The sequence below is a fragment of the Sphingobium olei genome, assembly GCF_042678845.1.
GTDB lineage: Bacteria > Pseudomonadota > Alphaproteobacteria > Sphingomonadales > Sphingomonadaceae > Sphingobium > Sphingobium olei.
Genome location: NZ_JBHTLS010000125.1, coordinates 54,400 through 102,410 on the forward strand (window position 1 = coordinate 54,400; position 48,011 = coordinate 102,410).

Consider the following 48,011-nt stretch of genomic DNA (forward strand, 5'->3'; position numbering starts at 1 on the left):
CGCGGAGGCTATTGACCACAAGTGTAATCGGTGCGACTACATATGTAGTTGAAACGATCCGAGTCGAATTAGGTGAGCGAGAAGATCAGCGAAGCGGAACTGGTGGTGATGGAGGCGCTGTGGGAACAGTCACCCTTGACCGCGGCCGAGGTCGCGGACCGCGTCACCCAGGATCGCGACTGGAGCGTCCAGACGGTCAAGACCTTGCTGTCGCGCCTGATGGCCAAGGATGTGATCGGCGCTGACCAGGACGGTCGCCGTTTCCTGTATCGCCCGCTGGTGGCGCGCGACGATTATGTCGCCGGTGAATCCGGCCGGCTGGTGAACCGTCTGTTCGGCGGGCGCGTGTCGCCGCTCGTCGCGCAGCTTGCCAGCCAGGATCAGTTGACGGCGGAGGATATCGCCGAACTTGAGGAAATCCTGAAAGGGTTGAGATCATGAGCGTCTGGATCGCCGAAACGCTGATCGCCACCACCCTGCTGATGGCGCTGGTCATGATGCTGCGACGGCCGGTGGCGCGGTGGCTGGGGGCGGGGGCCGCCTACATGCTCTGGGCGCTGCCGCTCGCGCGTATGCTGATGCCGGCGTTGCCCAGCGCGGTCGATCCCTCTCCGCTGCATCTGGCGGTGGACCAGGCGGGGCTGGCGGCATTTCTGGACGCCGCGCCAGGCGCGACTGTCGCCACCGCGACGCCCATTCCGGCCGAAGCCGCCTTTCCCTGGCTGGAGGCAGGCATCACCCTCTGGTTCATCGGCATGCTGTTCTTCCTGATGGTGCAGGCCGTGGGCTATGCGCGCTTCCGCCGCCACATGCTGGATGGCGCGACCGGTCTCGGCAAGGAAGGCCGCATCCGCCTCATCACCAGCCCCAATGCGTCGGGGCCGCTCGCCTTCGGCCTGTTCCGCCCCTACATCGTCCTGCCGACCGATTTCGGCCTCCGCTACGACGCGCAGGAGCAGGACATGGCGATCGCGCATGAGCGTGCGCACCATGAGAGGGGCGACCTGATCGCCAACATGGTCGCGCTCCTCTTTCTGGCGGTGCACTGGTGCAACCCGGTCGCCTGGCTTGCCTATCGCACCTATCGTACGGATCAGGAGACCGCCTGCGACGCCCGCGTCCTCTCGCTCTACGGCCGCGAAGCCGCCCATGCCTATGGCCGCGCCATCCTGAAGGCTGCCGGCGGACGGCAATTCGCCGCCGCCTGCCACTTGACCCGCGTCACTGCCCTTAAAGGGAGGCTGAAAATGCTTTCGAACCATGACATGTCGCTGCGCCGGATCAGCTGGGGCATGGCCGCCGTTGCCCTCGTCACGGCGACCGGCCTGGCGCTCACCGCGTCCGGCACCCGCGCCGCGCAACAGATGGCGGCCATCACCGAAAAGGTCGAAGCGGCCGACTTCACGCGCCTCAAGAACCTGGTGGCGCAGCCTGCCGCCGCCAGCATCCCGGCTGCGGATGCCCTGCCGGCCGCACCGGCATCGCCGGCCGTTCCCGCCGCGCCAGCCGCTCATGCATCGTCGCCGGGTCATGCGGATGCCTGGCCTGTCGCGCCGGTCGCCCCCGTTGCCCCGGTCGCGCCTGCCTCCGACATGATCGCGCCGGTCCCGCCCACGCCTCCTGCGCCGCCGATCGTCCGGTCGGAAAGGAACCGCATCGTGGTGACGCATGCCGACGGACGCGTCGAAACCCATGCCATTCCCACGGAGCGGGAGATCGCGCGCATGGTCCCGGTGATCGACGTGCGCGAAGGCTGCGACGGCGGCAGCGAGCAGATGACCAGCCATCGCGAATGGGTCGACAGCAACGGCAAGCGCCACGTTCGCGTGCGCATCTGCAATCGCGCCATAGAAGCGCAGGCGCACCGCGCGGAAATTCACGGCGAAACGCAGGCCCGTCTGGCCGAAGCCCAGGCAAAGCGGATGGAGGCCATGGCCGAACGCCAGGCCGCCTATGCCGAGCGGATGGGCAAGATGGCAGCGCGGCGCGGCCTCATGACCGCGCGCATGCAGATATTGAACGCGTCGCTGTTGCCGTCCGACCGGGACGAGGCATTGCGCGACATCGACCGGGATATCGCCGCGCTTGACCGCGACGACGATTGATCCTTCAGACCGCCACGATTTCCGGCAGGATCGCGTCGAGCAGCAACATCCCGCCCGGCGTGACCTGCAGCCGGGCACCGTCGAGATGGACGAGGCCGTGGCGCTGGAGTTGGTGCATGGCCTGCCCGTCGATCAACTGGCATGCCGGCACCGCTGAAAGCGCCGCGATCCGCGCCAGATCGACCCCTTCGCCCAGCCGCAACCCCATCAGCAGCGCCTCGCGCGCCTTGTCCTGCGCAGACAGGCTTTCCTCGCCCTGGATGCCATGGCCATTGCGCGCAACGCCGCTCATCCAGTTTTCCGGCTTCTTGTGGCGCAGCGTCGCCATGCCGCCCCGCCGGCCATGCGCGCCCGGCCCGATCCCGACATAGTCGCCATAGCGCCAGTAGGTCAGGTTGTGCCGGCTCTCTTCGCCCGGACGGGCATGATTGCTGATCTCATAGGGGGGGATGCCGGCTGCGCCCGTCATCGCCTGCGTCAGTTCATAGAGGGTCGCGCCATGATCCGGATTGGCCGGGGTCAGCTTGCCCTGCGCGACCAGCGTCGCGAAGCGCGTGCCCGGCTCGATGGTCAGTTGATAGAGCGACAGATGCCCCGTGCCGAAGGACAGTGCGCGTCGCAGTTCCGCCTCCCAGTCCGCTTCGCTCTGGTCCGGCCGGGCATAGATAAGGTCGAAGCTCACCCGGCGGAAGACGGCTTGCGCCGTCTCCAACGCCGCGAGCCCCTCGGTCGCATCATGCGCGCGGCCGAGGAAAAGCAGTGCTTCATTGTCCAACGCCTGCAGCCCCAACGACACGCGATTGACGGCCGCCGCCGCGAGGTCGGCGAAGCGCGCCGCCTCCACCGAATTGGGGTTCGCCTCCAGCGTGATCTCTATGCCGGGCGTGAAGCCCCAATGCTCTTCCGCCGCCGCGATCAGCCGTTCCACCAACGCTGGCGGCATCAGCGAAGGCGTGCCCCCGCCGAAGAAGATGGAGGCGAGCGGTCGGCCTCCGGTCAAGCCGGCTTCATGCGCCATGTCCGCCAGCAATGCGTCGCGCCACGCATCGATGTCGATGGCGTCGCGGACATGACTGTTAAAGTCGCAGTAAGGACATTTGGAAACGCAAAAGGGCCAATGGATATATAAAGCCAGAGGCTCGCCGCTGGTCGGCAGGAGTCGGGGATTTACGGACATGATCGGGGGCTTCCCTAGCCGCCTTTGGCGCGGCTTGCCATGGGCGCTGTGCGTGGTGTTGCTCGGCGGTGCTAATGCCGCCATAGCGTCCGAGGCGCTGATGCCCACGCCGCCGCTGCCCGCTTCAGCTCACGCCGCCGCAATGCCGACGCGCAAAGTCTATGCTTATCCGACAGCGCCGACCGCAGCGGTCATGGCCGCGAGCTTCTATGGCATGCAGGAGGCGGCGCGGGGCGACGCCCTGCTGCGTCAGGCCATGCTCGACGCCCATAATGACGAACGAGTGGCCTTGGGTCATGCGCCGCTGGCATGGGACGACGCGCTGGCGGCGGACGCGGCCCGCTATGCGACGGATATGGCGCGGACGGGCGTATATCGTCACAGCAGCCGCGCCAGTCGCACGACACCCAGCGGCGAAAATCTCTGGATGGGGCCGCGCCGCCTCTACAGCTATCAGGTGATGGCGCAGGCCTTCCTCGACGAAAAGCGCAACTTCATATCCACGGCAAAGCTACCGGATTTCAGCGCCACCGGCCATTGGCAGGAGGTCGCGCACTATACCCAGATGATCTGGCGCGGCACGCAGAAGGTCGGCTGCGCGCTGGGCGACGGGCGAGACTATGAATATCTCGTCTGCCGCTATTTCCCGGCGGGCAACGCCTATGGCAAGGGTCCGTTCGACGCCGACGAAGCCACGCTCGCCATGGCTACGACCGGCGAGGGGTCGCGCTAGAAGACTGCTGCCACCAGCTTTGCAAAGGCGTCGGCGCGGTGGCTCATCGCATGTTTGGCGTCGGGGTCCATCTCGCCGAAGCTGATGCCATGCCCCAACGGCTGGAACATCGCATCATAGCCGAAACCCTTGTCCCCGCGCGGCGGCCAGACGAGCATGCCGTCGACCCGCCCCTCGAACGCTTCGACATGACCGTCGGGCCAGGCGAGCGCGAGCGCGCAGATGAAATGCGCGTCATGGCCGGCATCCGGTCCCTTCGCTTCCACCCCGTCCCACACCTTCTGCATGGCAAGGCCGAAATCCTTGTTCGGACCTGCCCAGCGCGCCGAAAACAGCCCCGGATCGCCGCCCAGCGCCTCCACGCACAGGCCGCTGTCGTCGGCCAGCGCGGGTAGGCCCGAGAGGTCGGCCGCCTGCATCGCCTTCAGCTCCGCATTGGCGATGAAGGTGGTGCCGGTTTCCTCCGGTTCGGGCAGGTCGAGCGACGCGGCGGAAATCGGCTCGACCCCATAGGGGCCGAGCAGCGCCGCAATCTCGCGCACCTTGCCCGGATTGTGGCTGGCGATCACCAGCTTGCCCGGCGCCAGCTTGCGGATCGCCTGTTCCTGTCCGAAATCGTCCGACATCATTCTTTCCTTCTCGTCATCCCGGCCCTGAGCCGGGATCCCGCTTTTCGTCCGTCACTAGCTGTCAAGGGAAGCGAGACCCCGGGTCAAGCCCGGGGTGACGGATATTATGAATTACCGCCCCGTCGCCTTGTCCTGCGCCGCGAAGATCTTCGCGCAGCCGATGCGGGCGAGGCGCAGCAGCCGAAGCAGTTCTTCCTCGTCATAGGCCGCGCCTTCCGCCGTGGCCTGCACCTCCGCGAACTTGCCGTCGCCGGTCAGGATCAGGTTGGCGTCGGTTTCGGCATTGCTGTCCTCGGCATAGTCGAGGTCCAGCACTGGCGTCCCCTGATAGATGCCGCAGCTGATCGCCGCGACCTTCTGGATGATCGGGTCTTCGCTGAGCGCGCCGCTGGCGAGCAGCTTGTCCACCGCGATGCGCAGCGCGACCCAACTGCCGCTGATCGCCGCCGTGCGCGTGCCGCCATCGGCCTGGATCACGTCGCAATCGATCACGATCTGACGCTCGCCGAGCTTCTTGAGATCCACGATGGTGCGCAGCGACCGGCCGATCAGGCGCTGGATTTCCTGCGTGCGGCCCGACTGCTTGCCCTTTGCCGCTTCGCGGCTGCCGCGCGTGTGGGTGGCGCGGGGCAGCATCCCATATTCCGCCGTGACCCAGCCCGATCCCTTGCCGCGCAGGAAGGGCGGCACCTTCTCCTCGACCGACGCGGTGCACAGCACGCGGGTATCGCCGAAACTGACGAGGCAGCTTCCTTCGGCATGGATGGTGAAGCCGGGCTCCATGGTGATGTCGCGCATCTGGTCGGGCGCGCGGCCGGAAGGACGCATATCTGTTACTCCGAAACGATCAGGAGACGGCGCTTAGCGTCCGATGGCGTCAGTTGCCAGTGGGCAGACGCGTCTGCGGACGATAAGAGGACGTATGAGGAAGAAAATCATGGTTGCGGTCGCCACGCTTGTGCTCGCGGGCTGCGCTGCGGAGACGGAGAGGCTTGAACCGCCCAAGGCGCCGGGCGACGTGATCCGCTTTACCGCGGGCCGCTGCTTCGGCGCCTGTCCCGCCTACACGCTTCAGGTATCGCCCGACGGGGCCGGCCTGCTGGAGCCGCAGCGCTTCACTTCCGTTCCCGGTCCCACCCGCTTCACCGTCACGACCGCGCAATATCGCCGGCTGGTCGCGACGCTTGCGCCCTATCGTCCGGCAGCGGGCACGACGAAGCGCATCGCGCAGGGGCAGGATTGTGACCGCTTCGCCACCGACATGCCAAGCTATGTGGTGGAATGGTCGCGGCCCGACCGGCCGGCGACGAAGCTGGAATATCAATCGGGCTGCATGGATGCGCGCCACGGCAGGCTGCGCGTCGCTATTGCCTCCGTGCCGAAGATCCTGGACATCGAAACGATGCTCAACCCCAAGGCGGTGACTCCCTAAGCGCCATCTTGAGGGGCGCGCGTCCTTCCCCTAGATAGGAAGGCATGTCGGTCACCCCGATCTCCGAACTCAACGATCGTGCGCGCGATGTCTTTCGCCTGGTGGTGGAAAGCTATCTTGGCACGGGTTTGCCCGTGGGATCGCGCACGATCAGCAAGATCGCCTCGCTCAGCCTGTCGCCAGCCTCCATCCGCAACGTGATGCAGGATCTGGAGGAACTGGGCCTGCTCGCCGCGCCCCATACGTCGGCAGGACGGATGCCCACCGAAACGGGCCTGCGCCTGTTCGTCGACGGCATGATGCAGGCGGCGGAGCCTTCGGCCGAGGAACGGCGCGCGATCGAGGCGGGGATCGCTGAAAGCGGCCCGATCGAGGAGGCGCTTTCCGCCGCCACGGCAACCCTGTCTGGCCTGTCCGCCTGCGCCGGCATCGTGATGGTGCCCAAGCGCGAGCCGGTGCTGCGCCAATTCGGCTTTGTCCCCCTGAACGCGCGCCAGGCGCTCGCCGTGCTGGTGGGGCAGGACGGGTCGGTCGAAAACCGCGTGCTCGACCTGCCGGAAGGCGTCAGCGCGGTTGCTCTTAACGAAGCCGCCAATTTCATGTCCGCCCGCTTCGGTGGCCTGACCCTGCGTCAGGCGGGGGAGGTGCTCGCGCGCGAAATGGAGGCGGAGCGCAGCGCGCTCGACCACACGGCGCGCGATCTGGTGGAGCGCGGCCTTGCCGTCTGGTCGCACGATGCGGACGACCGTCCGGTCCTCATCGTGCGGGGACAATCCCATCTGCTGGACGATTCCGCCGCCGCCGACCTCGAACGTGCCCGGCAATTGCTCGAAGCGCTCGAAGGCAAGCAGGACATCCTCGACCTGCTGCGCGGCGCGCTTGCGGGCAGTGCGACCAAAATCTTCATCGGATCGGAAAACAAGCTCTTTTCCCTGTCGGGTTCTTCGGTCATAGCCGCGCCCTACCGTGGCGCGGACGGCCGGGTCGTCGGCGTGGTCGGCGTGATCGGCCCCACGCGCTTGAACTATGCGCGGGTGATCCCCATGGTGGACTTCACTGCACAGACGCTGTCGAGATTGATGAGATGACCGAAGACAAGAATCTGGAAAATACCGAAATCGTGGACGTCCTGCCCGAAGACGCTGCGCCCGCCGGAGACGCTGGCACGGATCGCCTCGCCGCGCTGGAGGCGGAACTTGCCGCCGCTAAGCAGGACATCCTCTACGCCCATGCCGACACGCAGAATGTGCGCCGCCGGCTGGAAAAGGAACTGGCCGACGCGCGCGCCTATGCCGCCACCGCCTTTGCCCGCGACATGCTGTCGGTCGCGGATAATCTCAGCCGCGCGCTTGCCGCCATTCCGGCCGAGCTGCGCGAGGACGAGAAGTTCAAGGGCCTGGTTGTCGGCCTGGAAGCCACCGGCCGCGAACTGGAGAGCGTGTTCGGCCGCAACGGCATCACGAAGCTGGAGTCGGTCGGCCAGCCGCTCGACCCGAACAAGCATCAGGCGATGATGGAAGTCCCCTCCGACGAGGCGGAGCCCGGCACGATCCTGCTGGAAATGCAGGCCGGCTACATGATCAAGGACCGGCTGCTCCGCCCCGCCATGGTCAGCGTTGCGAAGAAGCCGGAATAAACAAACCGGCTTGTTTGTCCCGTTCGCCCTGAGTCTGTCGAAGGCCCCCACTTTCTAGAAAAGAAGGGCGGGGCTTCGACAAGCTCAGCCCGAACGGAGATTATCGTTGCACGACCTCAACCTCACCGCGGATCGCCCGACCTTCGTCACCCATCTCGAATGTTCGCTGACGGGGGAGCGTTATGAGGCTGATCGGCTGCATGGGCTGTCGGCGGCGGGCAAGCCGCTGCTGGTGCGCTATGATCTGAACGGCGTGCGCGCCACGCTGACGAAGGAAGCGCTGGCCGCCCGGCCGATGGACCTGTGGCGCTGGCGCGAATTGCTTCCCGTGCGGCAGACCGCCAACATCGTCAGCCTCGGCGAACATGCGACGCCGCTGCTCCCGCTGCCGCGCACCGCCGCGCGCCTTGGCGGAGCGCATCTGCTCGCCAAGGACGAAGGCCGTTTGCCGACCGCCTCGTTCAAGGCGCGCGGGCTGGTCATGGCCGTGTCGATGGCGAAGGAGCTTGGCGTGACCCAGGTCGCCATGCCCACCAACGGCAATGCCGGCGCAGCGCTCGCCGCCTATGCTGCCGTCGCGGGTATGGAAGCGGTCATCTTTTGCCCGGCCGACACGCCCGGAGTGAATGTGCGGGAAATCGCGGCGCAGGGCGCCCGCGTCTATCGCGTCAACGGCTTGATCGACGACTGCGGCGCCATCGTCGGGCAGGGCGCCAAGGAGCGCGGCTGGTTCGACTTTTCAACGCTCAAGGAACCGTATCGGATCGAGGGCAAGAAGACGATGGGCCTCGAACTGGCCGAACAGCTCGGCTGGGAATTGCCCGATGCGATCTTCTACCCGACCGGCGGCGGCACAGGCCTCATCGGCATGTGGAAGGCGTTCGATGAGTTGGAGAAGATCGGCTTCATCGGCTCCAGGCGTCCCAAGATGTTCGCCGTGCAGGCCGAAGGCTGCGCCCCGATGGTCCGCGCGTTCGAGGCGGGCGAGGAATTTGCGCCGCGTTGGGAGAATGCGCATACCATCGCGTCCGGCATCCGCGTGCCTCGTGCGGTGGGCGATTTCCTGATCCTGCGCGCTGTCCGGGAAAGTGGCGGCGCGGCGCTTGCCGTCTCCGACGACGCGATCGCGGCGGCGGTGCGCGATGTCGCGCGCGACGATGGGCTGCTGCTCTGCCCGGAGGGCGGCGCGACGCTCGCCGCCTACCAGCGTGCGCTGGAAGAGGGGCTGATCGGACGCGACGAACGCGCGCTACTGTTCAACTGCGCCAGCGGCCTCAAATATCCGCTGGAGGACCAGAGCCGAACGCTGGACCGCCACGCCCCGATCGACTTCGCAGCGCTGTAGATCATTCAAAATGCAATTAAGATACATCTTAATTCTTGACGGCTGCGACTTTTAAGATATATCGCATAGCATCATGACTGATATGAAAGATGCGACCATGCGATTTCCCCATTTCCCCCATGGCCGGTTCGGCGGCGCTCGCCACGGCTTCCACCCTCACCATCACCATGCCCAGGCCGGCGGTTTTGGCCGCGGCCCCTTCGGCGGCGATCCGCTGGACGATGACAGCCTGCGCGGCGGTGGCCGGGGAGGGCGCAGCGGCGGCCGTCGACGTCTGTTCGACAACGACATGCTGCGCCTGATCCTGCTCAAGCTGATCGCCGACGAGCCGCGCCACGGCTATGAACTGATCCGCGCTATCGAGGCGCTGTCGGGCGAGGCCTATGCCCCCAGTCCCGGCGTGGTCTATCCCACCCTCACCCTGCTGGCGGAGATGGACCTGATCGCCGAGCAGACGCCACCGGACTCCGGCTCGGGCAGCCGCAAGCGCTTCGCCATCACCGAAGCGGGCCGTGCGCAGATGGAGGAGCGCAGGGCTGCGCTCGACATCGCGCTGACCCGGCTGTCCCATCTCGCGCAGAAGGCGCATCGCCTGGATGGCGGCCCCGTCCGCCGCGCGATGCACAATCTGCGCTTCGCCCTGCAGAACCGGCTGGAGAAGGAAGGCGCGGACGAGCAGACCCTGCTCGATGTCGCCGCCCTGATCGACGAAGCTGCCCACAAGATCGAAAGGCTCTGAACATGACCGTCACAGCAACCGTGCCCACGACCAACGCCAGCCGTTACCTCCAGCAGCTTTCGAAGCATTGGAGCCACAAGTTCGAGGTCACGTTCGACGCGCAGAAAAGCGACATCGCCTTCCCGATGGGTGCGCTCCGCATGGAGGCGCAGCCGGACATGCTGGTCGTGACGCTGGAGCCGAACGCCGACGCGGATGTGGACCGCTTCAAGCAAGTTGTGGCCGACCATCTCGACCGCTTCGCCTTCAAGGAAGCGCCGCTACCCTTCGACTGGAGATAGACCTGCGCGGGCAGGCCTAAATCTCGTCGATCATCTCCGCCAGCACCGCCAGGCAATCCTTCGCGAGCTGGATGGAGCGGGCAGGCGACCAGCCATAATCTGCGTCGGGCAATTCGTCATTGTCCTTGAACGGCATTTCCAGCGTCATCGCGACCGCGCCGAAACGTTCCGCCACCTGGTTGGTCGACATGGACAGGTTCGCCTTGCCCACGCCCGCCACGGCATAGCCCAGCCGTGTCTGGAAGTCCGGCGTGCGCTTCGCCAGCGTGTCGCGATACTGCGCGTATAGCCGCGTCTGCTTTTCCGCCAGCGACGGGATGCCCTCGAACCCAGCCAGGAACACGGCGGGTATCGCTTCGTCGCCATGCACGTCCATGGCGAAATCGACGCCGCTCGCGTCCATCGCATCGCGCACCAGCTTCACTTCCGGGCTGCGCTCCATCGTCGGCTCATGCCATTCGCGGTTCAGGTTCACGCCCGCAGCGTTGGTGCGTAAGTGGCCGCGCCGGCTGCCGTCCGGGTTCATGTTGGGCACGATATGAAATGTCGCTTCCCGGCGTAGCAGGCGGGCGACGGCGTCCTCTTCGTCGCATAGCCGCTCCAGCGCGCCTTCTATCCACCATTCCGCCATCGTCTCTCCCGGATGCTGCCGGGCGTAAAGCCAGACCTTCTTCGGCCCGTCGCCCAAGGTCAGCAGGTCGAGCGGCTGGCCGTCCAGCGTCAGGCCGAGTTCGCGATGCTCGACGCCCGGCTGGCTCGCCGCCCAGGCGATCAGGTCATGATGCCGCTCCATCGAATAGGGCGCGAAATAGGCGATCCACGCCGCGTTGCTGTCCGGCGTCAGGCGGATGGTCAGCGCGCCGTCGGCATAGTCGGTGTCGGCAAGGAACCAGTTTTCCCGATCCTCGCTGACCCGCGCCGCATAGCCCTTCCATCCGTCCGGATAGGCCGATCCGCCGCAATTGAGGATGCGTAGTTCCACTTCGCGGCCGGCCGCATTGGCCAGCCGGAAATGGAACCATTGATAGAAGTCGCTCCGGTGATCGGTCACGATCTCCAGATGGGCGCGAACGCCGCCTGCGTTATCGTCGATGGAAAGGACGCGAATATTGCCGCTGTCGAAGCCGCTGGAAATGCTGATGGTCATTTGACCGTTATAGTGCGCCCCGATTCGCCCGGATAGCCCCCGATGAGAGCGGCGGCGAGTTTCTGCGCGGCGACGACGGGCTGGGCTGCCGGGCTGCCCTGCTTCGCCTCTGTCGATGCGCGGCCTTCCCACACTGCCGCCGAATCGGCGCGGCGGCGCAACTGCACATGCAGTTGGGTGGTCACGATGTCCTTGGGCTTACCCGACAGGTTGATGCCGACGCCCACGCCAAGGCCGCCGAAGCTGCCGCCGCGCCGTCCCCCGCCGCTGCCGAAGCCGCCGCCCACGCCGACGCTCACCGGTCGGTCGCTGCCATTGTCGATGCCGCTTGGGCGGAAACTCCGGTCCAGGCTGACCAGCGCCACATAGTCGCTCTGCGCGTCCGAAGGGGCGGGGGTGAAGCCCACTCGCTGCAACTCCTGCGACACGATCCCGGCATAGGTGCGGAACTCCAGACTGACGTCCGGATTGCCCGGCATTTCCTCGATAGCGACCGTGCCGGTGCGCGCCGGATCGGCGACATGGAAGCGCGTGACCTCGACGGGGGCGGTCGTCGTGCAGGCGGCGAGCGGCAGGGCAATGAGGGCGGCGAGCAGGACAGGCTTGGTCATGGCGACAACTCCAACGGGCATGTACCGCTTACACGGCGCGGCACGTGATATTCCATCCAACGCGTGAAGCCACGAACTTGCTGCACGCGCGATGAACGGCGGGAAAAGACCGGCGGTCGCCCTTGACTTTGGCCGGTCGCGCCCATAGGGGCAGCGCTTCCAGTTTTCAGTCACATCAGAATCATCGAAGGCCGATAGCCATGAAGATCCGCAACTCGCTCAAGTCGCTCAAGGGCCGCCACCGGGACAACCGCGTGATCCGTCGCCGCGGCCGCACCTACGTCATCAACAAGACCAACCGTCGCTTCAAGGCCCGCCAGGGCTGACAAGCGCCGCTGCCGTCCCCGGACGGTGGCCTGGTCTGCAAGCGAAAAGCGCCCGGTCTTGTGATCGGGCGCTTTTCGCGTTGGCCGGCGCGTGGATGTTGGGTGCCGTACCGGACGGGCGGCGTCTCGGCCGCCCGTCAGCCTGGTGTTAAAAAGTCGGCTTCTCGTCCCGCCCCTTCAACTCGTCGCCGCGTATCGCCGCCACGTGCAGCACGTTGGTCGAACCCGGCGTCCCGAACGGCACGCCCGCCAGCACGACGATCTTGCCGCCCTTTTTGGACATATGGTGACGCAACGCCATGCGCCGGGCCTTGCCGATCATCTCCTCGAAATTGCCGATATCCTTGGTCTGTACGGCATGGACGCCCCAGGTAAGGCCCAGCTTCCGAGCGGTGTCGGCGCGCGGCGTCAGCGCGAGGATGGGCGCGGACGGCCGCTCGCGCGCCACGCGCCGCACCGTGCTGCCCGACGAGGTGAAGCAGGTGATGGCGCTCGCTCCCACGACCGACACGATGCTGCCCGCCGCTTCGGCCAGCGCGTCTGCCGTGGTCGGGTCGGGCAGCGTCTCGGTATAATGAAGCCGGCCGAAATAACCCGGGTCGCGCTCCACGCTGTGCGCGATGCTGTCCATCATCGCAACCGCCTCCACCGGCCAGTCGCCCGCCGCCGTCTCGGCGGACAGCATGATCGCGTCGGCACCATCATAGACCGCCGTCGCCACGTCCGACACCTCGGCCCGAGTGGGAGAGGGGGACTTGATCATCGATTCGAGCATCTGGGTCGCGACCACCACCGGCCGGCCCAGCTTGCGCGCGGTCGCGACGATCTGCTTCTGCAGCGGCGGCACCGCCTGCGGCGGCAACTCCACGCCCAGGTCGCCGCGCGCCACCATCACGCCGTCGGCCAGCTCGACAATCTCCTCCAGCCGCTGCACGGCCGAAGGTTTTTCGATCTTCGCCATCAGCGCGCCATATCCGCCCATCAGCTTGCGCGCCTCGGCCAGATCCTCGGGCCGCTGCACGAAGCTCAAGGCGATCCAGTCGCAGCCTTGGCTGATCGCGAAGCTCAAGTCCCGCCGGTCCTTATCGGTGAGCGCCGGGACAGGGACCACCACGTCAGGCACGTTGACGCCCTTGCGATTGGACAATGTGCCGCCCACCTCGACGATCGTGTCGATCCGGTCATTGGCGACCGCCTTCACCCGCAGCACCAGCTTGCCGTCATCCAGCAGCAGCCGAGTCTCGGGCACCAGCGCGGCGTAGATTTCGGGATGGGGCAGGTTCACGCGCCGCGCGTCGCCGGGCGTCTCGTCCCGGTCCAGCACGAAGGGCGCGCCGGTCTCCAGGATCGCCAGGCCCTTCTCGAACGTGCCTACGCGCAGCTTGGGGCCTTGCAGGTCGCCCAATATGGTGGTCGGCCGCGCGAATTCCTTTTCCAGCGCGCGGATGGTGGCGATGCGCTTGGCATGATCCTCATGCGCGCCGTGGCTCATGTTGATGCGGAAGGCATCGGCGCCGGCCACGAACAGAGCCCGGATCATCTCCGCGCTGTCGCTCGCAGGGCCAAGGGTCGCAAGGATGCGGACCTTGCGCGAGCGGGGCGGTAACTTCGTCATGGTTTCTCCTGACCGTCTTGATCGTCCCTGGCTTGCCCCAATGGCCTTGCCAGTGCGTCGTTATGGGTTATCCGTGCTGCACGACAGGATGATGTAGATCAGCGAAAAGGATCGCCGATGGCCGACACCATACTCACAGACGCGGTCGCTGCAACCGCCTTCCGCCGTCTGGTTGCGCATTTGCAGCACCGGACGGACGTCCAGAATATCGATCTGATGGGCACGGCGGGCTTCTGCCGCAACTGCCTTGCGGACTGGATCGCGGAGGCGGACGGCCATCTGACGCGGGACGAGGCGCGCGAAATCGTCCACGGCATGCCCTTCGCCGACTGGAAGGCGCGGCATCAGGGCGAAGCGACGCCCGAACAGATCGCCCGCATGAAGGAGAGTGTGGCGAAGAACGCCGACAGCCATTAAGGGCGGGCGCCAACCCGATTCACAAATGGAGATTTCTGCATGAGCGAGGGCAACGTCGCCGCCGACCAGCTATTGTTGTATATCGAGCGCATCGAGCGGCTGGAGGAAGAAAAGAAGGGCATCGGCGACGACATCAAGGATGTTTATCTGGAGGCCAAGGCGACCGGGTATGACCCCAAAATCATGCGCCAGATCGTCCGTTTGCGGAAGATGCAGCCGCATGACCGGCAGGAGATGGAGGCGATCCTTCAGACTTATCTGGCGGCGCTCGGCATGGCGTGATTCAATCCTCGGCCTCATGATGCGCTCGTTCGAAAAGAGCGAGCGTTTCAGGGTCGCCTGACTTATACATCTCTAGCAGTTTACGGGCCGCCTGGGCATCGCTTGCCAGTTCTTTCAGCGTCGCTTCCATTACTCCTACTGCCATATCAGAGAACCAGAAGAAGCCCGTTTTCGCTGCGTCGATTTCTTCGTCGGTCAGCAGAAGATCATCGGGTCTTTTCGGGTGCGTTATCCGATTGCGCGCCGCAATTGCTCGCTTGAAGTTCGCCCAGCCCGTTCCGCCAAAATCCACCTCAGCGTCATTGCAAAAGCTCTGAGCCACTTTGGTGGTGAGCCGGATCATGGCCGTCATGGAGATATGGCGCGCCTGTTCGACTATCACTCCTTGCTCCGTTACCGAGTAGGAAGTCTCGGCGAAGGCCATTTCTGCCAATGGAGTAGCAGCATCGAAATGCCGCGCTATCGACATGACATGCATTCTGTAGATCCATGACACGCCCTCCGCAGCAGACACAAGGTTGCGAAGGAGGTTGCGTCGCGCTGCTTGCGTGTCTGATTTCTCGATATGGCCAAGTGCCCAATCTACGTCATCGGCGAGCAACTTCAGGAATGCCGCGTCATTCTCTTCCATCTTTTCCCCCTTTCCTTTCGCCACTGTATAAGCAGTAAGAGCAACCCAGCAAAGGAGCACAGCGCCCATGTCCGAGATCATCGTGAGCACCACCAGCCGCCTGGAAGGGCGGCCTGCGAAGGAATATCTCGGCATCGTCACCGGAGAGGTGATCGTGGGCGCCAACCTTTTCCGCGACCTGTTCGCCAGCGTGCGGGACATAGTGGGCGGCCGCTCGGGCGCTTATGAGGATGTGCTACAGCGCGCCCGCGAACAGGCAATCGGCGAAATGCGCATGCGCGCCGCCACCATGGGAGCGAATGCCGTGGTCGGCGTCGATCTCGACTATGAGGTGATCGGGTCCAACGGTTCGATGCTGATGGTGTCGGCGTCGGGCACGGCGATCCTCTATTGACGCTGGCCGTGCGCCCTGCGGAGGCAAGCGACGCAGCGGCCTGCGCGGCGATCTACGCGCCCTTCGTCACGGATAGCTGGGTCAGTTTCGAAACCGACCCACCCGACCCGGCCGAAATGGCGCGCCGGATCGCCGACTATGGCGCATCACATGGCTGGCGGGTGGCGCACGGCCCAGACGGCGTCATCGCGGGCTACGCCTATGGCAGCCCGCACCGCACCCGTGCAGCCTATGCTACCTCGGCCGACGTCGCCGTCTATGTCGATCCCGCCTTCGCCCGACGCGGCGTTGGCAGGGCGCTCTACGCCGAACTGCTGCCGATGTTGAAGGATCGGGGCTGTCACGCCGCCTTCGCCGGGATTGCCCTGCCCAATGCCGCCAGTGTCGCGCTGCACGAAGCAATGGGCTTCGCGCCGGTCGGCATCTATCGCGAAGTGGGGTGGAAGCTGGGCGCCTGGCGCGACGTGGGCTGGTGGCAGCGGCTGCTGTAAGCGCGCGTTCTGGCGGTTGCCCTTGGGGTGGCCGCTGGTGTAAGGGCGCCCATCCCCATCAACCGGCAGACAAGATTTCAGGACCATGGCAGGCCATTCCAAATTCAAGAACATCATGCATCGCAAGGGCGCGCAGGACAAGAAGCGCTCCTCGATGTTCTCCAAGCTCAGCCGCGAAATCACTGTCGCGGCCAAGATGGGGATGCCCGATCCGGACATGAACCCGCGCCTGCGCCTCGCGGTCAACGCGGCCAAGGCCCAGTCGATGCCCAAGGATAATATCCAGCGCGCGATCGACAAGGCGTCGGGCGGCGACATGGAGAATTATGAAGAGGTGCGCTATGAGGGCTATGGCCCCGGCGGCGTCGCCATCATCGTGGAGGCGCTGACCGACAACCGCAACCGCACCGCCACCAATGTTCGCACCGCCTTCTCCAAGAATGGCGGCAACCTGGGTGCGTCGGGCGCAGTCAGCCATGGTTTCGAGCGGCTGGGCCTCATCACCTATCCGGCAAGCGCGGGCGATGCGGACGCGGTGTTCGAGGCGGCGCTGGAAGCGGGCGCGGACGACGTATCCTCGAACGAAGACGAGCATGAAATCTGGACCGCGATGGACGCGCTCCACGAAATCGCCAAGGCGCTGGAAGGCAAGCTCGGCGCGGCGGAGAGCGCCAAGCTCGCCTGGAAGCCCACCACCACCGTCGAAGTCGACGAAAGCAACGCCGCCACGCTGCTCAAGCTGGTGGACGTGCTGGAGGATGATGACGACGTCCAGACCGTCTGGGGCAATTATGAAGTCTCCGACGCCGTAATGGAGAAATTGGGTTGACGATCTTTCCCTCTCCCCTTGGGGGAGAGGGTTGCGCAGCCTTGGCGGCTGTGTCGCCTAGGCGCAGCTGGGAGAGGGGTTGGTCCGACGCCCCCGGTCGCAGCTCCCCTTTCCAAGCGCGTCTAGCCGACAAGCCGGCAAGCCTTGCTATCCTCTCCCCCCGGGGGCGAGGATCAGCGGCATGATCCTCCTCGGTCTCGATCCCGGCCTTGGCACCACCGGCTGGGGCATCATCGCCGCGGACGGCAATCGGCTCACCCATATCGGAAATGGTCAGATCAAGACCGATGCGGACATGGCGCTGGCGACGCGGCTGCTGGCGATCGACCTGGCGCTCACCGACCTCATCCTCGAATATCGCCCCGATGGCGCTGCGGTCGAGGAGGTGTTCGTCAACGTCAATCCGCAATCCACGCTGAAGCTGGGGCAGGCGCGCGGCGTGGTGCTGCTCGCCGCGTCGCGCTCGGGCATGGAGGTGGGCGAATATGCCGCCCGGCTCGTCAAGAAATCGGTGGTGGGCGTCGGCAATGCCTCGAAGGAGCAGGTCCACGCCATGGTTCAGCGGCTGCTGCCGGGCGCGAAGATCGCCGGGCCGGACGCTGCGGACGCGCTCGCGGTCGCCATCACCCACGCCCACCATCTGGCGAGCGCGCGGCGTATTCCCACGCGATAGAACGCCACCACCGTTCGCTTGAATCGAACGGATGGTTCGGCTCAGCCGAACAATTCGCCCAGGAAATCCGTCATCGCCAGGAAGCTGCGCCGGTCCGCGTCGGCATTGTAGGCCAGCCCCTTTTCCGGCATGTTCACGGCATGGTCGGTAAAAGCATGGCCGGCACGGCCATAGGCGTGGATCTGCCAGTCGCATCCCGCTTCCGTCAGTTCCCTCGCCAGCGCGACCGTGGCGTCGGGCGGCGCAATCGGGTCGTCCCAGCCGTGACAGATCAGCAGCTTCGCCCCGATCCGGGCATTGGGGAAAGGCGGCGCGTCGTAGACCCCGTGAAAGCTGACGCCGCCCGCAATGTCCGCGCCGCTGCGCGCCAGGTCCAGCACGCATTTGCCGCCGAAGCAGAAGCCGATCGCCGCCGTCCGGCGTGCATCGACCTGCGGCAGGTCTTTGAGCGTCGCATGCGCGGCGTTTACCCTGTCCCGCATCATTGCCCGGTCGGCGTTGAGTTCGCCCATATAGCGGCCCATGTCGGGATCGCTCCGGCTGGTGCGCTTCCCCTGTCCAAAGACATCCGCGACCAGCACGGCGTAGCCGAGCGCGGCGACCCGCTCCGCACAGGCGAAATCCGCTTCCTTGGTGCCCAGCACATTGGGGAAGAGCAGGATGCCGGGCCGTTCGCCGCCGGCTTCGTCCGCGACGATCATGCTCTCATACGGCGCGCCGTCCTGAACATGGACGATCACCTGCCTGACGATGGCCATCACCTGTCTCCTTCGCTGTCTCTATATGCTGCCGAATCCGGGCGCTTCGCCGCGCGCGGCTGGATTGATGCGACGCGGCCGCTTCCACCCGATGCTCGGCCGCTTGCGCAGGCGCAGCGTCGGCCAGTCGCCCCGGTCTGCGCGCTCGGCCAGCCGCATGCCCTGCGCGCGATAGGCGGCGATCACCGCATCCGCCTGCGTATCGAGCAGTCCTGCCAGCACGATCGTGCCGCCATCCTCCACCAGCGCGCAGAGCGAGGGCGCCAGTTCGATCAGCGGCCCGGCCAGGATGTTGGCGATCAGCAGGTCGTAGGGTGCGCGCCCGGCGAGCGCGGGATGATTGCCGCCCGCCGCCGTGACGAGCGCCAGCCGCCCTGGCCCGTCACCCAGCCCGATGCCATTAGCGCGCGCATTGTCGGCACTGATCTCTACCGCCACCGGATCGATGTCAGACGCGATGGCGCGGGCGCGGGACCACAGGTTGAGCGCGGCGAAGGCCAGAAGCCCGGTGCCTGTGCCGATGTCCGCGACGTTGCGGAAATGCATGCCCACGCGCCGCATCCGGTCCAGCATGGCGAGGCACCCCGCCGTCGTCTCATGCTGCCCGGTGCCGAAGGCGCGTCCCGCCTCGATCAGCAGGTTCACATGACCCGGCAGTTCGGGATCGGCGGCGATGTTGCGGACGTGGAAGCGGCCTGCGGTCACGGGCTCCAGCCCCTGCTGGCTCATCGTGACCCAATCCTCGTCGGGCAAAGCCTCGACCAGCGGCTTGACCCCGGCGGCGCTCGGAACCAGCGTTTTGAGCAGCTTGATCGCGGCCGGGCTGGGCCGTCCCTCGAAATAGGCGTCCAGCCGCCAGAGTCCCTGTTCCTCGTCCGCCTCGCTGGTCATCAGCACGGGTGGGCTGTCCATCACCGCGAACGCGGCGATGTCCCCGTCGATCGCCTCGGCTTCGGCGCGGGTGCAGGGCAGGGTGACTTTCCAGCTCTGGGCGGCTGGCGCGGCGGCGTCCGTCATCCCGCCGCCTTTAGAGCAGCAGGACGGCAAGGGGAAGCGGGCGACGGCTCTATGCCGCCGGCTTAGGCGACCTGCCGGCCAAAGTCCGACGACGCGTTGCGCAGGCTGGCCAGCTTGCCCTCGACGCTGACGAAACCGCGTTCGAGCTGGTCGATCTCGGACGCCACGACCTCCGTGTCCTGCCTAATCGCGGAGATGGTGGTCGACATGGAATCGGCCGCCAAGGCGGTTTCGTCCACTGCGGCGGTAATCATGGTCACTGTCTGCGCCTGCGCGTCCATGGCGTGGCGGATGCGCTCGGCGCTGGCCTTCACCTCGCCCACCGTGTCGCGGATCCGCTCGTTATTCTCGACCGACAGCCGGGTCGACGCCTGGATGTCTGCGATCTTGCCGGCGATCTCGTCCGTCGCCCGCGCAGTCTGGTTGGCGAGGCTCTTCACCTCCTGCGCGACGACGGCGAAGCCGCGGCCGGCATCGCCCGCGCGCGCCGCCTCGATGGTGGCGTTAAGCGCCAGCAAATTGGTCTGCCCGGCAATGTCGCGGATCAGGCCCAGGATCGATTCGATCGACTTGGCATGTTCCGACAGGGTAGCCGACATCGTCACCGCCTCGCCCGACTGGGTCGAGGCGCGCTGCGCCACTTCCGCGGCGCTTTCCACTTCGCCGCGCGCATCCTCGATCGCGCGGATCAGGCCGGCAGAGGTGCGTGCTGCTTCCCGCATGGCGATGGCGGACTGTTCGGCGGCGGCGGCGACTTCCGACGCCTTGCCCAGCATGCCGCGCGTCGCGGCCGAGGCATCCTTCGCCTGTTCGCGCAGCGATTCGCCCAGCTTCGACGCGCCATCGATCTCGCTCACGATCCGCTGCTCGAAAACGGCGCCATATCGCTGGCGCTCGCTGCGCTGCGCCTCGGCATCGTCGTGGGCAAGCAGGTTGCCGATGACCGACGCATCGACCATGCTGGCGCGATTGAGCGTGCGCAGCAATCGTTCGCAAGTGGGCCGATCGTCCCAGCAGGCGTCGCACAGCAGGCTGGAGATTTTTTCATTCGACCGGGAAACGGCGGATAGTACCGCGCGAACGCTCACGCCGCGCTTTGCGGCCTGGCGTACGCAGGCGGTCGACTTGTCTATCCATCGGCCCTTGACGTAATTGCGCAGCTTTTCCTCGACATAGAGGGCGGCGTCCTGCCGAATCTTGCGTTGCGCGTCCGGTCCCAACCCGGTGCGCAGGCCCGTCATATCGATGTAGGTGTCGAAAAAGACATCCCCCGCTTCCTGGATCCTGTCTCCGATCAGGCCGTAGATTTCGCTCATATGCTGGCCCATGGCATGGGTCCGGTCCAGTTCGGCCAGATTGTCGACCGTTATGATCCAATCCTTCGGGGCGGGGGAGGTCATCCTGTTCTTCCTTGGCTATGCGCAATCCCAACTGTGCCACGGTTAGCGCATTTTGGTTAACCACTGATTATCGCGAACGAACGTGCCTGCGTGCCCGATGGCTCATGCAATGCGGCGTTGGCTTGCTCTTGGCCTTCTTCGTGCCTAAGGGGACGGGACTCGAGGAAAAGCATCAGGGACAAGGGTAGACATGGCGCGTTCCACCAGCCGGCCGCTCTCGCCGCATTTGACCATCTGGAAATGGGGGCCGCACATGGCGGTGTCCATCATGCACCGCGTGACCGGCAACGGGCTGGCGACCGTTGGCGCGCTCGGGCTGGTGTGGTGGCTGATGGCCGCCGCGATCGGTCCGGAGGCCTATGCCACCTTCGTCAAATGCGCGACTTCGCCGATCGGCTATCTGGTGATGATCGGCCTCAGCTGGTTCTTCTTTCAGCACATGGTTTCGGGGCTGCGCCACTTCGTGCTGGATATGGGCGCGGGCTATGAACTGCGCACCAACAAGACTTGGGCGCTCGCGACCTTCATCCTCTCGGCGCTCATCACCATCCTCTTCTGGCTCTTCATCTTCGGAAAGGCGCTCTGATGGGCACGGGTACTGGTATCGGCCGCGTCCGCGGTCTCGGCTCCGCCAGGCATGGCGCGCATCACTGGCTGGCGCAGCGCTATACCGCCGTCGGCAATCTGCTGCTGGTTCTGTGGCTGCTAATCAGCCTGGCGACCCTGCCGGGCCTGGATTATGAGAGCGTCGTCACCTGGATCGCCAACCCGCTGGTCGCTGTGCCGCTGATGCTGATGCTGGTCAGCATCTTCTACCATCTGCGCCTGGGCATGCAGGTGATGCTGGAGGACTATGTCCATGACAAGGGCCTCAACTTCTTCTGCATCCTGCTGCTGAATTTCTACGCCATTGGCGGCGCGGCCGCCGGCATCTTCGCGATCGCCAAGATCGCCTTCACGGGGATCGTCAAGTAATGAGCGACGCCTACAAGATCATCGACCACACCTATGACACCGTGGTGGTCGGCGCGGGCGGCTCGGGTCTGCGCGCGACCATGGGCAGCGCCGAGGCGGGCCTCAAGACCGCCTGCATCACCAAGCTGTTCCCGACCCGGTCGCACACCGTCGCGGCGCAGGGCGGCATTGCCGCGTCGCTCGGCAACAATTCGCCTGACCACTGGACCTGGCACATGTACGACACCGTCAAGGGATCGGATTGGCTGGGCGATCAGGACGCGATCGAATATATGGTGCGCGAGGCGCCCGCCGCCGTCATCGAGCTGGAACATGCCGGCGTGCCGTTCAGCCGCAACGACAATGGGACGATCTATCAGCGGCCCTTCGGCGGCCACATGCAGAATATGGGTGCCGGCCCGCCGGTGCAGCGCACCTGCGCCGCCGCCGACCGCACCGGCCACGCCATGCTGCACGCGCTCTATCAGCAGTCGCTGAAATATGACGCCGATTTCTACATCGAATATTTCGCCATCGACCTCATCATGGAAAATGGCGAGTGCCGGGGCGTCATCGCCATCTGCATGGAGGACGGCTCCATCCACCGCTTCCGTGCCCACGCGGTCGTACTGGCGACGGGCGGCTATGGCCGCGCTTATTTCTCCGCCACATCGGCGCACAGCTGCACCGGCGATGGCGGCGGCATGGTGCTGCGCGCGGGCCTGCCGCTCCAGGATTTGGAGTTCGTGCAGTTCCACCCGACCGGCATCTACGGCGCGGGCGTGCTCATCACCGAAGGCGCGCGCGGCGAGGGCGGCTATCTTACCAACTCCGAAGGCGAGCGCTTCATGGAGCGCTACGCACCGTCCGCGAAGGACTTGGCCTCGCGCGACGTCGTCTCGCGTTCGATGGCGATGGAAATGCGCGAAGGGCGGGGCGTCGGTCCCAACAAGGACCATATCTTCCTGCACCTCGACCATATCGATCCCAAGGTGCTGGCCGAACGCCTGCCCGGCATCACCGAAAGCGGCAAGATCTTCGCGGGCGTCGATCTGACCCGCCAGCCGCTCCCCGTAACGCCCACCGTCCATTACAATATGGGCGGCATCCCCTGTAACTATCACGGTCAGGTGGTGACGAAGGTCGGTAACGATCCCGAAGTCGTGGTGCCCGGCCTCTACGCCGTGGGCGAAGCGGCCTGCGTGTCGGTCCATGGCGCAAACCGCTTGGGCTCCAACAGCCTGATCGACCTCGTCGTGTTCGGCCGCGCGACCGGCCTGCACCTCAAGGAAACGCTGAAGCCCAACGGCAGCCACAAGCCGCTGCCGCAAGATTCGGCCGATCTGGCGCTCAGCCGCCTCGACAAATATCGCAATGCCAAGGGCGGATCTCCCACCGCCGCGATCCGCCTCGAAATGCAGCACACGATGCAGAAACATGCCGCCGTGTTCCGCGACAGCGCGCTGCTGGCCGAGGGCGTCACCAAGATGGAGCAGGTCAACAAGCGGCTGGAGGATGTCGCCGTCACCGATCGCTCGCTGATCTGGAACACGGACCTTATCGAGACGCTGGAGCTGGACAACCTCATGTCCCAGGCGGTCTGCACGATGGTGAGCGCGGAAAACCGCAAGGAAAGCCGCGGCGCCCACGCGCACGAGGATTTCCCCAACCGCGACGACGAAAACTGGATGAAGCACACCGTGAGCTGGTTCGACGGCTGGGGCGGTCAGGGTGGCAAGGTCAGCCTCGATTACCGTCCCGTCCATGATTATACGCTCACGGACGAGGCGGAATATATCAAGCCCAAGGCGCGCGTTTACTAAGACGCGCGGGCAGTGCCAAAAACAGGGACGGCGGGCCGTGAAGGTCCGCCTTTCTTGCGTCTGGGGCGGCTTTCCTGTCCTACCCGAACGGCGGCCCGTACAATGGGCCTGTCCTTCGAATAGGAACAAGCGCTCGCAACTTTATGTCAATTTCTACGGGAAATATGCGAAGTTAAGCGGACAGAATCCTATTTCGCCGCTGGCGCCGGCGCTGCTGCATTGGCGGATTGGGCGGGCGTTGTCCCCGCCTCCGCCTCGCCTTTCGGAGCGAAGACGCGCAGGCTCGACAGCACCGTTTCCGCCATGCCCTGATATTGCTCGCTCAGCATCTCGGGATAGACGAAGGTCGCGCTGACCACCGATCCATCGGGCTGGCGGACAAGGCGGACGGCGACATTGTTGCCTTCGCCGTCGTTGGCGGTGCCGCGATATTCATTCTCTCCAACGAAGTCGCCATCCACGCCTTCCGCCCCGTTGCTGATCGCCTCGACGATCTGCTGCAGCGTCTGATCCTTGTCGTTCCTGTCCCAGAAGACGCGGACGTCCGCGCCCGCGCCTGGATCTTCATAGACCACGCCATCGGGCGTGCTCGCGCCCTTGTCGATCGTCCAGCCTTCGGGGAAGGTGATCGAAAATCCGCGTTCGACATTCACATAATTGCGGCTCTCTGCCTCGCTTACCGCCTGCTGGCTTTCCAGCGCCTTGGCGGCTGCGGCGTTGGCTGCGGCCGCCAGTTGCTCCTGGCTGGGCGCGTCGCCCACCGGTTCGGTGCGGCCGCAGGCGGCGAGCAGCAGGATGGAAAGGCAGGCGGCGGCGGAGGCGGCGGTCTTCATGATCGTTCCAAAGCATAGCCGGCGCGTGAATACAACGCCCCGGCGGAGCGGCGGGACGGATCGTGCGGCCACCGGTTCACGCGGCGCTGTCGATCCCGAGTTCGGCCAGCTTGCGGTAGAGCGTCGAGCGGCCGATCCCCAGCCGCCGGGCGACCTCCGTCATGCGGCCACGATAATGGCCGATGGCCAGGCGAATGACGTCGGCCTCGATATCGGCCAGCTGCCGGACGTGGCCGTCCCCTTCGAACAGGGTGATGCCCGCGCCGTCGCGATGCGGCTGCGGCGCAGTGCGCGGGCGCAGCATATGGACGTCGCCCGACGATTGTATTCGGATCTGCTGGGCGATCTGAGGAAAATCCTGCGGCGTCAGCGCATCGCCCTCACACAGCACCGCGGCGCGGAAGAGGGCGTTCTGCAACTGGCGGACGTTGCCGGGCCAGCCATGCTGCATCAGCAGTGCGAGCGCATCGTCGGTCAGGCCCAGGCCGCGCATCCCCGGCTGGGCGGCGATGCGGGCGAGCAGGTGGCGGCAAAGCGCGGGTATGTCGCCCATCCGCTCGCGTAAGGGCGGCACGGTCAGCTGCACCACGTTCAGCCGGTAATAGAGGTCCTCGCGGAACCGTCCCGCCTCGATCTCGTCGCTCAGCCGCTTGTTGGTCGCCGCGATCACGCGCACATCGACATGGATCGGCCGTCGCGCGCCGATGGGCTGCACTTCCCCGTCCTGCAGAACGCGCAGCAGCTTGACCTGCGCGTCGAGCGGCATCTCGCTCACTTCGTCCAGGAAGATGGTGCCCAGGTCCGCGCTGGCGAACTTGCCAACATGTCGGTCGAACGCGCCGGTGAAGGCGCCGCGCTCATGGCCGAACAGTTCCGATTCCACCAGGTTGGAAGGAATCGCGCCGCAATTGACCGTCACCATCGCATGACGGTGGCGGGGCGATGCCGCGTGGATGGCCCGCGCGATCACATCCTTGCCGACGCCGCTCTCGCCCTCGATCAGCACCGGCACCCGCGCCCGTGCCGCCTTCGCCGCGATGGCGAGCGCTGCGCGGAATTGCGGCGCGGAGCCGACCACATCCTCGAAGGAGAGGGGGGCGGTGATCTTTTCGGTCAGCGGGCGCAATTCTCCGGCGTGCGCGCCCTCAGCCCGCGTCGCGTTGAGCGCGGCGAGCAGCCGTTCCGGGGCGATCGGCTTCGACAGATAATCGGTCGCGCCCGCGCGCATGGCCTCTACCGCCACGGCGACATTATTGTGCGCGGTCAGCACCAGGATGGGCAGCGCCGGCCGCCGCATCCGGATTTCGCGGATCAACCCAGCCGGCTCATAATCGGGGCTATACTGGTCCAGCAGGACCGCATCCAACTGCATCCCGTCCTGGGTGCCGAGCGTCGCGATCGCGCTTTCGCCGTCGCCTGCAAAGACAGTGCGCCAGCCGGCGCGCGAGGCCAGCGCCGACACCAGTCTGCGCTGCGCCGGTTCGTCGTCGATCAGCATCAGCATCGGTACGCCGTCGCGCGTCATCGCCACCCCTTCAAGACACCAGGCGGCCGACGTTAGCGCTAGCAGGTAAAAGCCGGCTTAACTGCGAAAGATTTTCTTGTGCCGCGGCGGGTTGAGAGGCGTGTCGCTTGAATATAAGGGTGAAGACAAGAACAACCTCTGGGGACTGGATATGGCATCTAACGACATGAAGAGCGCGAACGATACCTACGCCGGATTTGTCGGATTGGTGAAGTGGGGCACGATCGCCAGCGTCATCGTGGCCGCCATCGTGGTGTTGCTGATCTCCAGCTGATCCGCTGGCAAAACGGGGAGGGGATAAAAAGATAATGAAAATAGCGGTGGTTAAGGAACAGGCGGCAGGCGAAAAGCGTGTCGCTGCCACGCCGGAGACGGTGAAGAAGTTCAAGGCGCTGGGCGCTGAAATGGCCGTGGAGGCCGGGGCCGGGCTGACGGCGTCGATCGCCGATGCCGATTATGCGGCGGCGGGTGCGGCGGTGGCGGATCGCGCGGCGGTGCTGGCCGGGGCCGACGTCGTTCTGGGGGTGCAGGGGCCTTCGCCCGACAGCCTTGCCGGCGCGAAGCCGGGTGCCTGGATCGTGGCGGGGCTCAATCCCTTTGGTGACCGCGCGCGCGTCGATGCCTATGCGGTGGCCGGCTATGAAGCGCTGGCGATGGAATTCATGCCGCGCATCACCCGCGCGCAGTCGATGGACATCTTGTCCTCGCAGTCGAACCTGTCGGGCTACAAGGCGGTGCTGGACGCCGCCGCCGAATATGGCCGCGCCTTTCCGATGATGATGACGGCGGCCGGCACGGTTTCCGCGGCCAAGGCTTTCATCATGGGCGTGGGTGTCGCCGGCCTCCAGGCGATCGCCACCGCACGTCGCCTGGGCGCGCAGGTCAGCGCGACCGATGTGCGCTCGGCGACCAAGGAACAGATCGAATCGCTCGGCGCCAAGGCGATCTTCGTCGAGAAGGTCGCGGGGATTGAAGGCGAAGGGTCAGGCGGCTACGCAACCGAGACGTCCGACGAATATAAGGCCGCGCAGGCGGAACTCGTCTCGGCCCATATTGCCAAGCAGGACATCGTCATCACGACAGCGCTCATTCCTGGCCGTCCTGCCCCGCGCCTCATCACCGACGCACAGATCGCGACGATGAAGCCGGGCAGCGTGATCGTCGACCTCGCGGTCGAGCAGGGGGGTAATGTCGAAGGCGCGGTGGCGGGCGAAGTGGTCGAGCGCCACGGCGTCAAGATCGTGGGCCATCGCAACGTGCCCTCGCGGCTCGCCGCCGACGCCTCGGCCCTGTTCTCGCGCAACCTCTACAATTTCCTGTCCGCCTTCTGGGACAAGGAAAAGAATGCGCCGGTGCTGGACGAGGAAATCGGCAACGCCATCCGCCTGACGCAGGGCGGCAAGGTCGTCAACGAACGACTGCTGGGCTGACGTCCGCTTGACACGGCGCGTGCCCGCCAAAGGGGTGGGGGCGCGCGACACAGGTTCCGCGCCGCTGCGCCGGAACGAACGGGGAGTAGGAACGATGGACTTCATCTCCATCCTGTCGATTTTCGTGCTGGCGTGCTTCGTCGGCTATTATGTGGTGTGGTCGGTGACGCCGGCGCTCCACACGCCGCTGATGGCGGTCACCAACGCCATTTCGTCGGTCATCATCGTCGGCGCGCTTGTCGCGTCGGCGGAGGCCGGGAGCATCGCGGCGAAGGTGTTGGGGCTGCTGGCGGTGGTGCTGGCGTCGGTCAACATCTTCGGCGGCTTCGCCGTTACCGAGCGCATGCTCGCCATGTACAAGAAGAAGGAGCGCAAGTGATGCACGAACTCGCGCCCGTCTCGCCCTTCGTCGCGCTCGCCTATCTGGTCGCGGGCATCCTCTTCATCCTCGCCCTGCGTGGCCTCTCCAGCCCGGCGACCAGCCGGCGCGGCAACCGCATGGGCATGGTCGGGATGGCCATTGCCGTCGCCACCACGCTCTACACCCATGATGTGGTGAGCCTGCCCGAAATCGTCGGAGCGATCGTCGTCGGCGGCGGCATCGGCTTCGTCATCGCCCGCCGCATCGCCATGACCGCCATGCCGCAACTCGTCGCGGCCTTCCACAGCCTCGTCGGCCTTGCCGCCGTGCTGGTGGGTGCGGCGGCCTATCTCAATCCGGGCGCGTTCGGCATCCTCGATCCGCTGACGGACGAGATCCAAAACGCCAGCCGGATCGAAATGGGGCTGGGCGTCGCGATCGGCGCGATCACCTTCTCCGGATCGGTCATCGCCTTCCTCAAATTGAACGGCAACATGTCGGGCAAGCCGATCATGCTTCCGGGCCGCCACCTCATCAACCTCGGCACGCTGGCGGCGATCCTGGGCTTGATCGCCTATTTCGTGACCGACCAGAGCCCGTGGATATTCTGGACGGTGACGGCCCTGAGCTTCGTCATCGGATTCCTGCTCATCATCCCGATCGGCGGCGCGGACATGCCGGTCGTGGTGTCCATGCTGAACAGCTATTCGGGCTGGGCCGCCGCGGCGATGGGCTTCACGCTCGGCAACAGCGCGATGATCATCACCGGTGCGCTGGTCGGCTCCTCCGGCGCGATCCTCTCCTACATCATGTGCAAGGCGATGAACCGCAGCTTCATCAGCGTCATCGCCGGCGGCTTCGGCGCGGAGGCCGGTGGCGCGTCGGGCGGCGCGGCGGCGGTTGATCGTCCCTACAAGCGCGGCAGCGCGGAGGATGCGGCGTTCCTGATGAAGCAGGCGGACAGCGTCATCATCGTGCCTGGCTATGGCATGGCGGTTTCCCAGGCGCAGCACGCGCTGCGCGAGATGGGCGACCTGCTCAAGAAGGAAGGCGTTTCCGTCAAATATGCCATCCACCCGGTGGCGGGCCGTATGCCCGGCCACATGAACGTGCTGCTGGCTGAAGCCAACGTTCCCTATGACGAGGTGTTCGAGCTGGAGGACATCAACGGCGAGTTCGGCCAGGCCGACGTCGCCTTCGTCATCGGCGCGAACGACGTGACCAATCCGGCGGCCAAGACCGACAAGACATCGCCCATCTACGGCATGCCGATCTTGGATGTCGCCAATGCCAAGTCGGTGCTGTTCGTGAAGCGCTCCATGGGCGGTGCTGGCTATGCCGGCGTCGATAACGAAGTCTTCTACATGGACAACACCATGATGCTGCTGGCCGACGCCAAGAAGATGGTCGAGGAAATCGTCAAGGGGCTTGCCCACTAACCGGGCCTTCCCCTAACCATGAACGGGACGGCGGGAGCGGCAGGCTCCGCCGTCCCTTTTCATATCGGGGACTTGGGAACATCATGCGCAAACTCGGCCTGATCGGCGGCCTTAGCTGGACCTCGACCGCGCGCTATTATCACATCATCAACCAGGCCGTGCACCGCGCGAAGGGCGGGCAGCACAGCGCCCCGCTGCTGATCGAAAGTCTGGACTTCGCGGATGTCGCGCGCTGCGCCACGGAACAGGATTGGGATTGCGCGGCGGGCCAGTTGATCGCGTCGGCCAAGCGGCTGGAGCAGGCGGGCGCGCAAAGCCTGCTGATCTGCGCCAATTCCATGCACCGCGTCTATGATCAGGTGCAGGCGCAGGTCGGCGTGCCCATCATCCACATCGCCGAAGTCGTAGGCGCCAGGATGCAGGCGGATGGCATCGAGCGCGCGGCCCTCATCGGCACGCGCAACGTCATGACCGAGAAATTCTACCGCCAGCGCCTCGTCGCCCACGGCGTCTCGCTCCTTCCCGCCGACATGGACCTCGCTGAGCGCATCGACCGGATCGTTTATGACGAGCTCACGGTGGGGAAGGTCAGCAAGGAATCGGAGCGCTTCATGAAGTCGGAACTCACCGACATCGCGAAGCAGGATGTTCAGGCCGCGGTCCTCGCCTGCACCGAACTGGAGCTGATCGTGGATGTGAAGGCGAACGTCCTGCCGATCTATGATTGCACGCACATTCACGCCAAGGCGGGCGTCGATTTCATCTTGGGATAAGGCCATGCGCCCTCATTGGAGCGCCGGTGCATCAAGGAGCGGGATTATCCCGGCTCGGTGATCGCTGGGTCCATATCCCCCAGCGCCAGCCGCAGCAGCTCCACCATGGCGTTGCGTGCCGCTGCCGTGTCCCGCGCAGCGATCGCTTGAAACACGGCGCGATGATCCGGCAGAGGGTCGCGCGGCATCATCTGCTTGCGATGCTTGAAGGTCGTGGTCCAACTCACCGCCGCGCCCACCGAGCTTGCCAGTGCGGCAAGCGCGTCATTCCGGGTTGCCGCCAATATGGCGTGGTGAAACCGCTGGTCCGCCGCGCGGCCTTCCGGGGTGGAAAGGCCATGGCGCGCCATCTCGCCCAGGGCAGCCTCCATGATCGCCACCTGATCGTCGGTGCGCCGCCGCGCCGCAAACTCCGCGGCCGCCGGTTCGATCACGCCGCGCAGCTCGAACAGATCGCGAATGAAGGCTGCGTCGGGTTCGCCGGCGAACATCCATGCCAGCATCTCGGGGTCCAGCACGTTCCAACGATGGCGCGGCAGCACCCTCGTTCCGGCCTTGGGGCGGCTTTCCAGCATGCCCTTGGCGATCAGGATGCGGACCGCTTCGCGATAGGCGGTGCGGGACACGCGAAGCCGCTCCGACGCTTCGATTTCACCTTCGAAAAGATCGCCCGGCTTGTGCCGCCCGGTCAGGATGGCGGTGCCCAGATCGCGCGCGATCGCCTGGTGGATGCGGAGCGCGCTTTCGTCCGATCCGAACGGTCCGTCCCTGCGCGCGCTCCCCATGGATCTTCCCCTCCGGATCAGTCCTCGAATGTAGCGGTAGGACAATGGCGGCCGCAAAGAAAGGCGTCCGCCACCAGACGCAGCGGCGCCAGGTCGACATCGATCGCCCCGCCGGCCACCAGATCAACGAAACGGCGGTACATGGCGGGATATTCCTCGTCCGGTGCCTTCATCTGCACTTCGCCGTCCAGGCGCAGCATATTGCCGCCTTCCGACAGGAGCAGGCTGCCCTGTTCCGTCTCCACCGCGATGTCCCAAGTCTGCGGTCCGGTCTGCCGCCAGTCGAACACGGCGTCAATGGCCGCGCCGGAAGCGGTCGCCATGCGAAGCGCAGCGCCGATCGGCGCCTGCTTGTTTTCCGGCACGTCCAGCTCGGCGGAGAGCAGGGTCACGGGTTCTGGCACGATCTCGGTCAGGATCGACAGGGCGTTGATGCCCGGATCGAACACGCCGAAACCGCCCGGTTCCCAGATCCAGGGCTGGCCGGGGTGCCAGTGGCGCACATCCTCGCGCCACTGGATGTCGATGCTACGAACCGCGCGCTCAGCAATCCAGGCCTTTGCCTGAGCGACGGCTGCCGCATAACGGCTGTGCCAGCTGGCGTAGAGCGTGACGCCCTGCGCCTTTGCCAGCGTCACCAGTGCATCCACTTCCGACACGGTCGCGCCGGGCGGCTTTTCCAGGAAGACATGCTTGCCCGCGAGCAACGCCTGCCGGGCCGCCGCATAGCGCACCTGCGGCGGCTGGCAGAGGATCACCGCGTCGAGATCGCCTTCGCCAGCGAGCATCGCGTCGAGGTCGGGATAGTTGTTCACCCCTTCGCCCTGCGCGTTGCGGCTGGCGACGGCGACCAGTTCGATGCCGGCAGTCTTTTCGATCGCGGGCAGGTGTTGGTCGCGCGCGATCTTGCCGAGGCCGAGGAGACCTGCCCGGATCGTCATGCCGCGATGCTCAGCTTGCCTTCGATCCGGCGCGTCAGACCCCACGGATTGGATTCCTGCAGCGCCGGAGGCAGCAACGCGTCGGGCACGTCCTGATAGCAGACGGGGCGCAGGAAGCGCATCATCGCCAGCGTGCCGACCGAGGTCGAGCGGCCATCGGCGGTGGAGGGGAAGGGTCCGCCATGCACCATGGCGTGCGTCACCTCGACCCCGGTCGGCCAGCCGTTGGTCAGGATGCGCCCGACCTTGCGCGACAGGGTGGGCAGCAGCTTGGCGGCATTCTCCTCATCACCGGTGCCGAGTTGGAGTGTGGCCGTCAGCTGGCCCTCCAGGCCCGCGATGGTCGCGATCACTTCTTCGATGCTGGAACAGCGGATCAGGACGGACGAAGACCCGAACACTTCCTCCGCCAGCACCGGGTTCGACTGGAAGGTCGCGCTGTCGGTCGCGAAGAAGGCGGCCTGGCCGCGGTTGACGCCTTCCGGCTCCGTTCCGCGCGCCACGGTGGTGACGCCGTCCGCGCCTACCAGAGCCGCGACGCCCTTCTCATAGGCTTCGTGGATGCCCGGCGTCAGCATGACCTGCGGCGCCGCGCCCGAAAGCGCCTGCGCCGCTGCGGCGACGAACGTGTCGAGATCCGGGCTGTCCAGCGCGATGACGAGGCCCGGGTTGGTGCAGAACTGGCCCGAACCCATCGTCAGTGACCCGACGAAAGCGGTGCCCAGCGCCTCGGCGCGATCGGCCAGCGCACCCGGCAGCAGGACGACAGGGTTGATGGACGACATTTCGGCATAGACGGGGATCGGCTCGGGGCGCGATGCGGCGATCTTCATCAGCGCCGTGCCGCCGCCGCGCGACCCGGTGAAGCCGACCGCCTTGACGCGCGGGTCGGCGACCAGCGCGCCGCCCAGCGCGCGGTTCGCGCCCGGCAGGTAGGAGAAGACACCTTCATGCAGGCCCTTGCTCTTCACCGCCGCCTGGATGGCGCGGGCGACCAGTTCGCCCGTCCCGGGGTGCGCGCCATGACCCTTCACGATCACCGGCGAACCGGCAGCGAAGGCGGCGGCGGTATCGCCGCCCGCCACCGAGAAGGCCAGCGGGAAGTTGGATGCGCCGAACACGGCGACCGGCCCGACCGAATGGTTGACGCGGCGCAGGTCTGCGCGCGGCAGGGGCGCCCGATCGGGCATCGCATGATCGATGGTCGCGTCGAGCCAGTCGCCCAGTCGCACGTAGGAGGCGAACAGGCGCAGCTGACCGACGGTGCGGCCCCGCTCGCCTTCCAGGCGGGCGCGGGGGAGGCCGGTTTCCGCCATCGCCGTTTCGATCAGCAGGTCGCCGATGCCCATGATGTTGTCGGCGACGGTTTCCATGAACGTCGCGCGCGCGTCGGGCGACAGGGTCGAGAAGCTCTCGAACGCGGCTTCGGCCAGCGCTGCGGCTTCATTGACTTCGGCCTCCATGGCGCTCGAGAAGGCGACGGTGCCCTTCTCTCCGGTGGCCGGATTGATGGCGTAAAATGGTTCGCCGCCGGTGCGCTCGCTCGCGCCGATCAGCATGGCTCCGTTGAACATGGCTATCTCCTTGGGGGGACAGAGGGCTTGTCATGTGCCGACGGGCGCTGGGCGGCCGACGGGATTTGAAAGGGTGGAAGGACGGGGCGATCGTCAGATGGTCCGTTGCCCCGTCGCTTTCAATGCTAAAATGGGAACGCTATCAATGATTGTCGCGGGGTAGGCCCTTGGTCTGCGCTATGCGTTGATATTTCTCCGCGCCTTCCAGGATCGCGCCGGTGTTGAGCTGGCCCACGACCGAGCGCTGGATTTCCTGCCACGGGGTCTGGGAAGCGGGATATTTGAACCCGCCCTCCGCGACCAGCGCGGCCCGGCGTGCTGCCAGTTCCTCGTCGGAAATCATGACGTTCACCGTTCCGGCCTTCAGGTCCATGCGCACCCGATCGCCATCCTTCAGCAGCGCAAGGCCGCCCATCGCTGCCGCTTCTGGCGACGCATTGAGGATGGAGGGGCTGCCCGACGTGCCCGACTGCCGGCCGTCGCCGATGCAGGGGAGGGCGTGGACGCCTTCGGTGATGAGATAGGCGGGCGGACGCATGTTCACGACCTCGGCCGCGCCGGGATAGCCGACAGGGCCAGCGCCGCGCATGAAGAGCAGCGTGTCGGGCGTGATGCCGGTCGCCGGATCGTCGATGCGGTGATGATAATCCTCCGGTCCGTCGAACACGATCGCGGGGCCTTCGAACGCGTCCGGATCGTTGGGGTTTGACAGATAACGGTCGCGGAATTCCTCGCTGATGACGCTGGTCTTCATTACCGCCGCATCGAACAGGTTGCCCGACAGAACCAGGAAGCCGGCTTCCTCCTTCAGCGGCTGGACGAACGGGCGGATGACCTTCTCGTCCTCGATTTCGACGCCGCGGCAATTTTCGCCCATGGTCTTGCCGTTGACGGTCATCGCGCCTTCACGGATCAGGCCCTGCTCGATCAGCTGGCCGACCACCGCCGGCACGCCGCCGGCGCGGTAATAGTCCTCCGCCAGATATTCGCCCGCCGGCTGCAGGTTGACGAGCAGCGGAATCTTGTGACCCACAGTCTCCCAGTCCTTGAGCGGCACGTCGACGCCCATGTGGCGGGCGATGGCGGTCAGGTGGATCGGGGCGTTGGTCGATCCGCCGATGGCGCTGTTGACCGCGATGGCGTTGTGGAAGGCGTCCACCGTCATGATGTCGGAAGGCTTCAAATCCTCATGGACCATTTCCACGATGCGCTTGCCGGTCAGGTAAGCCGCTTCCTGCCGGTCGCGGTACGGCGCGGGGATGGCGGCGGAGCCGGGCAGCATCATGCCGAGCGCTTCGGCGAGGCTGTTCATGGTGCTGGCCGTGCCCATGGTGTTGCAATAGCCGGTCGAGGGCGCGGAGGAGGCGACGAGCTTGATGAAACCTTCATCGTCGATCTTGCCGGCGGCGAGCAACTGGCGCGCATGCCAGACGATGGTGCCGGAGCCGGTGCGCTCACCTTTGAACCAGCCGTTCAGCATGGGGCCGACCGACAGGGCGATGGCGGGGATGTTGACGGTGGCGGCGGCCATCAGCAGTGCCGGCGTGGTCTTGTCGCAGCCGGTGGTCAGGATCACGCCGTCGAGCGGATAACCGTACATCGCTTCGACAAGGCCGAGATAGGCGAGGTTGCGATCAAGGCCAGCGGTGGGGCGCTTCCCGGTTTCCTGGATCGGATGCACCGGAAATTCGAGCGCAATGCCGCCCATTTCGCGGATGCCGTCGCGCATCCGTTCGGCCAGCACCAGATGGTGGCGGTTGCAGGGCGACAGGTCGCTGCCGGTCTGGGCGATGCCGATGATGGGCTTGCCGCTGCGCAATTCGTCCAGGCTGAGGCCGAAGTTCAGATAGCGCTCCAGATAGAGCGCGGTCATGTCGATATTTTCGGGATTATCGAACCAGGCGCGGCTGCGCAGCTTCGGGGTGGAATTGGACGAATCGCTCATAGGGCATCCTGACGCAAGGGAGAGGCGGCGCGCATTGACGCGCTTGCGATGCTGATATACTCATACATATTCTATTTCAAGCAGGCGAAGAGGATTGTTGTGATCGCTGTCGCGTTTCCGGTCATGAGGGCGGCCCGTTGACCTATCGCATAGTTGGTGACTGGGGCACGACCCGCCTTCGGCTGTTCAGGTTGGAGGGCGAAGCGGTCGTCGCGCATGCCTACGGGCCGGGGATCGGCGGTATCGGCGATGGCGCGGAGGCAGCGTTCGCCGCGACCATCGGCAATTGGCTGGTGGACGGCTTGCCGCAGTCGGTCACGCTGTGCGGCATGGCGGGCGCGCGCGACGGATGGATGGAAGCGCCCTATGCCGGATGCCCTGCCGATGCGCAGGCTTGGCGCGGGGTAGCGCGCCGCTTCGACTGGAAAACGACTCCTGTTGCGATCCTTGCCGGGCTGGCGTGTCGACATGACGACGACATGCCGGACGTGATGCGAGGAGAGGAGACGCAGATTTTCGGTGCATGCGAGCTCAATCCCGCCCTGACTCAAGGGCGGCATCTGATCGTGTTGCCGGGTACGCACAATAAATGGGCTTTGATTGAAGAGGGGCGGGTCATCGCATTCCGCACCGTCCCCACCGGCGAACTATTCGCACTGTTGAAAGGCCGGTCCACCTTGGGAGGCGAAGGCGGTGTCGCAGACTCGTCGGAGGAGGCTGCGGGCTTTGCCGAAGGGCTGGAACAGGCCGGCGGAGGCCAGTTGCTGACGTCGCTTTTCGCGGCGCGGACGATGCGCTTGCGTTCCGGCCGTTCGGTCAGTTGGACCATGGGTTACCTGTCCGGCCTGCTGATCGGCTGCGAGATCGGCGAAGTGCGGGCGAGCCTGGGGGATGGGCAGGACATAGTCCTGATAGGCGACCCACAGCTCAGCGCGCGCTATGCGCAGGGACTTGCCCGGCAGGGGCTGCAAAGCCGGACGATGGACGGGGAGGCATGCGTGCTTGCGGGACTCATGATGGCGGAAGGACGGGTGGTATGACGGTCGATGAACTGCTGGCCGACGGCGCGCCTCCCATATGCGCCATCCTGCGCGGCGTGCGGCCCGATGAAGCTGTCGCCACCGGAGCGGCGTTGATCGACGCGGGTATCCGTATCCTGGAGGTGCCGTTCAACTCGCCGGAGCCGCTACGTAGCATCGCCGCCATGCAGGATGCGTTCGGGTCCGATGCGTTGATCGGCGGGGGGACGGTGCTGAGCGTCGCGGCCGTGGAGGATCTGCATCGGGCAGGCGGCCGCATCATGGTGACCCCGAACACCAATCCGCAAGTGATCGCCAGGGGCGCGGAACTGGGATTGGAACTGCTACCCGGTTTCATGACGCCGAGCGAAGCCTTCACGGCGATCGATGCCGGGGCCAGGCGGATCAAGCTGTTTCCCGCCGGACGGTTGGGGCCGGCCTATGTGAAGGCGGTGAAGGACGTGCTGCCGCGCGACGTGGGCGTGTGGGCCGTTGGCGGCACCGATGCCGATACGATCGGAGAATGGCTTGCGGCCGGCTGCGAGGGGGTGGGCGTGGGCGGTGCGCTCTATCGCCCTGGTGATGGAGCTGCCATCGTCGCCGAGCGTGGCCGCACGCTGGTGACGGCTTGGCAAAGAGCGCGCGGGTGACGCGGACAGGCTGGTCCCGGGTGAGACATTACGCCGCTTGAAAAGCCCAGCGCCTGGGCGCATGCACCGGCCATGACTGTACATCGCTCTGACGGCACCGCTCGGCCCGCGGCATTGGCCCGCTGGCTCCTCATGGTCGCCTGCCTGGTCTTTTGCATGGTGGTGGTGGGAGGCATTACCCGCCTGACCGAATCCGGCTTGTCGATCACGCAATGGAAGCCGATCGCCGGAGCCATTCCGCCGCTGACCCACGACCAGTGGATGGAGGCCTTTCGCCTCTACCAGCAGATCCCGGAATATCGGCAGATCAACCGGGGGATGAGCCTGTCTGATTTCCAGTTCATCTTCTTCTGGGAATGGCTGCACCGGCTGCTTGGGCGGCTGATCGGCCTTGCCTTCGTCCTGCCGCTTGCCTGGTTTGCGTTTAAGCGGGCCATTCCGCGCGGCTATGGGCTGCGCCTGATGGCGTTGCTGGCACTGGGCGGGCTTCAGGGCGCGATCGGATGGTGGATGGTGAAGTCAGGCCTGTCCGTTCGTACCGATGTCAGCCACTATCGTTTGGCGGTGCATCTGCTCACGGCGCTCTTCATCATGGGCGGCCTCATCTGGACGGCGCTCGATCTGCAGGCGTTGGCGCGCGAGCCACGGTCCCGCCCGGCGACGTTGCGTCCCTTCGCGCTCGTGGTGCTACTGCTTCTTGCCGTGCAGCTGATGCTGGGCGCGTTCACGGCGGGGCTCGACGCGGGCTATGTTTCCAGCACATGGCCGCTGATGAACGATCATCTGGTGCCGGAAGGGATCAGTTGGATGGGATCGCTCTGGGCGACCATCTCCAGCGATCCCTATCTCGTCCATTTCCTCCATCGCTGGTGGGCCTGGATCGCGGCTGCGGCCTTGTTCGTGCTGGCGGCTCGGGCGAAGCAGGCGGGCCGTCGCCCCGCGGCCGTCGCCATCCATGCGGCGGTGGGCACGCAGATCGTGCTGGGCATCGCAACCGTCATCAGCGGCATCGCGCTGCCGCTGGCCGTGCTGCATCAGGCGGTTGGCGCTCTGGTGGTCGCTGCTGCCGCCTGGGGGGCGCACGCGGTCGGCGCAGACAGGCGGTGAGGACCGCGTCGTTCCTGGTGGCGGTGACTGCGATCGTTCAACCTGCGGCGGCCGAAACCGTCGCCATTCCCTTCGCGCCGCCGACGGGGACAGCGCTGACCTACCGGATCGACCAGCAGCGTCCCGTCGCCGGGCTATCCAGCTTCTTCCGCGCGGTGCGCCTGTTGCGGTTCGAGCGGGCGGGCAGCGGATATACGCTCTTCGCCACCTTGCAGTCGATCGACACGGACGCGCCCGCTTCCGGAGCCGAGCCCTACAGGGCCGCGCTCGGACCGCTGTTGGGCGTCGAAATGCACTTCCGGCTGGACGGCGCTGGTCGCATCGTGGCGCTGGACGACATGGACGCCGTCTGGAGCAGCGTACAGAAGGGGCTGGCCGCGATGATGGCCGCCTTTCCGCCCGACAGCAGCCGGTACAAGGCCGCTGCGCGCGTGCAAGCGCTGTTCGCCGGGCTTTCGGCCGAGGGCAAGCTGGCGTTGCTGGCCGGGGAATTGCAGCCCTTGTTCCTCTTTTCCGGCAGCGATGTCGCCGACGGTCCGGGTCGAGGGCTTCGCACCATGGCCGGCTCTCCGCTTGGCAAGCCGGTCCAGGTGGAAGGAACGCTGAAGATCATAGCGCAGGCGGCGGCCAGGCTTGACCTAGAGGAGAAGCTGGCGGGAGAAGGCGTTCAGGTGGCGGTTCGTTATGGCCTGTCTCGCCAGACTGGCATGGTCGAAGATCAGGAGCGCAGCCTTACCATGGGTGCGCTGTCGATGACGGAAAGCAGGAGCCTTATGCTGGCCAAATAGGCCGCGGTATTATTTTACCCGTCAGCAAAGCCGCCGAATCTCTTGACTTCGCCACCCGCAATCGTCATTAGCGGCGCACTTCCGGGTGTCGGCGACGGCGCCCGGTTCCTTTTTTCATTCGGAGCATAAGCACCATGAAGGCGCTGATGAAGACCACCAAGCCGGCGACGCCGGCGACGGTCGAAAAGAAGTGGATCCTGATCGACGCGGAAGGTCTCGTCGTCGGCCGCCTCGCTTCGACCGTGGCGAATATCCTGCGCGGCAAGCACAAGCCGAGCTTCACCCCCCATGTCGATTGTGGTGACAATGTCATCATCATCAACGCGGCGAAGGTGAAGTTCACCGGCCGTAAGCTGACCGACAAGGTTTACTACAAGCACACCGGCTATGCCGGCGGCATCAAGGAAACCACGCCCGCCAAGATCCTGGAAGGCCGTTTCCCCGAGCGCGTCCTGGAAAAGGCCGTGGAGCGCATGATCCCCCGTGGCCCGCTGGGCCGCCAGCAGATGCGCAACCTGCGCATCTTCGCCGGTGCCGAGCATGCTCATGAAGCCCAGAACCCCGAAGTGCTCGACTTCGCGTCGCGCAACCGCAAGAACAAGGTGGGTGCATAATGTCCGATAACCGTCAGTCCCTGTCCGACCTCGCGTCGCTGACCGCCAATGCCCCTGCCGCTCCGGCCGCAGTCGAAGGCGGCGAGGCGCCTGCCGCTCCGGTCCAGCCCTCCGCTCCGCTGCGCGCGCAGGAAATCGACGGCCTCGGCCGCGCCTATGCCACCGGCCGGCGCAAGGACGCCGTGGCCCGCGTGTGGGTGAAGCCCGGCACCGGCAAGATCACGGTCAACGGCCGCGATCAGGAAATCTACTTCGCCCGTCCGACCCTGCGCCTTGTCATCAACCAGCCGTTCGGCGTGACCGATCGTGTCGGCCAGTATGACGTCGTCTGCACCGTCAAGGGCGGCGGCCTTTCGGGCCAGGCCGGCGCGGTCAAGCATGGCATCGCGCAGGCGCTCAGCAAATATGAGCCGGCGCTGCGCAGCGCGGTCAAGGCCGAAGGCTTCCTGACCCGCGATCCCCGCGTCGTCGAGCGCAAGAAGTACGGCAAGGCGAAGGCCCGCCGCAGCTTCCAGTTCTCGAAGCGCTAATCGCGTCTGCAAGGATAGGAAAGGGGCCGGTTTTCCGGCCCCTTTTTTCATGTCCGGTCGGCCTCAGCTTTCGCGCGGCACGGCGACGTCGATCGCGCCGGGGGCGATCTTCACCGTTGCCGGCGTCCTGGCCAGCACCTCCCCGTCGATCGAGATGCGCTGCCGCGGTCGCGTGTCGATGCGGAAGGACGCGCCGTGGAATTCCTGCGTCAGCGCGTCGCGGTCCCGCAGCTTGACGAATTTGGCATACCAGTCCCAGGCAAGGTGGGGTTTCGAACGGCCGACAACGGCCTGGATCACGATCTCTCCGGTATCGACATCGGCGTTGTCGGACAGTTCCACGCCGCCATGATAAGGACCATTGAGGATGCGCACCTCCGTCGACCAGAGGCGGTGCTCCTTGACGCCATCGTCGATGGTCAGGCGGAAAGGGCGGAAGCCGACCGAACATTTGACCGCCCAGATCAGATAGCCGATGCGGCCGAGATAGCGCTTGAGTTTGTGCGGGACGGTTTGGCCGATCATCGGCGACAGGCCCATCGACGCGGCATTCACGAAATAATCCCGGTCTATCATGCCGAGGTCGACGCGACGCCTGCGCCCGGTGGCGATCGCCTGCACCGCGCCGTCGAGGTCGAGCGGCAGGCCCAATGTCCGGGCGAAGCTGTTGGCCGTGCCGAGCGGCAGCACGCCGAAGACGCATTCCCGGCCCACCAGTTCGTCCACCGTGCCGGACATCGAACCGTCGCCGCCACCCACAATCACCATGGGCGCTCCGTTCTCCACCGCTTGCCGCACCGTAAGCGCGAGCTGTTCCGGCTCCTCCACGCCATGCGCGGCGATCAGGCGGATGCCCGCCGCCTCCAGCTTCTGCCGGGCCTGCGCGAACAGATTCTGGCCTTTGCGGCTGTGCGCGTTGACCACGAGGATGGCTTCTTTGGGGAGCGGCTTCGTTTCCATGCTGCAACCAATTCCCGGCGACGCATTTGGGTCCGCAGGAAACAGGAGCGGCCTATATTCGTTAGCCTGCCATGGCCCGCATCGCCCATCTTTCCGACATCCACTTCGGCGCGAACGATCAGAAGATCGTCGATGCCGCCACCGCCTGGCTTGAGGAGCGTCGCCCGGACCTGACGATCATCAGCGGCGATTTCACGCAGCGGGCGCGGGTAGAGCAATTCAAGGCGGCGTCGGCCTGGCTCAACCGGTTGCAGGCGGCGGGGCTGAAGACGCTGGTCGTGCCGGGCAATCACGACATCCCTCTGTACGACGTGGTGCGCCGCTTTGCCGCGCCGCTCGACCGCTACAAGCGCTACATCAGCAATGTGCTCTGCCCCTGGTATGAGGATCGGGAGGTCGCGATCTTGGGTCTTAACACCGCGCGATCGCTGACGATCAAGGACGGACGGATCAACCATGCGCAAATGGATTTGCTGCGTGAGAAGTTCGCCGCCGTGCCGCCCGACAAGACCCGCATCCTCGTCACCCACCATCCGCTCTTCGCCATGCCGATCGGTAAGGGCACCGAGTTGAGCGAGGCGGTGGGGCGGCATGACGATGCGGTCAAGGCGGTGTGCGAGGCGGGAGTCCATCTGACGCTGGCGGGCCATTTCCACCGTACCTATGCCGAGGCGGCGCAGAAGATGGCGGAGCATAGCGGCGGGGCGCTGGTGATCCAGGCAGGCACCGCGACCTCCACGCGGTTGCGCAACGACGAACCGCAGAGCTTCAACTGGCTGCATGTCCGCCGCAACAACGAGATGGAACTGCAGGTCATCGTCTGGGACGGCGCGGCGTTCCGCAGGGCGAGCCATGTCGAATATCGCCGCGAGGACGAGGCATGGACCGCGCGGGAGGTGGTGGCGGAAGCGGTGCCGGGCGACGTAGAGCCGGGCCGCTTGCGCCGCAGTGCCCTATAGGATTTCTTCGGCTTAACTTCGCATATTTCCCGTAAAAAGAGACATGGAATGTCGCCGGTAGGAAATTTGCGTAAAGCTGGCCGCGAAGCCGGTTGCCAATATCAACCCCTCCAATATGGCGGGTCGGAACGCTCGTAGGACAGAGTCAGTCGCCCAGATTGTGGCGCAGCATATCGGCATCCTTCTTCAGCCGCAGCAGCTGGTCCATGGGCAGTCCCACCCGTTCCATCAGGGCTTCGCCCAGACAGCCGCACCGTTCGCGCATTGCCGCGCCCTGATCGGTCAGGAAGACATTGACCTGGCGCTCGTCCGCCGGATTGCGGCGGCGCTCCACATGGCCTGCTCCCTCCAGCCGCTTCACCAATGGCGTCACCGTGCTCGATTCCAGCGCCAGCCGCTCGGCGATCGCCCCGATCGTCCTTCCGTCCTCCTCCCACAGCGTATGGAGAACCAGATATTGCGGATAAGTGATGCCCAGCATGTCCAGCGTCGGCTTATAGGCGCGGGTGATGGCCATGCTGGCCGCATAGAGGGAATAGCAGAGCTGGTCTTCCAAGGGGAGGGCGGCGGCCACGATATGCTCCTAGTCGGTGTTTCTCGCAAAATTATATATCGGGATAAATAATCTCTGGACAAGGCCAAAACGGAGTTATATATCGCGATAACAGTTACCCAAGAAAGGAAATCGACCATGACCGTGAACGTCATTTACACCACCCGCGCCACCTCCACTGGCGGCCGTGATGGAGAATCCCGTACCGAAGACGGCCGCTTCACTGCCAAGCTGTCGACGCCGAAGGAACTGGGCGGCGCGGGCGGCGAAGGCACCAACCCCGAGCAGCTGTTCGCTGCCGGCTATTCGGCCTGTTTCATCGGTGCGCTGAAGGTCGCCGGCGGCCAGTTGAAGATCCGCGTGCCCGCCGAAACCAGCGTCACCGCAACGGTCGGCATCGGCCCCAGGTCGGAAGGCGGCTTCGGCATCACGGCGGACCTTTCGATCAGCCTGCCGGGCCTGGATCGCGCCGACGCCGAAAAGCTGGTGGAAGCGGCGCACCAGATCTGCCCCTATTCCAACGCGACCCGTAACAATGTGGACGTTGGCCTGAGCATCGCGTGACGGCGAGCCTTCCATCATGAAGGCATATGAGGGGGAGGGGCGTCAGCCCTTCCCCTTGAGCGCGTCGGCCAGCGATACGGTCGCACTGCCACGACGGGCGGGCTTTGCCTGGCTAGGATCGGGCTTCCAGCCCGACAGATAAAGGATCGCCATCTGTTCGCCGGTGCGGCCGTCCGCATCGGCCGCCTGCGCGAAATGCGCCGCCGCGCGCATGAGAATGTCTCGGGTGAGCGCGGGCGCACCTGTAGTTAGTATGTTGCCCGCACCCATGCCGCGCAGGTCGTGCATCAGGCGCACGATATCGCCATAGCGTATCGTCAACGTCTCTCCGTCCGCCACCGGCATGGCGAAGCCGGCGCGGCTGAGCAGATCGCCTGCCGAGCGGACATCGACCTGTGGATGGACATGCTGCGCCGGCCGGTCGTCTTCGGCCGCCAGCAGGGCGCTCTTGAGCCGGGGCAGGCTACCCGCGCCGCTGAACGCCGCCAGCAACAGCCCATCCGGGCGCAGGATACGCCGCATCAGGATCAGCGCGCCCGGCAGGTCGTTGACGCTGTCCAGCGTGCCGCAGGCAAGGATAAGGTTGAAGCTGTCGTCGGCGAAGGGCAGTGCGTCCTCATCCGCCTGCACGCCCCGCGCCGCCTGTGCCGCCAGGAACCCGGCATCGACGCAGGCCACCCGCTTGCCCATGGCCTCCAGCGCCGCCTTCGCGCTATCGTCGGGACAGCCGATGACCAGCGCCTCGGGCAGGTCGCGCTGCACGTCGCGCAGCCGATCGAGCAATTCGTCCAGCATCGCGCGATAGAGGAAATCATGATCCGCAAAGCCCGGCACCATCCGGTCACGCTGACGCGCGCGGCGGGATCGGTCGAAAATATCGGGGCGGGATTCCATGGCGGGCCTTGTGCATGGGTGGGGAAGCGGGGACAAGGCAGATGATGGCTGTTGCCCCGCTTCTCAAGCTTTCCTTTCTCAGGGCTGCCTTTCGCCCCGCGCTTGATTATGCGCTGCCGCCGCGCTGCCCGGGCTGCGGCGCGATCGTGCAGGAGGATTTCGCCTTTTGCCTTCCCTGCTGGACCGGGATGGAATTTCTGGGCGAGCCCTGTTGCGCGCGATGCGGCGCGCCGTTCGATCATGATATGGGCGAAGGCGCAGAATGCGGCGCATGCCTTGCCGATCCGCCGCCCTGGGACAGCGCCCGCGCGGTGCTGGCCTATGGGGATGTCGCGCGCACGGTGGCGCTGCGCCTGAAATATGGGCGGCGGATCGGTCTTGCTCGGCTGATCGCGCGGCAGATGTTGCGCCATGCCGGAAGCGAGCCGGCGCTGATCGTGCCGGTGCCGTTGCACCGATGGCGGCTTTGGCAGCGGGGCTTCAACCAGTCTGCACTGATCGCTGACCATCTCGGTAGGCTCACTGGCTGGCGAGTCGAGAAGATGGCGCTGCGGCGCGTGAAGCGGACGGCGCCGTTGCGAGGCATGAACCCCAAGCAGCGGGCGCGGACGGTGCGGGGCGCCTTTGCGATTGAGCCGGGCCATCGTTTCGAGGGGCAGCGCATATTGCTGATCGACGACGTCCACACCAGCGGGGCCACGGCGGCGGCCTGCGCCCGCGTACTGAAGCGCGATGGGGCTGCGGAGATTCGCCTGCTGTGCTGGGCGCGGGTGCCGCCAGAAGGGATGGAGCCCGATTGACAAAGCGGCGCGTTCACCCAATTTGCCGGAAAAGGAGCATTTTTTAATGGCGCATGTCGAAATCTATACGAAAGGCTGGTGCGGTTATTGCGCGCGGGCGAAGGCGCTGCTGCAGGACAAGGGCGTGGCATTCGAGGAATATGACATCACAATGGGCGGTCCCAAGCGCGAGGAAATGCTGAGCCGGTCCAACGGCGGGACAACCGTGCCGCAGATCTTCATCGACGGGCAGCATGTCGGGGGCAGCGACGCGCTGGCCGCGCTGAACCGGGAGGGCAGGCTGGACGCCATGCTGGGCCTGTGACGCAGATGCGCGCCGCCCTGTACCAGATGACCAGCGGGGTCGATCCCGCCGCCAATGCTGCTGCCATCGTCGGGATGGCAAAGCGCGCGAAGGGCGAGGGCGCGGACATTCTGTTCACCCCGGAAATGGCGGGGTGCCTGGACCGGGACCGGGCGCGCGCCGCGCAGACGCTCCGGTCGGAAGCCGACGACGTGGTGCTGGCGGCAGTGCGCGACGCGGCGGCGCGGGAGGGGCTGTGGGTGCATATCGGTTCGCTGCCGCTCAAGGAGGAGCGCGCGGACGGGCGCTGGGCCAACCGGAGCTTCCTGATCGACGACAGCGGCACGATCAGGGCGCGTTATGACAAGATCCACCTGTTTGACGTCGATCTCGCCACGGGCGAAAGCTGGCGCGAGTCCTCCGTCTATGGGCCGGGCGAACAGGTGGTGGTGGCCGATACGCCATGGGGGCGGATGGGCTTTTCCATCTGCTACGATATGCGCTTTCCCGACCTCTATCGCGCAATGACCAATGCGGGCGCGACGATCCTGCTGGCCCCCGCCGCCTTCACGGTGCCGACGGGGCAGGCGCATTGGCATGTCCTGCTGCGCGCCCGCGCCATCGAAGCAGGCTGCTTCGTCATCGCGACGGCGCAGACGGGGCATCATCAGGATGGCCGCACCACTTACGGACACAGCGTCGTCATCGATCCTTGGGGCGAGGTTCTGCTCGACATGGGCGAAGAGGCGGGCCTGGGGCTTGCGGACATCGACCTGTCGCGCATAGGGGATGTGCGTGGGCGCGTGCCCGCGCTCGCCAACCGCCGCCCGATACCGCAGGATGTGACCGTTTCGTGATCGTGTTCGACCTGAAGTGCGCTGGCAACGGCCATGTGTTCGAGGCCTGGTTCGGATCGTCCGCCGACTATGAGGATCAGCAGGCGCGCGGGTTGATCGCCTGTCCGGTCTGCGGCGACGCCGATGTAGGGAAGGCGGTCATGGCGCCCGCCGTCGCGGCGAAGGGCAATATGCGGCCGGAGACTACCGCTGCTTCCGGCGGCGCGCCCGTGGCGATGGCGCAGGATCCGGCGAAGATGCGCGCGATGATCGAGGCGCTTGCGCAGGCGCAGAAGAAGGCGCTGGAGGAGTCCACCTGGGTCGGGCGCGATTTTGCCTCGCAGGCGCGCGCCATGCATTATGGCGAACAGGATCGCGCGAGCATCCATGGCGAGGTCGCCCCCGCGGAGGCGCAGGCCCTGGTCAGCGAGGGCGTCGAGGTCGCGCCGCTGCTCTTTCCCGTCATCCCGCCGCATGCGAAGAATTGACCGCCCGGCCCCGGCGCAATAGAGCGCTTCCCTGCGTGCGCCCATAGCTCAGCAGGATAGAGCGTCGGATTCCTAATCCGAAGGCCACAGGTTCGAATCCTGTTGGGCGCACCACCCATTCTCACAATGCCGATGATTCTAAGGCCCGCTCTGGCCTGGCCGCAGAACCGGCGCAGTTCCGCGCCATTTGTCGGTTGAGCTGACAAAGTAGTGGCCACAGAGACAGGCTTCAGCGGTCCAGAAACGGAAAAAGGGCCGCCCGTCTCAGGCGGCCCCTTCAGGTGGCACCGGGTTTCTGTTGGATCAGTCGAAGCCGAGAGCCTCGCGCTGCGCTTTCCAGTCCATCGGGATGGCGGCCATCTTCATGAGCTTGCGGCACGTCAGTTCCGATGGTTGACGGCCATCCAGAATGGCAGTGACAATGTCCGGCGCAAGGAAGGCGAGCCGGGCGATGCGTTCAGTAGAGCGATCATGCGCTGCATGTGCTTGAGTGAAGAGCTGCTGGCGAGCAGCTTCCGCCTTGCGGAGCAGGGCAACAAGGTCCCGATCGACCTTGCGCTGCCCCGCGCCTTCGGAGGCAAGCACGAGCTTCAGATTATGTCCGCGCTGATCCGGAACGGTCGGAATATCGATGGAGATACGAACGCCATCGTCCATGTTATCAGGAGCTACGCCGTCAAGCATTGCAACAAGCCGCCTTCGACTGATTGAGGCGGCGATGCCATCAATGCGAACCTCCAGCAGCAGGTTCATGGCCTGCAATGCCTCTCGGACATCTTTCTTTCGCCCAGCAGACAGTATCGACCGGAGCGCATCAGCAGCATGGATGCGCTGCTGGATCATCCGTGCATCGACCTGCGCCAACCCAGCGATGGTGTGCGCGTTGGCAAGGTGCCCTGCGATGGCGTTGATCACGCTCTCTTCAAGCTGGGGAGCGGGGAGGCGCAGACAGGGGGATTGCTCTATCGCAGGACCTGTCGTGCTGGAGACATAGTAGCGATACCGACGGCCGCTCTTTACCGCATGGCTGGGCGACATCGGACGGTCGGCATGATCGCGGATCATGCCGGTGAGCAGACTGGCGTGCCCACCGTTACCCCGGTCGCGCCGGGACCCGATGGCGCTGCGACGCTTGGCCTGGACTGCCTCCCATAGATCGCGATCGATGATGGCGGTATGCTGCCCCTCATGGATCCGATCGCGATGTCGGATCTGCCCGATATAGATGGGGTTGGAGAGAAGATGGTAGAGCGGCCCCCGTACGAACGGCAGGCCGCCGCGGATGGAACCGTCCCGCATCACCTGCTTCTTGGTAACGACGCCGTCTGCCTTCAGCTGCTCCATCAGCGCCATTACGGAGGGGAGCGCAAGATAGCTCTGGAAGATGTGAACCACGGTCGCTCCCTCAGCGGCATTGGGTACCAGCTTGCGATCGATCACATCATAGCCCAGCGGCACGGGCCCACCCATCCACATGCCTTTGGCCTTGGACTGGGCGATCTTGTCGCGCACGCGCTCGGCGATCACCTCACGCTCGAACTGGGCAAAGCTCAGCAGGACATTAAGGGTCAGCCGACCCATGCTGGTGGTGGTGTTGAACTGCTGGGTCACGGACACGAACGAAACGCCCGCAGCGTCGAACACGTCGACGATACGGGCGAAGTCGTTGAGGCTGCGGGTCAGGCGATCGACCTTGTAAACAATGACGATATCGATCTTCCCCGCCTGCACATCAGCCAGCAGCCGGACGAGGGCAGGGCGCTCCATGCTCCCACCTGAGAAACCACCGTGCGGATTCCGACGATCGCGCGCATCTATTCCGATCTGATGCCGCGCAGCGTTCCGATCTGATCGCGCGCAGGTGGATCATCTGATCGTTGGGTGAAGATGTCATTCCTGTTCGTTGTTGGTCAAG

At 65.6% G+C, this 48,011-nt stretch carries 56 protein-coding genes and 1 tRNA gene; 37 read left to right on the forward strand and 20 right to left on the reverse strand.

Features of this window, described 5'->3' with window-relative positions; genetic code table 11:
- Positions 1-72 precede the first annotated feature (72 nt).
- A complete protein-coding gene (locus tag ACFQ24_RS11610) occupies positions 73-441 on the forward strand; it encodes a BlaI/MecI/CopY family transcriptional regulator (protein ID WP_380911344.1) in 369 nt (122 codons plus the stop codon).
- Positions 438-2,105: a M56 family metallopeptidase gene (locus ACFQ24_RS11615; protein ID WP_380911346.1), complete on the forward strand. Its 1,668-nt coding sequence runs from the start codon at positions 438-440 to the stop codon at positions 2,103-2,105. Before ACFQ24_RS11610 ends, ACFQ24_RS11615 begins: the two co-directional genes overlap by 4 nt.
- Before the next feature lie 4 nt (positions 2,106-2,109).
- On the opposite strand, the gene hemW is transcribed toward ACFQ24_RS11615, so the two are convergent.
- A complete protein-coding gene (hemW, locus tag ACFQ24_RS11620) occupies positions 2,110-3,282 on the reverse strand; it encodes a radical SAM family heme chaperone HemW (protein ID WP_380911348.1) in 1,173 nt (390 codons plus the stop codon).
- On the opposite strand from hemW, the gene ACFQ24_RS11625 reads away from it, so the two are divergent.
- On the forward strand, positions 3,281-4,015 hold the full coding sequence (locus ACFQ24_RS11625) for a CAP domain-containing protein (protein ID WP_380911350.1): 735 nt from the start codon (positions 3,281-3,283) through the stop codon (positions 4,013-4,015). The two genes, hemW and ACFQ24_RS11625, sit on opposite strands and share 2 nt — an antisense overlap.
- On the opposite strand, the gene rdgB is transcribed toward ACFQ24_RS11625, so the two are convergent.
- Together rdgB and rph are read right to left on the reverse strand one after the other, a co-directional pair.
- Positions 4,012-4,641 carry an RdgB/HAM1 family non-canonical purine NTP pyrophosphatase gene (gene rdgB, locus ACFQ24_RS11630; protein WP_380911352.1) on the reverse strand — a complete coding sequence of 210 codons (630 nt, stop codon included), beginning with the start codon at positions 4,639-4,641 and terminating at the stop codon, positions 4,012-4,014. The two genes, ACFQ24_RS11625 and rdgB, sit on opposite strands and share 4 nt — an antisense overlap.
- A 114-nt stretch (positions 4,642-4,755) precedes the next feature.
- Positions 4,756-5,472: a ribonuclease PH gene (gene rph / locus ACFQ24_RS11635; protein WP_380911354.1), complete on the reverse strand. Its 717-nt coding sequence runs from the start codon at positions 5,470-5,472 to the stop codon at positions 4,756-4,758.
- A 94-nt stretch (positions 5,473-5,566) separates the two neighbouring features.
- On the opposite strand from rph, the gene ACFQ24_RS11640 reads away from it, so the two are divergent.
- From ACFQ24_RS11640 to ACFQ24_RS11665, 6 genes are all read left to right on the forward strand, one after another.
- Positions 5,567-6,076 (forward strand): DUF6438 domain-containing protein, encoded by a 510-nt coding sequence (locus ACFQ24_RS11640; protein WP_380911356.1) that lies wholly within the window; start codon positions 5,567-5,569, stop codon positions 6,074-6,076.
- Positions 6,077-6,120: 44 nt separating this feature from the next.
- Complete coding sequence (hrcA, locus tag ACFQ24_RS11645; protein ID WP_380911358.1) at positions 6,121-7,164, forward strand: heat-inducible transcriptional repressor HrcA; 1,044 nt, start codon at positions 6,121-6,123, stop codon at positions 7,162-7,164.
- Entirely contained in the window at positions 7,161-7,712 is a 552-nt protein-coding gene (gene grpE, locus ACFQ24_RS11650) for a nucleotide exchange factor GrpE (RefSeq protein WP_380911360.1), read from the forward strand. The genes hrcA and grpE overlap by 4 nt, the downstream gene beginning before the upstream one ends.
- A gap of 106 nt (positions 7,713-7,818) precedes the next feature.
- Positions 7,819-9,057: a threonine synthase gene (locus tag ACFQ24_RS11655; protein WP_380911362.1), complete on the forward strand. Its 1,239-nt coding sequence runs from the start codon at positions 7,819-7,821 to the stop codon at positions 9,055-9,057.
- Between the two features lie 97 nt (positions 9,058-9,154).
- A complete protein-coding gene (locus ACFQ24_RS11660) occupies positions 9,155-9,796 on the forward strand; it encodes a PadR family transcriptional regulator (RefSeq protein WP_380911364.1) in 642 nt (213 codons plus the stop codon).
- A 2-nt stretch (positions 9,797-9,798) separates the two neighbouring features.
- A complete protein-coding gene (locus tag ACFQ24_RS11665; RefSeq protein ID WP_380911366.1) occupies positions 9,799-10,077 on the forward strand; it encodes a DUF2218 domain-containing protein in 279 nt (92 codons plus the stop codon).
- Positions 10,078-10,093: 16 nt separating this feature from the next.
- Here the strand turns inward: ACFQ24_RS11665 and ACFQ24_RS11670 are convergent, their stop codons facing one another.
- Both ACFQ24_RS11670 and ACFQ24_RS11675 read right to left on the reverse strand, forming a co-directional pair.
- Complete coding sequence (locus tag ACFQ24_RS11670; RefSeq protein WP_380911368.1) at positions 10,094-11,224, reverse strand: M14 family metallopeptidase; 1,131 nt, start codon at positions 11,222-11,224, stop codon at positions 10,094-10,096.
- The gene (locus ACFQ24_RS11675) at positions 11,221-11,835 is read right to left on the reverse strand and encodes a hypothetical protein (RefSeq protein WP_380911370.1); all 615 of its coding nucleotides are present in this window, start codon (positions 11,833-11,835) and stop codon (positions 11,221-11,223) included. The genes ACFQ24_RS11670 and ACFQ24_RS11675 overlap by 4 nt, the downstream gene beginning before the upstream one ends.
- Before the next feature lie 200 nt (positions 11,836-12,035).
- On the opposite strand from ACFQ24_RS11675, the gene ykgO reads away from it, so the two are divergent.
- A complete protein-coding gene (gene ykgO, locus ACFQ24_RS11680) occupies positions 12,036-12,161 on the forward strand; it encodes a type B 50S ribosomal protein L36 (protein WP_004210176.1) in 126 nt (41 codons plus the stop codon).
- Between the two features lie 148 nt (positions 12,162-12,309).
- On the opposite strand, the gene pyk is transcribed toward ykgO, so the two are convergent.
- Positions 12,310-13,776: a pyruvate kinase gene (pyk, locus tag ACFQ24_RS11685; RefSeq protein ID WP_380911372.1), complete on the reverse strand. Its 1,467-nt coding sequence runs from the start codon at positions 13,774-13,776 to the stop codon at positions 12,310-12,312.
- A gap of 117 nt (positions 13,777-13,893) precedes the next feature.
- Here pyk and ACFQ24_RS11690 point away from each other — a divergent pair, with 117 nt between their 5' ends.
- Both ACFQ24_RS11690 and ACFQ24_RS11695 read left to right on the forward strand, forming a co-directional pair.
- Positions 13,894-14,193, forward strand: coding sequence for a DUF1244 domain-containing protein (locus ACFQ24_RS11690; protein WP_380911374.1), 300 nt, complete (start codon positions 13,894-13,896; stop codon positions 14,191-14,193).
- A gap of 39 nt (positions 14,194-14,232) precedes the next feature.
- Positions 14,233-14,475, forward strand: a complete 243-nt coding sequence (locus tag ACFQ24_RS11695) for a DUF2312 domain-containing protein (protein ID WP_380911376.1) — start codon at positions 14,233-14,235, stop codon at positions 14,473-14,475.
- 1 nt (position 14,476) lies between these two features.
- Here ACFQ24_RS11695 and ACFQ24_RS11700 read toward each other — a convergent pair whose 3' ends face one another.
- Positions 14,477-15,106 (reverse strand): hypothetical protein, encoded by a 630-nt coding sequence (locus ACFQ24_RS11700; RefSeq protein WP_380911378.1) that lies wholly within the window; start codon positions 15,104-15,106, stop codon positions 14,477-14,479.
- Between the two features lie 67 nt (positions 15,107-15,173).
- Here ACFQ24_RS11700 and ACFQ24_RS11705 point away from each other — a divergent pair, with 67 nt between their 5' ends.
- The 4 genes from ACFQ24_RS11705 to ruvC all read left to right on the forward strand — a co-directional run bounded on the left by ACFQ24_RS11705 (position 15,174) and on the right by ruvC (position 17,493).
- Positions 15,174-15,500 (forward strand): heavy metal-binding domain-containing protein, encoded by a 327-nt coding sequence (locus tag ACFQ24_RS11705; RefSeq protein WP_197421457.1) that lies wholly within the window; start codon positions 15,174-15,176, stop codon positions 15,498-15,500.
- Entirely contained in the window at positions 15,497-15,991 is a 495-nt protein-coding gene (locus tag ACFQ24_RS11710) for an arsinothricin resistance N-acetyltransferase ArsN1 family B (RefSeq protein ID WP_380911380.1), read from the forward strand. Before ACFQ24_RS11705 ends, ACFQ24_RS11710 begins: the two co-directional genes overlap by 4 nt.
- Positions 15,992-16,076: 85 nt before the next feature.
- Positions 16,077-16,820 (forward strand): YebC/PmpR family DNA-binding transcriptional regulator, encoded by a 744-nt coding sequence (locus tag ACFQ24_RS11715; protein ID WP_380911382.1) that lies wholly within the window; start codon positions 16,077-16,079, stop codon positions 16,818-16,820.
- 181 nt (positions 16,821-17,001) lie between these two features.
- Positions 17,002-17,493, forward strand: coding sequence for a crossover junction endodeoxyribonuclease RuvC (ruvC, locus tag ACFQ24_RS11720; RefSeq protein WP_380911384.1), 492 nt, complete (start codon positions 17,002-17,004; stop codon positions 17,491-17,493).
- 41 nt (positions 17,494-17,534) lie between these two features.
- On the opposite strand, the gene ACFQ24_RS11725 is transcribed toward ruvC, so the two are convergent.
- The 3 genes from ACFQ24_RS11725 to ACFQ24_RS11735 all read right to left on the reverse strand — a co-directional run bounded on the left by ACFQ24_RS11725 (position 17,535) and on the right by ACFQ24_RS11735 (position 20,668).
- Entirely contained in the window at positions 17,535-18,251 is a 717-nt protein-coding gene (locus ACFQ24_RS11725; protein ID WP_380911386.1) for a dienelactone hydrolase family protein, read from the reverse strand.
- Between the two features lie 21 nt (positions 18,252-18,272).
- Positions 18,273-19,268: a 50S ribosomal protein L11 methyltransferase gene (locus ACFQ24_RS11730; RefSeq protein WP_380911388.1), complete on the reverse strand. Its 996-nt coding sequence runs from the start codon at positions 19,266-19,268 to the stop codon at positions 18,273-18,275.
- A gap of 62 nt (positions 19,269-19,330) precedes the next feature.
- Complete coding sequence (locus ACFQ24_RS11735) at positions 19,331-20,668, reverse strand: methyl-accepting chemotaxis protein (RefSeq protein ID WP_380911390.1); 1,338 nt, start codon at positions 20,666-20,668, stop codon at positions 19,331-19,333.
- A gap of 190 nt (positions 20,669-20,858) precedes the next feature.
- Here ACFQ24_RS11735 and sdhC point away from each other — a divergent pair, with 190 nt between their 5' ends.
- Genes sdhC through sdhA form a run of 3 tightly spaced genes read left to right on the forward strand, consistent with a single transcriptional unit; the run spans position 20,859 to position 23,445 of the window.
- Positions 20,859-21,254, forward strand: coding sequence for a succinate dehydrogenase, cytochrome b556 subunit (gene sdhC / locus ACFQ24_RS11740; protein ID WP_380911392.1), 396 nt, complete (start codon positions 20,859-20,861; stop codon positions 21,252-21,254).
- Entirely contained in the window at positions 21,254-21,643 is a 390-nt protein-coding gene (gene sdhD, locus ACFQ24_RS11745; RefSeq protein ID WP_380911394.1) for a succinate dehydrogenase, hydrophobic membrane anchor protein, read from the forward strand. The genes sdhC and sdhD overlap by 1 nt, the downstream gene beginning before the upstream one ends.
- Positions 21,643-23,445, forward strand: a complete 1,803-nt coding sequence (gene sdhA, locus ACFQ24_RS11750) for a succinate dehydrogenase flavoprotein subunit (RefSeq protein WP_380911396.1) — start codon at positions 21,643-21,645, stop codon at positions 23,443-23,445. The genes sdhD and sdhA overlap by 1 nt, the downstream gene beginning before the upstream one ends.
- Positions 23,446-23,633: 188 nt before the next feature.
- Here the strand turns inward: sdhA and ACFQ24_RS11755 are convergent, their stop codons facing one another.
- Positions 23,634-24,278, reverse strand: coding sequence for a hypothetical protein (locus tag ACFQ24_RS11755; protein WP_380911398.1), 645 nt, complete (start codon positions 24,276-24,278; stop codon positions 23,634-23,636).
- 76 nt (positions 24,279-24,354) lie between these two features.
- Complete coding sequence (locus tag ACFQ24_RS11760) at positions 24,355-25,803, reverse strand: sigma-54-dependent transcriptional regulator (protein WP_380911400.1); 1,449 nt, start codon at positions 25,801-25,803, stop codon at positions 24,355-24,357.
- A gap of 151 nt (positions 25,804-25,954) precedes the next feature.
- Here ACFQ24_RS11760 and ACFQ24_RS11765 point away from each other — a divergent pair, with 151 nt between their 5' ends.
- The 5 genes from ACFQ24_RS11765 to ACFQ24_RS11785 all read left to right on the forward strand — a co-directional run bounded on the left by ACFQ24_RS11765 (position 25,955) and on the right by ACFQ24_RS11785 (position 29,806).
- Positions 25,955-26,077: an aa3-type cytochrome c oxidase subunit IV gene (locus tag ACFQ24_RS11765; RefSeq protein ID WP_380911402.1), complete on the forward strand. Its 123-nt coding sequence runs from the start codon at positions 25,955-25,957 to the stop codon at positions 26,075-26,077.
- A 34-nt stretch (positions 26,078-26,111) separates the two neighbouring features.
- Entirely contained in the window at positions 26,112-27,233 is a 1,122-nt protein-coding gene (locus ACFQ24_RS11770; protein WP_380911404.1) for an NAD(P) transhydrogenase subunit alpha, read from the forward strand.
- A gap of 94 nt (positions 27,234-27,327) precedes the next feature.
- The gene (locus ACFQ24_RS11775) at positions 27,328-27,612 is read left to right on the forward strand and encodes an NAD(P) transhydrogenase subunit alpha (protein WP_066699453.1); all 285 of its coding nucleotides are present in this window, start codon (positions 27,328-27,330) and stop codon (positions 27,610-27,612) included.
- Complete coding sequence (locus ACFQ24_RS11780) at positions 27,612-29,033, forward strand: NAD(P)(+) transhydrogenase (Re/Si-specific) subunit beta (RefSeq protein ID WP_380911406.1); 1,422 nt, start codon at positions 27,612-27,614, stop codon at positions 29,031-29,033. Before ACFQ24_RS11775 ends, ACFQ24_RS11780 begins: the two co-directional genes overlap by 1 nt.
- Before the next feature lie 83 nt (positions 29,034-29,116).
- Positions 29,117-29,806: an aspartate/glutamate racemase family protein gene (locus ACFQ24_RS11785; protein ID WP_380911408.1), complete on the forward strand. Its 690-nt coding sequence runs from the start codon at positions 29,117-29,119 to the stop codon at positions 29,804-29,806.
- Between the two features lie 44 nt (positions 29,807-29,850).
- Here the strand turns inward: ACFQ24_RS11785 and ACFQ24_RS11790 are convergent, their stop codons facing one another.
- From ACFQ24_RS11790 to ACFQ24_RS11805, 4 genes are all read right to left on the reverse strand, one after another.
- Positions 29,851-30,591, reverse strand: a complete 741-nt coding sequence (locus ACFQ24_RS11790) for a FadR/GntR family transcriptional regulator (protein WP_380911410.1) — start codon at positions 30,589-30,591, stop codon at positions 29,851-29,853.
- A 17-nt stretch (positions 30,592-30,608) separates the two neighbouring features.
- Positions 30,609-31,532 carry a Gfo/Idh/MocA family protein gene (locus ACFQ24_RS11795; protein ID WP_380911412.1) on the reverse strand — a complete coding sequence of 308 codons (924 nt, stop codon included), beginning with the start codon at positions 31,530-31,532 and terminating at the stop codon, positions 30,609-30,611.
- Positions 31,529-33,106 carry an aldehyde dehydrogenase (NADP(+)) gene (locus ACFQ24_RS11800; RefSeq protein ID WP_380911414.1) on the reverse strand — a complete coding sequence of 526 codons (1,578 nt, stop codon included), beginning with the start codon at positions 33,104-33,106 and terminating at the stop codon, positions 31,529-31,531. Before ACFQ24_RS11800 ends, ACFQ24_RS11795 begins: the two co-directional genes overlap by 4 nt.
- A 142-nt stretch (positions 33,107-33,248) precedes the next feature.
- The gene (locus ACFQ24_RS11805; RefSeq protein ID WP_380911416.1) at positions 33,249-35,051 is read right to left on the reverse strand and encodes an IlvD/Edd family dehydratase; all 1,803 of its coding nucleotides are present in this window, start codon (positions 35,049-35,051) and stop codon (positions 33,249-33,251) included.
- A gap of 137 nt (positions 35,052-35,188) precedes the next feature.
- Here ACFQ24_RS11805 and ACFQ24_RS11810 point away from each other — a divergent pair, with 137 nt between their 5' ends.
- The 6 genes from ACFQ24_RS11810 to rpsI all read left to right on the forward strand — a co-directional run bounded on the left by ACFQ24_RS11810 (position 35,189) and on the right by rpsI (position 39,759).
- Positions 35,189-36,091 (forward strand): 2-dehydro-3-deoxygalactonokinase, encoded by a 903-nt coding sequence (locus ACFQ24_RS11810; protein WP_380911418.1) that lies wholly within the window; start codon positions 35,189-35,191, stop codon positions 36,089-36,091.
- Positions 36,088-36,720, forward strand: coding sequence for a 2-dehydro-3-deoxy-6-phosphogalactonate aldolase (locus ACFQ24_RS11815; protein ID WP_380911419.1), 633 nt, complete (start codon positions 36,088-36,090; stop codon positions 36,718-36,720). The genes ACFQ24_RS11810 and ACFQ24_RS11815 overlap by 4 nt, the downstream gene beginning before the upstream one ends.
- 72 nt (positions 36,721-36,792) lie before the next feature.
- Positions 36,793-37,827: a COX15/CtaA family protein gene (locus ACFQ24_RS11820; RefSeq protein ID WP_380911420.1), complete on the forward strand. Its 1,035-nt coding sequence runs from the start codon at positions 36,793-36,795 to the stop codon at positions 37,825-37,827.
- A complete protein-coding gene (locus tag ACFQ24_RS11825; protein ID WP_380911421.1) occupies positions 37,824-38,615 on the forward strand; it encodes a hypothetical protein in 792 nt (263 codons plus the stop codon). The genes ACFQ24_RS11820 and ACFQ24_RS11825 overlap by 4 nt, the downstream gene beginning before the upstream one ends.
- 134 nt (positions 38,616-38,749) lie before the next feature.
- Positions 38,750-39,229 carry a 50S ribosomal protein L13 gene (gene rplM / locus ACFQ24_RS11830; protein WP_082733383.1) on the forward strand — a complete coding sequence of 160 codons (480 nt, stop codon included), beginning with the start codon at positions 38,750-38,752 and terminating at the stop codon, positions 39,227-39,229.
- Entirely contained in the window at positions 39,229-39,759 is a 531-nt protein-coding gene (gene rpsI / locus ACFQ24_RS11835; RefSeq protein WP_380911423.1) for a 30S ribosomal protein S9, read from the forward strand. The genes rplM and rpsI overlap by 1 nt, the downstream gene beginning before the upstream one ends.
- 63 nt (positions 39,760-39,822) lie before the next feature.
- Here the strand turns inward: rpsI and ACFQ24_RS11840 are convergent, their stop codons facing one another.
- Positions 39,823-40,719: a diacylglycerol/lipid kinase family protein gene (locus ACFQ24_RS11840; protein ID WP_380911425.1), complete on the reverse strand. Its 897-nt coding sequence runs from the start codon at positions 40,717-40,719 to the stop codon at positions 39,823-39,825.
- 71 nt (positions 40,720-40,790) lie between these two features.
- Here ACFQ24_RS11840 and ACFQ24_RS11845 point away from each other — a divergent pair, with 71 nt between their 5' ends.
- Positions 40,791-41,678, forward strand: coding sequence for a metallophosphoesterase family protein (locus ACFQ24_RS11845; RefSeq protein ID WP_380911427.1), 888 nt, complete (start codon positions 40,791-40,793; stop codon positions 41,676-41,678).
- Positions 41,679-41,823: 145 nt separating this feature from the next.
- On the opposite strand, the gene ACFQ24_RS11850 is transcribed toward ACFQ24_RS11845, so the two are convergent.
- Entirely contained in the window at positions 41,824-42,252 is a 429-nt protein-coding gene (locus ACFQ24_RS11850; RefSeq protein WP_380911429.1) for a MarR family winged helix-turn-helix transcriptional regulator, read from the reverse strand.
- Between the two features lie 117 nt (positions 42,253-42,369).
- Between ACFQ24_RS11850 and ACFQ24_RS11855 the strand changes: the two genes are divergently transcribed.
- Positions 42,370-42,795: an organic hydroperoxide resistance protein gene (locus ACFQ24_RS11855; RefSeq protein ID WP_380911431.1), complete on the forward strand. Its 426-nt coding sequence runs from the start codon at positions 42,370-42,372 to the stop codon at positions 42,793-42,795.
- 42 nt (positions 42,796-42,837) lie between these two features.
- On the opposite strand, the gene ACFQ24_RS11860 is transcribed toward ACFQ24_RS11855, so the two are convergent.
- A complete protein-coding gene (locus tag ACFQ24_RS11860; RefSeq protein ID WP_380911433.1) occupies positions 42,838-43,689 on the reverse strand; it encodes a methyltransferase domain-containing protein in 852 nt (283 codons plus the stop codon).
- A 41-nt stretch (positions 43,690-43,730) separates the two neighbouring features.
- Between ACFQ24_RS11860 and ACFQ24_RS11865 the strand changes: the two genes are divergently transcribed.
- The 5 genes from ACFQ24_RS11865 to ACFQ24_RS11885 all read left to right on the forward strand — a co-directional run bounded on the left by ACFQ24_RS11865 (position 43,731) and on the right by ACFQ24_RS11885 (position 46,210).
- A complete protein-coding gene (locus ACFQ24_RS11865) occupies positions 43,731-44,489 on the forward strand; it encodes a double zinc ribbon domain-containing protein (RefSeq protein WP_380911434.1) in 759 nt (252 codons plus the stop codon).
- 46 nt (positions 44,490-44,535) lie between these two features.
- On the forward strand, positions 44,536-44,793 hold the full coding sequence (gene grxC / locus ACFQ24_RS11870) for a glutaredoxin 3 (protein WP_380911436.1): 258 nt from the start codon (positions 44,536-44,538) through the stop codon (positions 44,791-44,793).
- A gap of 5 nt (positions 44,794-44,798) precedes the next feature.
- On the forward strand, positions 44,799-45,629 hold the full coding sequence (locus ACFQ24_RS11875; protein ID WP_380911444.1) for a carbon-nitrogen hydrolase family protein: 831 nt from the start codon (positions 44,799-44,801) through the stop codon (positions 45,627-45,629).
- Complete coding sequence (locus ACFQ24_RS11880; RefSeq protein ID WP_380911438.1) at positions 45,626-46,096, forward strand: DUF1178 family protein; 471 nt, start codon at positions 45,626-45,628, stop codon at positions 46,094-46,096. Before ACFQ24_RS11875 ends, ACFQ24_RS11880 begins: the two co-directional genes overlap by 4 nt.
- A gap of 37 nt (positions 46,097-46,133) precedes the next feature.
- Positions 46,134-46,210, forward strand: a tRNA-Arg gene (locus ACFQ24_RS11885).
- 189 nt (positions 46,211-46,399) lie between these two features.
- Here ACFQ24_RS11885 and ACFQ24_RS11890 read toward each other — a convergent pair.
- Positions 46,400-47,920 carry a recombinase family protein gene (locus ACFQ24_RS11890; RefSeq protein ID WP_380911445.1) on the reverse strand — a complete coding sequence of 507 codons (1,521 nt, stop codon included), beginning with the start codon at positions 47,918-47,920 and terminating at the stop codon, positions 46,400-46,402.
- Between the last annotated feature and the right edge of the window lie 91 nt (positions 47,921-48,011).

Excerpts from the sequence above, each read along its gene's own strand:
- ACFQ24_RS11615 (WP_380911346.1), top strand. The coding sequence starts at position 438 with ATGAGCGTCTGGATCGCCGAAACGCTGATCGCCACCACCCTGCTGATG.
- ACFQ24_RS11625 (WP_380911350.1), top strand. The coding sequence starts at position 3,281 with ATGATCGGGGGCTTCCCTAGCCGCCTTTGGCGCGGCTTGCCATGGGCG.
- hemW (WP_380911348.1), bottom strand. The coding sequence starts at position 3,282 with ATGTCCGTAAATCCCCGACTCCTGCCGACCAGCGGCGAGCCTCTGGCT.
- rdgB (WP_380911352.1), bottom strand. The coding sequence starts at position 4,641 with ATGTCGGACGATTTCGGACAGGAACAGGCGATCCGCAAGCTGGCGCCG.
- rph (WP_380911354.1), bottom strand. The coding sequence starts at position 5,472 with ATGCGTCCTTCCGGCCGCGCGCCCGACCAGATGCGCGACATCACCATG.
- ACFQ24_RS11640 (WP_380911356.1), top strand. The coding sequence starts at position 5,567 with ATGAGGAAGAAAATCATGGTTGCGGTCGCCACGCTTGTGCTCGCGGGC.
- hrcA (WP_380911358.1), top strand. The coding sequence starts at position 6,121 with ATGTCGGTCACCCCGATCTCCGAACTCAACGATCGTGCGCGCGATGTC.
- grpE (WP_380911360.1), top strand. The coding sequence starts at position 7,161 with ATGACCGAAGACAAGAATCTGGAAAATACCGAAATCGTGGACGTCCTG.
- ACFQ24_RS11660 (WP_380911364.1), top strand. The coding sequence starts at position 9,155 with ATGCGATTTCCCCATTTCCCCCATGGCCGGTTCGGCGGCGCTCGCCAC.
- ACFQ24_RS11665 (WP_380911366.1), top strand. The coding sequence starts at position 9,799 with ATGACCGTCACAGCAACCGTGCCCACGACCAACGCCAGCCGTTACCTC.
- ACFQ24_RS11670 (WP_380911368.1), bottom strand. The coding sequence starts at position 11,224 with ATGACCATCAGCATTTCCAGCGGCTTCGACAGCGGCAATATTCGCGTC.
- ACFQ24_RS11675 (WP_380911370.1), bottom strand. The coding sequence starts at position 11,835 with ATGACCAAGCCTGTCCTGCTCGCCGCCCTCATTGCCCTGCCGCTCGCC.
- ykgO (WP_004210176.1), top strand. The coding sequence starts at position 12,036 with ATGAAGATCCGCAACTCGCTCAAGTCGCTCAAGGGCCGCCACCGGGAC.
- pyk (WP_380911372.1), bottom strand. The coding sequence starts at position 13,776 with ATGACGAAGTTACCGCCCCGCTCGCGCAAGGTCCGCATCCTTGCGACC.
- ACFQ24_RS11690 (WP_380911374.1), top strand. The coding sequence starts at position 13,894 with ATGGCCGACACCATACTCACAGACGCGGTCGCTGCAACCGCCTTCCGC.
- ACFQ24_RS11695 (WP_380911376.1), top strand. The coding sequence starts at position 14,233 with ATGAGCGAGGGCAACGTCGCCGCCGACCAGCTATTGTTGTATATCGAG.
- ACFQ24_RS11700 (WP_380911378.1), bottom strand. The coding sequence starts at position 15,106 with ATGGAAGAGAATGACGCGGCATTCCTGAAGTTGCTCGCCGATGACGTA.
- ACFQ24_RS11705 (WP_197421457.1), top strand. The coding sequence starts at position 15,174 with ATGTCCGAGATCATCGTGAGCACCACCAGCCGCCTGGAAGGGCGGCCT.
- ACFQ24_RS11715 (WP_380911382.1), top strand. The coding sequence starts at position 16,077 with ATGGCAGGCCATTCCAAATTCAAGAACATCATGCATCGCAAGGGCGCG.
- ruvC (WP_380911384.1), top strand. The coding sequence starts at position 17,002 with ATGATCCTCCTCGGTCTCGATCCCGGCCTTGGCACCACCGGCTGGGGC.
- ACFQ24_RS11725 (WP_380911386.1), bottom strand. The coding sequence starts at position 18,251 with ATGGCCATCGTCAGGCAGGTGATCGTCCATGTTCAGGACGGCGCGCCG.
- ACFQ24_RS11730 (WP_380911388.1), bottom strand. The coding sequence starts at position 19,268 with ATGACGGACGCCGCCGCGCCAGCCGCCCAGAGCTGGAAAGTCACCCTG.
- ACFQ24_RS11735 (WP_380911390.1), bottom strand. The coding sequence starts at position 20,668 with ATGACCTCCCCCGCCCCGAAGGATTGGATCATAACGGTCGACAATCTG.
- sdhC (WP_380911392.1), top strand. The coding sequence starts at position 20,859 with ATGGCGCGTTCCACCAGCCGGCCGCTCTCGCCGCATTTGACCATCTGG.
- sdhD (WP_380911394.1), top strand. The coding sequence starts at position 21,254 with ATGGGCACGGGTACTGGTATCGGCCGCGTCCGCGGTCTCGGCTCCGCC.
- sdhA (WP_380911396.1), top strand. The coding sequence starts at position 21,643 with ATGAGCGACGCCTACAAGATCATCGACCACACCTATGACACCGTGGTG.
- ACFQ24_RS11755 (WP_380911398.1), bottom strand. The coding sequence starts at position 24,278 with ATGAAGACCGCCGCCTCCGCCGCCGCCTGCCTTTCCATCCTGCTGCTC.
- ACFQ24_RS11760 (WP_380911400.1), bottom strand. The coding sequence starts at position 25,803 with ATGACGCGCGACGGCGTACCGATGCTGATGCTGATCGACGACGAACCG.
- ACFQ24_RS11765 (WP_380911402.1), top strand. The coding sequence starts at position 25,955 with ATGGCATCTAACGACATGAAGAGCGCGAACGATACCTACGCCGGATTT.
- ACFQ24_RS11770 (WP_380911404.1), top strand. The coding sequence starts at position 26,112 with ATGAAAATAGCGGTGGTTAAGGAACAGGCGGCAGGCGAAAAGCGTGTC.
- ACFQ24_RS11775 (WP_066699453.1), top strand. The coding sequence starts at position 27,328 with ATGGACTTCATCTCCATCCTGTCGATTTTCGTGCTGGCGTGCTTCGTC.
- ACFQ24_RS11780 (WP_380911406.1), top strand. The coding sequence starts at position 27,612 with ATGCACGAACTCGCGCCCGTCTCGCCCTTCGTCGCGCTCGCCTATCTG.
- ACFQ24_RS11785 (WP_380911408.1), top strand. The coding sequence starts at position 29,117 with ATGCGCAAACTCGGCCTGATCGGCGGCCTTAGCTGGACCTCGACCGCG.
- ACFQ24_RS11790 (WP_380911410.1), bottom strand. The coding sequence starts at position 30,591 with ATGGGGAGCGCGCGCAGGGACGGACCGTTCGGATCGGACGAAAGCGCG.
- ACFQ24_RS11795 (WP_380911412.1), bottom strand. The coding sequence starts at position 31,532 with ATGACGATCCGGGCAGGTCTCCTCGGCCTCGGCAAGATCGCGCGCGAC.
- ACFQ24_RS11800 (WP_380911414.1), bottom strand. The coding sequence starts at position 33,106 with ATGTTCAACGGAGCCATGCTGATCGGCGCGAGCGAGCGCACCGGCGGC.
- ACFQ24_RS11805 (WP_380911416.1), bottom strand. The coding sequence starts at position 35,051 with ATGAGCGATTCGTCCAATTCCACCCCGAAGCTGCGCAGCCGCGCCTGG.
- ACFQ24_RS11815 (WP_380911419.1), top strand. The coding sequence starts at position 36,088 with ATGACGGTCGATGAACTGCTGGCCGACGGCGCGCCTCCCATATGCGCC.
- ACFQ24_RS11820 (WP_380911420.1), top strand. The coding sequence starts at position 36,793 with ATGACTGTACATCGCTCTGACGGCACCGCTCGGCCCGCGGCATTGGCC.
- rplM (WP_082733383.1), top strand. The coding sequence starts at position 38,750 with ATGAAGGCGCTGATGAAGACCACCAAGCCGGCGACGCCGGCGACGGTC.
- rpsI (WP_380911423.1), top strand. The coding sequence starts at position 39,229 with ATGTCCGATAACCGTCAGTCCCTGTCCGACCTCGCGTCGCTGACCGCC.
- ACFQ24_RS11840 (WP_380911425.1), bottom strand. The coding sequence starts at position 40,719 with ATGGAAACGAAGCCGCTCCCCAAAGAAGCCATCCTCGTGGTCAACGCG.
- ACFQ24_RS11845 (WP_380911427.1), top strand. The coding sequence starts at position 40,791 with ATGGCCCGCATCGCCCATCTTTCCGACATCCACTTCGGCGCGAACGAT.
- ACFQ24_RS11855 (WP_380911431.1), top strand. The coding sequence starts at position 42,370 with ATGACCGTGAACGTCATTTACACCACCCGCGCCACCTCCACTGGCGGC.
- ACFQ24_RS11860 (WP_380911433.1), bottom strand. The coding sequence starts at position 43,689 with ATGGAATCCCGCCCCGATATTTTCGACCGATCCCGCCGCGCGCGTCAG.
- ACFQ24_RS11865 (WP_380911434.1), top strand. The coding sequence starts at position 43,731 with ATGATGGCTGTTGCCCCGCTTCTCAAGCTTTCCTTTCTCAGGGCTGCC.
- grxC (WP_380911436.1), top strand. The coding sequence starts at position 44,536 with ATGGCGCATGTCGAAATCTATACGAAAGGCTGGTGCGGTTATTGCGCG.
- ACFQ24_RS11875 (WP_380911444.1), top strand. The coding sequence starts at position 44,799 with ATGCGCGCCGCCCTGTACCAGATGACCAGCGGGGTCGATCCCGCCGCC.